Source organism: Amycolatopsis sp. NPDC049159 (assembly GCF_040648295.1).
GTDB classification, from domain to species: domain Bacteria; phylum Actinomycetota; class Actinomycetes; order Mycobacteriales; family Pseudonocardiaceae; genus Amycolatopsis; species Amycolatopsis pretoriensis_A.
In genome coordinates, this window is the sequence record NZ_JBEZDL010000005.1 from 71,706 (window position 1) to 126,989 (window position 55,284).

60 protein-coding genes and 1 tRNA gene (1 of these 61 cut by a window edge) are annotated in these 55,284 nt (G+C 71.8%); 48 read left to right on the forward strand and 13 right to left on the reverse strand.

Going from position 1 to position 55,284, the window contains the following annotated elements:
* Positions 1-277 precede the first annotated feature (277 nt).
* The 18 genes from AB0B33_RS11175 (at position 278) to AB0B33_RS11260 (ending at position 13,853) form a co-directional block, all read left to right on the forward strand.
* Positions 278-637: a histidine triad nucleotide-binding protein gene (locus AB0B33_RS11175; RefSeq protein WP_360769686.1), complete on the forward strand. Its 360-nt coding sequence runs from the start codon at positions 278-280 to the stop codon at positions 635-637.
* Between the two features lie 82 nt (positions 638-719).
* Entirely contained in the window at positions 720-1,793 is a 1,074-nt protein-coding gene (locus AB0B33_RS11180; RefSeq protein ID WP_247020844.1) for a PhoH family protein, read from the forward strand.
* On the forward strand, positions 1,790-2,347 hold the full coding sequence (gene ybeY, locus AB0B33_RS11185; RefSeq protein WP_247020847.1) for an rRNA maturation RNase YbeY: 558 nt from the start codon (positions 1,790-1,792) through the stop codon (positions 2,345-2,347). Before AB0B33_RS11180 ends, ybeY begins: the two co-directional genes overlap by 4 nt.
* Before the next feature lie 65 nt (positions 2,348-2,412).
* Positions 2,413-3,759 carry a hemolysin family protein gene (locus tag AB0B33_RS11190; protein ID WP_247020848.1) on the forward strand — a complete coding sequence of 449 codons (1,347 nt, stop codon included), beginning with the start codon at positions 2,413-2,415 and terminating at the stop codon, positions 3,757-3,759.
* Positions 3,752-4,090, forward strand: coding sequence for a cytidine deaminase (locus tag AB0B33_RS11195; RefSeq protein ID WP_360769690.1), 339 nt, complete (start codon positions 3,752-3,754; stop codon positions 4,088-4,090). The genes AB0B33_RS11190 and AB0B33_RS11195 overlap by 8 nt, the downstream gene beginning before the upstream one ends.
* Positions 4,087-4,983 (forward strand): GTPase Era, encoded by an 897-nt coding sequence (gene era, locus AB0B33_RS11200; RefSeq protein ID WP_247020852.1) that lies wholly within the window; start codon positions 4,087-4,089, stop codon positions 4,981-4,983. The genes AB0B33_RS11195 and era overlap by 4 nt, the downstream gene beginning before the upstream one ends.
* 177 nt (positions 4,984-5,160) lie before the next feature.
* On the forward strand, positions 5,161-5,520 hold the full coding sequence (locus AB0B33_RS11205) for a CD225/dispanin family protein (protein WP_247020854.1): 360 nt from the start codon (positions 5,161-5,163) through the stop codon (positions 5,518-5,520).
* Positions 5,521-5,546: 26 nt separating this feature from the next.
* Positions 5,547-5,909 (forward strand): CD225/dispanin family protein, encoded by a 363-nt coding sequence (locus AB0B33_RS11210; protein ID WP_360769694.1) that lies wholly within the window; start codon positions 5,547-5,549, stop codon positions 5,907-5,909.
* Positions 5,906-6,361, forward strand: coding sequence for a DUF2752 domain-containing protein (locus AB0B33_RS11215; RefSeq protein ID WP_360769697.1), 456 nt, complete (start codon positions 5,906-5,908; stop codon positions 6,359-6,361). The genes AB0B33_RS11210 and AB0B33_RS11215 overlap by 4 nt, the downstream gene beginning before the upstream one ends.
* 181 nt (positions 6,362-6,542) lie before the next feature.
* Positions 6,543-7,625, forward strand: a complete 1,083-nt coding sequence (locus AB0B33_RS11220) for an RDD family protein (RefSeq protein ID WP_360769700.1) — start codon at positions 6,543-6,545, stop codon at positions 7,623-7,625.
* Between the two features lie 63 nt (positions 7,626-7,688).
* Positions 7,689-8,168 (forward strand): CD225/dispanin family protein, encoded by a 480-nt coding sequence (locus AB0B33_RS11225; protein WP_247020862.1) that lies wholly within the window; start codon positions 7,689-7,691, stop codon positions 8,166-8,168.
* Positions 8,169-8,220: 52 nt separating this feature from the next.
* Positions 8,221-8,982 (forward strand): DNA repair protein RecO, encoded by a 762-nt coding sequence (gene recO, locus AB0B33_RS11230; protein WP_360769703.1) that lies wholly within the window; start codon positions 8,221-8,223, stop codon positions 8,980-8,982.
* 40 nt (positions 8,983-9,022) lie between these two features.
* Positions 9,023-9,838: an isoprenyl transferase gene (locus tag AB0B33_RS11235; protein WP_247020866.1), complete on the forward strand. Its 816-nt coding sequence runs from the start codon at positions 9,023-9,025 to the stop codon at positions 9,836-9,838.
* Entirely contained in the window at positions 9,835-10,260 is a 426-nt protein-coding gene (locus tag AB0B33_RS11240) for a YbjN domain-containing protein (protein WP_247020868.1), read from the forward strand. The genes AB0B33_RS11235 and AB0B33_RS11240 overlap by 4 nt, the downstream gene beginning before the upstream one ends.
* A gap of 126 nt (positions 10,261-10,386) precedes the next feature.
* Complete coding sequence (locus AB0B33_RS11245; protein WP_360770364.1) at positions 10,387-11,394, forward strand: permease; 1,008 nt, start codon at positions 10,387-10,389, stop codon at positions 11,392-11,394.
* Complete coding sequence (locus AB0B33_RS11250; RefSeq protein WP_360769707.1) at positions 11,391-12,152, forward strand: TIGR03943 family protein; 762 nt, start codon at positions 11,391-11,393, stop codon at positions 12,150-12,152. The genes AB0B33_RS11245 and AB0B33_RS11250 overlap by 4 nt, the downstream gene beginning before the upstream one ends.
* A gap of 45 nt (positions 12,153-12,197) precedes the next feature.
* Positions 12,198-13,010 (forward strand): alpha/beta hydrolase, encoded by an 813-nt coding sequence (locus AB0B33_RS11255; RefSeq protein WP_360769710.1) that lies wholly within the window; start codon positions 12,198-12,200, stop codon positions 13,008-13,010.
* A 9-nt stretch (positions 13,011-13,019) separates the two neighbouring features.
* Positions 13,020-13,853: a helix-turn-helix domain-containing protein gene (locus AB0B33_RS11260; RefSeq protein ID WP_360769713.1), complete on the forward strand. Its 834-nt coding sequence runs from the start codon at positions 13,020-13,022 to the stop codon at positions 13,851-13,853.
* A 108-nt stretch (positions 13,854-13,961) separates the two neighbouring features.
* On the opposite strand, the gene AB0B33_RS11265 is transcribed toward AB0B33_RS11260, so the two are convergent.
* Positions 13,962-14,375 carry a Fur family transcriptional regulator gene (locus tag AB0B33_RS11265; protein ID WP_086858947.1) on the reverse strand — a complete coding sequence of 138 codons (414 nt, stop codon included), beginning with the start codon at positions 14,373-14,375 and terminating at the stop codon, positions 13,962-13,964.
* Positions 14,375-14,734 carry a metalloregulator ArsR/SmtB family transcription factor gene (locus AB0B33_RS11270; RefSeq protein ID WP_360769716.1) on the reverse strand — a complete coding sequence of 120 codons (360 nt, stop codon included), beginning with the start codon at positions 14,732-14,734 and terminating at the stop codon, positions 14,375-14,377. Before AB0B33_RS11270 ends, AB0B33_RS11265 begins: the two co-directional genes overlap by 1 nt.
* 267 nt (positions 14,735-15,001) lie before the next feature.
* Here AB0B33_RS11270 and AB0B33_RS11275 point away from each other — a divergent pair, with 267 nt between their 5' ends.
* The 12 genes from AB0B33_RS11275 to AB0B33_RS11330 all read left to right on the forward strand — a co-directional run bounded on the left by AB0B33_RS11275 (position 15,002) and on the right by AB0B33_RS11330 (position 28,803).
* A complete protein-coding gene (locus tag AB0B33_RS11275; protein WP_360769719.1) occupies positions 15,002-16,090 on the forward strand; it encodes a hypothetical protein in 1,089 nt (362 codons plus the stop codon).
* Complete coding sequence (locus AB0B33_RS11280; protein ID WP_360769722.1) at positions 16,091-16,729, forward strand: class F sortase; 639 nt, start codon at positions 16,091-16,093, stop codon at positions 16,727-16,729. It begins immediately after the preceding gene.
* A gap of 694 nt (positions 16,730-17,423) precedes the next feature.
* Positions 17,424-18,065, forward strand: a complete 642-nt coding sequence (locus AB0B33_RS11285) for a class F sortase (protein WP_360769725.1) — start codon at positions 17,424-17,426, stop codon at positions 18,063-18,065.
* 83 nt (positions 18,066-18,148) lie between these two features.
* Positions 18,149-19,537, forward strand: a complete 1,389-nt coding sequence (locus AB0B33_RS11290) for a glycine--tRNA ligase (protein ID WP_360769728.1) — start codon at positions 18,149-18,151, stop codon at positions 19,535-19,537.
* 94 nt (positions 19,538-19,631) lie between these two features.
* Entirely contained in the window at positions 19,632-20,564 is a 933-nt protein-coding gene (locus tag AB0B33_RS11295) for an ABC transporter ATP-binding protein (protein ID WP_247020885.1), read from the forward strand.
* The gene (locus tag AB0B33_RS11300; protein WP_360769732.1) at positions 20,561-21,301 is read left to right on the forward strand and encodes an ABC transporter permease; all 741 of its coding nucleotides are present in this window, start codon (positions 20,561-20,563) and stop codon (positions 21,299-21,301) included. The genes AB0B33_RS11295 and AB0B33_RS11300 overlap by 4 nt, the downstream gene beginning before the upstream one ends.
* A 24-nt stretch (positions 21,302-21,325) precedes the next feature.
* The gene (locus AB0B33_RS11305; protein ID WP_360769735.1) at positions 21,326-22,522 is read left to right on the forward strand and encodes a sensor histidine kinase; all 1,197 of its coding nucleotides are present in this window, start codon (positions 21,326-21,328) and stop codon (positions 22,520-22,522) included.
* A complete protein-coding gene (locus tag AB0B33_RS11310; protein WP_360769737.1) occupies positions 22,519-23,124 on the forward strand; it encodes a response regulator transcription factor in 606 nt (201 codons plus the stop codon). The genes AB0B33_RS11305 and AB0B33_RS11310 overlap by 4 nt, the downstream gene beginning before the upstream one ends.
* A gap of 32 nt (positions 23,125-23,156) precedes the next feature.
* A complete protein-coding gene (locus AB0B33_RS11315) occupies positions 23,157-23,810 on the forward strand; it encodes a YdcF family protein (RefSeq protein WP_247020894.1) in 654 nt (217 codons plus the stop codon).
* 34 nt (positions 23,811-23,844) lie between these two features.
* Positions 23,845-25,119 (forward strand): deoxyguanosinetriphosphate triphosphohydrolase, encoded by a 1,275-nt coding sequence (locus AB0B33_RS11320; protein ID WP_247020896.1) that lies wholly within the window; start codon positions 23,845-23,847, stop codon positions 25,117-25,119.
* 787 nt (positions 25,120-25,906) lie between these two features.
* Positions 25,907-26,995 (forward strand): serpin family protein, encoded by a 1,089-nt coding sequence (locus AB0B33_RS11325; RefSeq protein ID WP_360769741.1) that lies wholly within the window; start codon positions 25,907-25,909, stop codon positions 26,993-26,995.
* Complete coding sequence (locus tag AB0B33_RS11330; protein ID WP_360769744.1) at positions 26,992-28,803, forward strand: glycosyl transferase; 1,812 nt, start codon at positions 26,992-26,994, stop codon at positions 28,801-28,803. The genes AB0B33_RS11325 and AB0B33_RS11330 overlap by 4 nt, the downstream gene beginning before the upstream one ends.
* A gap of 4 nt (positions 28,804-28,807) precedes the next feature.
* On the opposite strand, the gene AB0B33_RS11335 is transcribed toward AB0B33_RS11330, so the two are convergent.
* A complete protein-coding gene (locus tag AB0B33_RS11335; protein WP_360769747.1) occupies positions 28,808-29,491 on the reverse strand; it encodes an alpha/beta hydrolase in 684 nt (227 codons plus the stop codon).
* A gap of 49 nt (positions 29,492-29,540) precedes the next feature.
* Here AB0B33_RS11335 and AB0B33_RS11340 point away from each other — a divergent pair, with 49 nt between their 5' ends.
* The gene (locus AB0B33_RS11340) at positions 29,541-30,074 is read left to right on the forward strand and encodes a DinB family protein (RefSeq protein ID WP_360769750.1); all 534 of its coding nucleotides are present in this window, start codon (positions 29,541-29,543) and stop codon (positions 30,072-30,074) included.
* Between the two features lies 1 nt (position 30,075).
* On the opposite strand, the gene AB0B33_RS11345 is transcribed toward AB0B33_RS11340, so the two are convergent.
* The 3 genes from AB0B33_RS11345 to AB0B33_RS11355 form a co-directional block, all read right to left on the reverse strand.
* Positions 30,076-31,491 (reverse strand): protein kinase, encoded by a 1,416-nt coding sequence (locus tag AB0B33_RS11345; RefSeq protein ID WP_360769752.1) that lies wholly within the window; start codon positions 31,489-31,491, stop codon positions 30,076-30,078.
* A gap of 63 nt (positions 31,492-31,554) precedes the next feature.
* On the reverse strand, positions 31,555-31,695 hold the full coding sequence (locus AB0B33_RS11350; RefSeq protein WP_360769754.1) for a hypothetical protein: 141 nt from the start codon (positions 31,693-31,695) through the stop codon (positions 31,555-31,557).
* An 84-nt stretch (positions 31,696-31,779) separates the two neighbouring features.
* Complete coding sequence (locus AB0B33_RS11355; RefSeq protein ID WP_247020908.1) at positions 31,780-32,229, reverse strand: MarR family transcriptional regulator; 450 nt, start codon at positions 32,227-32,229, stop codon at positions 31,780-31,782.
* Between the two features lie 24 nt (positions 32,230-32,253).
* Between AB0B33_RS11355 and AB0B33_RS11360 the strand changes: the two genes are divergently transcribed.
* From AB0B33_RS11360 to AB0B33_RS11370, 3 genes are all read left to right on the forward strand, one after another.
* Positions 32,254-33,612 carry an MFS transporter gene (locus AB0B33_RS11360; protein WP_360769758.1) on the forward strand — a complete coding sequence of 453 codons (1,359 nt, stop codon included), beginning with the start codon at positions 32,254-32,256 and terminating at the stop codon, positions 33,610-33,612.
* 21 nt (positions 33,613-33,633) lie between these two features.
* Positions 33,634-34,200: a carboxymuconolactone decarboxylase family protein gene (locus tag AB0B33_RS11365; RefSeq protein WP_360769761.1), complete on the forward strand. Its 567-nt coding sequence runs from the start codon at positions 33,634-33,636 to the stop codon at positions 34,198-34,200.
* A 62-nt stretch (positions 34,201-34,262) separates the two neighbouring features.
* Entirely contained in the window at positions 34,263-35,033 is a 771-nt protein-coding gene (locus tag AB0B33_RS11370) for a hypothetical protein (protein WP_360769764.1), read from the forward strand.
* Here AB0B33_RS11370 and AB0B33_RS11375 read toward each other — a convergent pair.
* Complete coding sequence (locus tag AB0B33_RS11375) at positions 35,005-35,958, reverse strand: sigma-70 family RNA polymerase sigma factor (protein ID WP_360769767.1); 954 nt, start codon at positions 35,956-35,958, stop codon at positions 35,005-35,007. The genes AB0B33_RS11370 and AB0B33_RS11375 overlap by 29 nt on opposite strands.
* Before the next feature lie 32 nt (positions 35,959-35,990).
* Here AB0B33_RS11375 and dnaG point away from each other — a divergent pair, with 32 nt between their 5' ends.
* Genes dnaG through AB0B33_RS11390 form a run of 3 tightly spaced genes read left to right on the forward strand, consistent with a single transcriptional unit; the run spans position 35,991 to position 39,260 of the window.
* Positions 35,991-37,910: a DNA primase gene (dnaG, locus tag AB0B33_RS11380; RefSeq protein ID WP_360769769.1), complete on the forward strand. Its 1,920-nt coding sequence runs from the start codon at positions 35,991-35,993 to the stop codon at positions 37,908-37,910.
* 1 nt (position 37,911) lies between these two features.
* On the forward strand, positions 37,912-38,433 hold the full coding sequence (locus AB0B33_RS11385) for a hypothetical protein (protein WP_247020920.1): 522 nt from the start codon (positions 37,912-37,914) through the stop codon (positions 38,431-38,433).
* 47 nt (positions 38,434-38,480) lie between these two features.
* A complete protein-coding gene (locus tag AB0B33_RS11390) occupies positions 38,481-39,260 on the forward strand; it encodes a trans-aconitate 2-methyltransferase (RefSeq protein ID WP_360769772.1) in 780 nt (259 codons plus the stop codon).
* On the opposite strand, the gene AB0B33_RS11395 is transcribed toward AB0B33_RS11390, so the two are convergent.
* Complete coding sequence (locus AB0B33_RS11395) at positions 39,238-39,408, reverse strand: hypothetical protein (protein ID WP_166641722.1); 171 nt, start codon at positions 39,406-39,408, stop codon at positions 39,238-39,240. The two genes, AB0B33_RS11390 and AB0B33_RS11395, sit on opposite strands and share 23 nt — an antisense overlap.
* Positions 39,409-39,575: 167 nt before the next feature.
* Between AB0B33_RS11395 and AB0B33_RS11400 the strand changes: the two genes are divergently transcribed.
* The 4 genes from AB0B33_RS11400 to AB0B33_RS11415 all read left to right on the forward strand — a co-directional run bounded on the left by AB0B33_RS11400 (position 39,576) and on the right by AB0B33_RS11415 (position 43,665).
* A tRNA-Asn gene (locus AB0B33_RS11400) sits at positions 39,576-39,648 on the forward strand.
* Between the two features lie 2,232 nt (positions 39,649-41,880).
* Positions 41,881-42,213, forward strand: a complete 333-nt coding sequence (locus AB0B33_RS11405; protein WP_360769775.1) for a helix-turn-helix domain-containing protein — start codon at positions 41,881-41,883, stop codon at positions 42,211-42,213.
* Between the two features lie 438 nt (positions 42,214-42,651).
* Positions 42,652-42,780 (forward strand): hypothetical protein, encoded by a 129-nt coding sequence (locus AB0B33_RS11410; protein WP_360769778.1) that lies wholly within the window; start codon positions 42,652-42,654, stop codon positions 42,778-42,780.
* Between the two features lie 39 nt (positions 42,781-42,819).
* Positions 42,820-43,665, forward strand: coding sequence for an alpha/beta hydrolase (locus AB0B33_RS11415; protein WP_360769780.1), 846 nt, complete (start codon positions 42,820-42,822; stop codon positions 43,663-43,665).
* On the opposite strand, the gene AB0B33_RS11420 is transcribed toward AB0B33_RS11415, so the two are convergent.
* Positions 43,628-44,755: an AI-2E family transporter gene (locus tag AB0B33_RS11420; protein WP_360770367.1), complete on the reverse strand. Its 1,128-nt coding sequence runs from the start codon at positions 44,753-44,755 to the stop codon at positions 43,628-43,630. The genes AB0B33_RS11415 and AB0B33_RS11420 overlap by 38 nt on opposite strands.
* 499 nt (positions 44,756-45,254) lie before the next feature.
* On the opposite strand from AB0B33_RS11420, the gene AB0B33_RS11425 reads away from it, so the two are divergent.
* Positions 45,255-45,824 carry a carboxymuconolactone decarboxylase family protein gene (locus tag AB0B33_RS11425; protein ID WP_360769783.1) on the forward strand — a complete coding sequence of 190 codons (570 nt, stop codon included), beginning with the start codon at positions 45,255-45,257 and terminating at the stop codon, positions 45,822-45,824.
* Positions 45,817-46,623 (forward strand): helix-turn-helix transcriptional regulator, encoded by an 807-nt coding sequence (locus AB0B33_RS11430; protein ID WP_360769785.1) that lies wholly within the window; start codon positions 45,817-45,819, stop codon positions 46,621-46,623. The genes AB0B33_RS11425 and AB0B33_RS11430 overlap by 8 nt, the downstream gene beginning before the upstream one ends.
* Here the strand turns inward: AB0B33_RS11430 and AB0B33_RS11435 are convergent.
* Positions 46,529-47,152, reverse strand: a complete 624-nt coding sequence (locus AB0B33_RS11435; RefSeq protein ID WP_360769788.1) for a helix-turn-helix domain-containing protein — start codon at positions 47,150-47,152, stop codon at positions 46,529-46,531. The genes AB0B33_RS11430 and AB0B33_RS11435 overlap by 95 nt on opposite strands.
* Before the next feature lie 569 nt (positions 47,153-47,721).
* Here AB0B33_RS11435 and AB0B33_RS11440 point away from each other — a divergent pair.
* Positions 47,722-48,456 carry a hypothetical protein gene (locus tag AB0B33_RS11440; RefSeq protein ID WP_360769791.1) on the forward strand — a complete coding sequence of 245 codons (735 nt, stop codon included), beginning with the start codon at positions 47,722-47,724 and terminating at the stop codon, positions 48,454-48,456.
* Here the strand turns inward: AB0B33_RS11440 and AB0B33_RS11445 are convergent.
* Positions 48,449-49,171 (reverse strand): cupin domain-containing protein, encoded by a 723-nt coding sequence (locus AB0B33_RS11445; RefSeq protein WP_360769793.1) that lies wholly within the window; start codon positions 49,169-49,171, stop codon positions 48,449-48,451. The two genes, AB0B33_RS11440 and AB0B33_RS11445, sit on opposite strands and share 8 nt — an antisense overlap.
* A gap of 115 nt (positions 49,172-49,286) precedes the next feature.
* On the opposite strand from AB0B33_RS11445, the gene AB0B33_RS11450 reads away from it, so the two are divergent.
* Together AB0B33_RS11450 and AB0B33_RS11455 are read left to right on the forward strand one after the other, a co-directional pair.
* Positions 49,287-49,655, forward strand: a complete 369-nt coding sequence (locus AB0B33_RS11450) for a DoxX family protein (protein WP_360769796.1) — start codon at positions 49,287-49,289, stop codon at positions 49,653-49,655.
* A gap of 25 nt (positions 49,656-49,680) precedes the next feature.
* Positions 49,681-50,559 (forward strand): RNA polymerase sigma-70 factor, encoded by an 879-nt coding sequence (locus AB0B33_RS11455; protein WP_247020932.1) that lies wholly within the window; start codon positions 49,681-49,683, stop codon positions 50,557-50,559.
* Here the strand turns inward: AB0B33_RS11455 and AB0B33_RS11460 are convergent.
* Positions 50,556-51,179, reverse strand: coding sequence for a hypothetical protein (locus AB0B33_RS11460; protein WP_360769799.1), 624 nt, complete (start codon positions 51,177-51,179; stop codon positions 50,556-50,558). The two genes, AB0B33_RS11455 and AB0B33_RS11460, sit on opposite strands and share 4 nt — an antisense overlap.
* A gap of 160 nt (positions 51,180-51,339) precedes the next feature.
* On the opposite strand from AB0B33_RS11460, the gene AB0B33_RS11465 reads away from it, so the two are divergent.
* Complete coding sequence (locus AB0B33_RS11465) at positions 51,340-51,798, forward strand: hypothetical protein (RefSeq protein WP_360769802.1); 459 nt, start codon at positions 51,340-51,342, stop codon at positions 51,796-51,798.
* A 129-nt stretch (positions 51,799-51,927) separates the two neighbouring features.
* Entirely contained in the window at positions 51,928-54,210 is a 2,283-nt protein-coding gene (locus tag AB0B33_RS11470) for a LuxR C-terminal-related transcriptional regulator (RefSeq protein ID WP_360769805.1), read from the forward strand.
* A 272-nt stretch (positions 54,211-54,482) separates the two neighbouring features.
* Here AB0B33_RS11470 and AB0B33_RS11475 read toward each other — a convergent pair whose 3' ends face one another.
* Positions 54,483-55,284, reverse strand: the 3' portion of a protein-coding gene (locus AB0B33_RS11475) for a hypothetical protein (protein ID WP_360769807.1). It continues 14 nt past the right edge of the window; only the last 802 of its 816 coding nucleotides appear in the window; the start codon falls outside the window, past its right edge — the gene reads right to left on this strand; it ends in the stop codon at positions 54,483-54,485.

Below are 55,284 nucleotides of genomic sequence, written 5' to 3' on the forward strand. Positions count from 1 at the left end.
TTCCGTTCGGGGCTGGTGTGTGGGGCGAGCTCCGGACCGCTGTGAGTTCCGTTCGGGGCTGGTGTGTGGGGCGAGCTCCGGACCGCTGTGAGTTCCGTTCGGGGCTGGTGTGTGGGGCGAGCTCCGGACCGCTGTGAGTTCCTTTCGGGGCTGGTGTGTGGGGCGAGCTCCGGACCGCTGTGAGTTCCTTTCGGGGTCGGTGTGTGGGGCGAGCTCTGGACCCCCGCGAGTTGCGCTCCGTGCCGGTTTCGATGGGCGGGGTCGGTAGGGTCTGCTCATGAGTGATGCCGACGAGACGCTCTTCGAGCGGATCATTGCTGGTGAGATCCCTGCTGATGTCGTCTATCAGGATGAGACCACCTTTGCTTTCCGGGATATTCGGCCTCAGGCTCGGGTTCACGTGCTCGTCGTGCCCAAGAAGCGGTATCGGAACCTGGGGGAGTTGGCTGCCGCCGAGCCGCAGTTGCTTGCTGACGTTGCGTTGACCGCTCGTCGCGTTGCCGAGCTCGAAGGAGTGCTCGAGAGTGGGTACCGGGTGGTGTTCAACACCGATGGCGATGCCGGGCAGACCGTCTTCCACGTGCATGCCCATGTGCTCGGCGGGGAGCCGCTCGGGCTGTTCGGTGCTGGTAGCTAAACCGGCCTGCGTCTTGTCGGGGGGTGCCAGTAGCATCGGTGGGGTCCAGTCGTACTCACCGAGAAAGCAGGCCTGAGGCCACGTGGCCGGAACCGTACCGGGTGGAGCCGCCCGTCCGGACGTCCCTGGGGACGTCGCGAAGGCCGAGGATTCCGCTGTTCAGGCTGCGCAGTCCCGGTTCCCCATTCCCGACGCTGCCGCGCTGAGCCTGCTCGGGTCTCGGGATGAAAACCTGCGGGTCGCCGAAGAGCTTCTCGCCGCTGACGTGCACGTTCGGGGTAACGAGGTCACGCTGACCGGGAGCCCGGCCGACGTCGCGTTCGCCGAGCGTGTTTTCGCCGAGCTCGTGCAGCTCGCCGGTGGGGGGCAGCAGGTCGGGCCCGACACCGTGCGTCGCACGATCGGGATGTTGTCCTCCGGGGATGCGTCGCCGGTCGAGGTGCTGAGTCTCAACATCGTTTCCCGGCGTGGGAAGACCATCCGGCCCAAGACGCTGAACCAGAAGCGGTACGTCGATGCCATCGACAAGCACACCGTCGTCTTCGGGATCGGGCCCGCCGGTACCGGCAAGACCTACCTGGCGATGGCCAAGGCCGTGCAGGCGCTGCAGGCCAAGCAGGTCACGCGGATCGTGCTGACCAGGCCCGCCGTCGAGGCCGGTGAGCGGCTCGGGTACCTGCCGGGCACCCTCAACGAGAAGATCGACCCCTACCTGCGGCCGCTCTACGACGCGCTGCACGACATGGTCGAACCCGAGTCCATCCCGCGGCTCATGCAGGCCGGCACGATCGAGATCGCGCCGCTCGCGTACATGCGCGGCCGCACCCTCAACGACGCCTTCATCATCCTCGACGAGGCCCAGAACACCACGCCCGAGCAGATGAAGATGTTCCTCACCCGGCTCGGTTTCGGCTCCAAGATCGTCGTCACCGGCGACATCACCCAGGTCGACCTGCCCAGCGGGCAGCGCAGCGGCCTGCGGGTCGTGCGCGACATCCTCACCGGCGTCGATGACCTCCACTTCGCCGAACTGACCAGCCAGGACGTCGTCCGGCACCGGCTCGTCGCGAGCATCGTCGACGCCTACGAGAAGTGGCAGGCCGTGCAGGACGCGCAGGGACAGCAGGGCAACGGCTGGAAGGGCAACCGGCGTTGAGCATCGAGATCGCCAACGAATCCGGCGTCAACGTCGACGAGACGTCCATCGTCTCCGCCGCCCGCTACGCCCTCGACAAGATGGAGGTCAGCCCGCTCGCCGAGCTGTCCATCCTCCTCGTCACCCTCGACGTGATGGAAGACCTCCACGAACGCTGGATGGACCTCCCCGGCCCCACCGACGTCATGGCCTTCCCCATGGACGAGCTCGACTCCAGCCGCCGCCCCGACGCGCCCGATGCGTCCCCGGCGCTGCTCGGCGACATCGTGCTCTGCCCGGCGTTCGCCAAGGACCAGGCCAAGACCGCGGGCCACGCCCTGATCGACGAGCTGCACCTGCTCACCGTGCACGGCTGCCTGCACCTGCTCGGCTACGACCACGCCGAACCCGCCGAGGAGCGCGAGATGTTCGCCCTCCAGAAGCGGATCCTCGGCGAGTACCAGGACGCCGTCGCCGCACTGGACAAGCAGAACGCCCAGCGCAACACCGACGACCGCGTCCTCGGCATCGCCGGACTCGACGCGACCGAGCCGCCGGCCGGGGAAACGCCGTAGTGCCCGGCACCACGAGGCCGGGCCGCCGTCACCGGACCCCCGGCGCGAGACCCTAGCCGCCGGTCATGGTCCAGCTCCTCTTCGCGATCGCGCTCGTCCTCCTGGCGGGCGTCTTCGCGGCGGCCGACGCCGCCATCAGCACCGTCTCGCAGGCCCGGGCCGACGGCCTCGCCCGGCTCGGGCTGCCCGGCGCCCGCCACCTCTCGGCGGTCGTCGCCGAACGACGGCGGCACATCAACCTGCTGCTCCTGCTCCGCCTCGGCTGCGAGCTCACCGCGACGGTGCTCGTCACGGTGTTCGTGGGCACCCGCCTGGCCCCGCTCGGCCTGGCCGTGCTCGTCGCCGCCGTCGTCATGGTCGTGGTCAGCTACGTCCTCATCGGCGTCGGCCCCCGCACCCTCGGCCGCCAGCACCCCTACCGCATCGGCCGCTACGTCGCCGGGCCCGTCCGCGTGCTCGGCTCCGTCCTCGGCCCGCTGTCCCGGCTGCTGATCCTCATCGGTAACGCCATCACGCCCGGCCAGGGCTTCCGCGAAGGCCCGTTCACCTCCGAAGTCGAGCTGCGCGAACTCGTCGACCTCGCCCAGGAACGCGGCGTCGTCGAGGACTCCGAGCGCGAGATGATCCACTCGGTGTTCGAGCTGGGCGACACCGTCGCCCGCGAAGTCATGGTGCCGCGCACCGAAATCGTCTGGATCGAGCGCACCAAGACCGTCCGGCAGGCACTGGCGCTGGCGCTGCGCACCGGCTTCACCCGCCTGCCGGTGATCGACGAGTCGGTCGACGACATCGTCGGCGTCGTCAACATCAAGGACCTGATGGCGGCGTACATGGACCCGGACGGCGCCAGCACCATCGTCAGCACGCTGATGAACGAAGCGTCCTTCGTCCCGGACTCGAAGCGCCTCGACGAGCTGCTCAAGGAAATGCAGCGCTCGCACAACCACATGGCGATCGCCGTCGACGAGTACGGCGGCACCGCCGGCCTGCTCACCATCGAAGACGTCCTCGAGGAGATCGTCGGCGAGATCACCGACGAGTCCGACGCCGACGAGCGCCCCGAGGTCGAGGAGCTCGACGGCGGCGCCGTCCGCGTGTCGTCCCGGATGGGCGTCGACGACCTGGGCGAACTCTTCGGCATCGACCTCGAAGACCACGACGTGGAGACCGTGGGCGGCCTGCTCGCGGAACGACTGGGTAGGGTCCCGCTGCCGGGGGCCGAAGCCGAGGTCGCCGGCCTTCGGCTGTTCGCCGAAGGGGGCAAGGACCGGCGCGGCCGCATGCGGATCACCTCCGTCGTGGTGCACCCGGCCGACGCCGACGCGATGACGGACCCGGGCGACCGGACCACCCGCCGCCGTACGCGCGTACCCCACCCCGACGAACGCGACAGGAGCGTCGAACATGCCTGACCTCGAGGCGGATGACCAGAAGCTGGTCGTGCTGGCCCGGTCCTCGCGCGCCCGCATCCAGGCCCCCGAGGGCGCCGCGGTCCGCGACACCGACGGCCGCACCTACGCCGCCGGCACGGTCGACCAGCCGTCGTTCAAGCTCACCGCGCTCCAGGCCGCGGTCGCCGCCGCGCTGTCCAGCGGCGCCGAAGGCATCGAGGCCGCCGCCGTCGTCAGCGAAGAAGGCCTGCTCAAGGGCGCGTCCGTGCACGCGGTCCGCGACATCGCGAAGTACGCGCCGATCATCCTGGCCGCCCCGGACGGCACAGTGCTCGAGGTGCTCGAGCGATGACCGAACACCGCTCCGGCTTCGCCTGCTTCGTCGGCCGCCCCAACGCGGGCAAGTCGACGCTGACCAACGCCCTCGTCGGCACGAAGGTCGCGATCACCTCCAGCAAGCCCCAGACCACCCGGCACGCCATCCGCGGCATCGTCCACCGCGAGGACGCGCAGCTCGTCCTCATCGACACGCCCGGCCTGCACCGCCCCCGCACCCTGCTCGGCGAGCGGCTCAACGACATCGTGCACGCGACGTGGTCCGAAGTGGACGTCGTCGGCCTCTGCGTGCCGGCGAACGAGAAGATCGGCCCCGGCGACAAGTTCATCGCCGCCGAGCTGCAGAAGATCGCGAAGCGCACCCCGGTCGTCGGCATCGTCACGAAGACCGACCTCGTGCAGCCCCAGCAGGTCGCCGAACAGTTGCTCGCCCTGCAGCAAGTGATGGACTTCGCCGAGCTGGTGCCGGTGTCCGCAGTGGACGGTTTCCAGGTCGACACGCTGGCGAAGCTGCTCGTCGAGCGGCTGCCCGAAGGCCCCCAGCTCTACCCGGGCGGCGAGCTCACCGACGAACCCGAGCAGACCCTGGTCGCCGAGCTGATCCGCGAGGCGGCGCTGGAAGGCGTCCGCGACGAGCTGCCGCACTCGATCGCCGTCACCGTCGAAGAGATGCTGCCGCGCGAAGGCCGCGACGACCTCATCGACGTGCACGCGTTCCTGTACGTGGAACGGCCCAGCCAGAAGGGCATCATCCTCGGGCACAAGGGCGAGCGCCTGCGCGAGGTCGGTGCCACCGCCCGCAAGCACATCGAGCGGCTGCTCGGCTCCAAGGTGTACCTCGACCTGCACATCAAGGTGGCCAAGGACTGGCAGCGCGACCCCCGTCAGCTGCGCCGGCTGGGCTTCTGACCGGCGGGTGGGACGCCCGCGGGAATTCCTGGTCTCGATTCGGTCGCGACGGCACCAATCCCGGGGCGCGCGCCGATCCGGCCCCCTACAGTTCGCACCTCGACCACACCGCGGCCGGTCGGGGCGGCCGCTGAACCAGTGGTCGTCCATGGAGCACGACGAAGGGGACCGACCGAAATGACCGACAGCCAGGGCATGCCCAACTACCCCGGCGACCAGCCCGGCGGGCAGCCGAACTACCCCGGCGGCCAGCCGGGCGGGTACCAGCCGGGCCCGCCCCCGAGCAACAACTTGGTGTGGGCCATCCTCACCACCATCCTCTGCTGCCTCCCGTTCGGCGTCGTGTCGATCGTGCAGGCCGCGAAGGTGAACGGGCTCTGGGCGCAGGGCCAGACCGCCGCCGCGCAGGAAGCCGCCGACTCCGCCAAGAAGTGGGCGATCATCTCCGCGGTCGTCGGTGTCGTGTGGCTCGTGCTGTGGATCATCCTGATGATCGCGGGCGTCTTCACGTTCGGCGCGGGCACGACGTCATACTGACGTAGCCGAACAGCAGGAGGATCCCGGTGACCGACCAGTACCCGCCGCCGTACCCGCCCCCGGGCGGGCCGCCGCCCGGCTATGGCTACGGCTACGGCTACCCGCCGCCGAACTACGGGCCACCGCCGGACAACAACATGGTCTGGGCGATCCTGAGCACGGTGCTTTGCTGCCTGCCGCTCGGCATCGTCTCGATCGTGAAGTCCAGCCAGGTCAGTTCGCTGTGGTTCCAAGGCATGCACGCCGAGGCGCGGAAGGCGGCCGACGACGCCCGCAAGTGGGCGATGTGGTCGGCGATCACGACCGGGATCCTCCTGCTGCTCTACATCGCGTTCATCGTGGTGATGATCGTGGTCGTCGGCGCGAACGCGGACCGGTACACGCCGTGATCGCGACGACCGTCTACACGGGAATCCCGGCGCGGGGCACGAAGGCCAAGCTGCGCGCGCTCGCGCCGCCGCTGGCCCTCGTGGCCGGGCTCGGCGTGTGCTGCGCGGTCGTCTGGGCCGGCGACCCGACCACCCCCGGCGGGTTCCTGCCCGTCTGCCCGACCAAGGCGCTGTTCGGCATCGACTGCCCCGGCTGCGGCGGCATGCGGATGGCGTACAGCCTGATGCACGGGGACATCCCGGCGGCGCTGCACTACAACGCCGTGTCGTTCGTGGTCGTGCTGCTGTTCGTGTGGAGCACGGCCACGTGGACCCTCGGGCGGCTGCGCGGCCGGGCGATGGACAGCTGGCTGCACTGGCGCTGGACACCACTGGTGTTTTCCCTCGTGTTCGTCGTCTGGTTCGTCATCCGCAACCTGCCGTTCGCGCCGTTCACGGCGCTGCGCGTCTGAATCCGGCGCGCCGGGGAACCGGTGCTCCGCCCGCCGCGTCGGACCGGCGCGCGGGTCACCCGGACAGCCGATGCCTGGGAGGCGCGGCCGCGACCGGAGCGAGTACGCTCCCGCGGACCGGACCGATGAGGGCGGATCCGTTTCCGCGCGTCGGGGAAGTGACCAGCGAGGGGAAGACCCAATGACCGATCCCTACGGCCAGCAGTCCTTCGGGCAGCAGCCCGGGGGCCAGCAGCCGTTCGGACAGCCGGGACCGACGCCGTACGGCCAGCCGTCGCCGTTCGGTCAGCCCGCGCCGTACGGCCAGCCGGGTACCCCCTTCGGCGCCCCGCGGAACTACGCGGACTGGGGCCAGCGCGCGATCGGCTGGCTCATCGACTTCGGGCCCATCTACGTGCTGTACCTGATCGTCATCCCGCTGTCCTTCGCCGGCGGGGACGCCGGCTCGCTCCTGGCCGTGATCGGGTCGCTCGCCTGGCTCGGCTGGACCATCTACAACCGGTGGATCCAGCAGGGCAACACCGGCCAGTCGGTGGGCAAGCGGATCGCCAAGGTCAAGCTGGTCCGCGAGGACAACGGACAGCCGGTCGGTCCGGCCATGGCGTTCGTGCGCGACCTCGCCCACTTCGTCGACAACATCATCTGCTACGTCGGCTGGCTTTGGCCGCTGTGGGACGACAAGTCCCAGACGCTCGCCGACAAGATCGTCGGCACCGTCGTCGTCCGGGCCGACGACGCCGCCGCTCCCTCGCCCTTCGGACCGGGCGCCCAGTCGTTCGCGGGTGGTTACCCGCCGGCCGGCCAGTTCGGCCAGCAGGCGCCCGGCGGTTTCCCGCAGCAGCCGCAGTCCGCGCCCGGTGGGTTCGGCCAGCCGCAGCCGCCCTCCGGTGGTTTCGAGCAGCCGCCGTCGGCGCCGGGCGGTTTCGGCCAGCCGCAGCCGGGTGGGTTCGGGCAGCCGCCGCAGTCCGGTGGGTTCCCGCAGCAGCCCGCCCCGGGCGCGTTCGACCAGCCGGCGCCGGGCGGTTTCGGCCAGCCGCAGCCGCCCTCCGGTGGTTTCCCGCAGCCGGGCCAGCCGCTCGCGCCGCCGCCCGGCGGGTCCCCGTTCGACGAGCAGGCCGAGCGCACCCAGATGCTGCGCCCGGACACCGGCGGCGCGTCCGCCTTCGACGAGCAGGCCGAGCGCACCCAGATGCTGCGTCCCGAGAACCAGGACGAGACCGAGCAGACCCGCAAGATCGACCCGGGGCAGTTCGGCCAGCACTAGCTTTTCCCGCACCACCGACGGGGTGACCCGGCGGAAAATCACGAGTAGTTGGGGTACAAGTTCATGACCGATCCCTACGGCCAGCAGCAGCCCTACGGCCAGCAGCCGCAGCAGCCGGGTTACGGCCCGCCGTCCGGCGCTACGCCCGCGCCCTACGGCCAGCCCGCCCCGTACGGGCAGCCCGCGCCCTATGGCCAGCCCGCGCCGTACGGCCAGCCGCCCACCGGTGGGTTCGGCGCCCCCGGCTACGGCATGCCCGGCGGTGGCGGCGACATCAACCAGATCAAGGACTACAAGGGCTGGGCCATCGGCTGCATCTTCCTGTTCTGGATCCTCGCGATCTTCGCGATCATGAAGTCGAACGAGGTCCAGACGTACAAGATGCAGGGCAACTACGCGATGGCGGAGCAGGCCTCGCGGACGACCAAGACGCTCTGCCTGATCGCCACCATCGTCGGCGGCCTCGGCTGCGTGATCGCGATCATCGTCTGGATCGTCGCGCTCACGACCGCCGCCACGTACTGCACGGGCTACTACTGCTGATTCCCGCGGGGCGCACCACCCCGCCATCGCCCGGAAGTGGGACGATGTCGGGGTGGTGAACCTCTACCGCGACACCGGGGTGGTGTTGCGCACGCACAAGCTGGGTGAAGCCGACCGGATCGTCACCCTGCTGACCCGGCGGCACGGCAAGGTCCGGGCCGTCGCGAAGGGCGTGCGGCGGACGTCGTCCCGCTTCGGGGCCCGGCTGGAGCCGTTCGGCCACGTCGACGTGCAGTTCTACACCGGGCGCACGCTCGACGTCATCACCCAGGTCGAGACCGTCGACGCGTTCCAGCTGCCGCTGGTCGCCGACTACCAGCGCTACACCGCGGCCAGCGCGATCGCCGAAACCGCGGACCGGCTCTCGGCCGAAGAGGGCGAGCCGGTGCTCAAGCTCTACCTCCTCGTCTGCGGCGCGCTGCGGTCCCTCGCCGCGGGCGAGCGCGACGCGTCCCTCGTGCTCGACGCGTTCTTCCTCCGCGCGATGTCCTACGCCGGCTGGGCGCCCGCGCTCACCGAGTGCGCCCGCTGCGGCCTGCCGGGCCCGCACGTCGCGTTCAGCGTCCCCGCGGGCGGGTCGATGTGCCAGGATTGCCGCGTCCCGGGGTCCGTGCACCCCGCGCCCGAGGTCCTGGACCTGCTCACGGCCCTGCTGCACGGCGAGTGGACGATGGCTGAGTCGACCCTGCCCGGCACCCGCCGCGACGCGAGCGGCCTGGTCGCGGCGCACCTGCAGTGGCACCTGGAGCGCCAGCTCCGGTCCCTTCCCCTCGTCGAGCGACGTGCCCGGGAGACCACCGCGCCCGGGCAGTAAGGTCGGGCTGATCGGTTTCACCCAGTCAGGGAGGCTCGCAGTGCTGCGCAGGGGACGCGAGAACAAGGCGTCGCGGTATGAGCTGCGGGCCCCCGATCCGCACCCGACCGGCGCCAAGCCGCCGGAAATCCCTCGCGAGCTGGTGCCGAAGCACGTCGCGCTGGTCATGGACGGCAACGGCCGCTGGGCCAACCAGCGCGGGCTGCCGCGGATCGAAGGCCACAAGCGCGGTGAGGCGGTGATGATCGACGTCGCCGCCGGCGCCGTCGAAATCGGCGTCAAGTGGCTCTCGGTGTACGCGTTCTCGACGGAGAACTGGAAGCGCAGCCCCGAAGAGGTGCGGTTCCTGATGGGCTTCAACCGCGACACCATCCGCCGCCAGGTCGACTACCTCGGCTCGATCGGCGTGCGCATCCGGTGGGCGGGCCGCCGTCCCAAGCTGTGGGCTTCGGTGATCAAGGAGCTGCAGGCGGCCGAGGAGAAGACCAAGCACAACACGGCGCTGAACATGACGATGTGCGTCAACTACGGCGGCCGGGCCGAGCTGGGCGACGCGATGCAGCGGATCGCGCGCGACGTCGCCGACGGCAAGCTCGACCCCGGCAAGGTCACCGAGAAGACCATCGGCAAGTACCTGTACCAGCCGGACATGCCCGACGTGGACCTGTTCCTGCGGCCCTCGGGGGAGCAGCGGACGTCGAACTTCCTGCTGTGGCAGTCCGCGTACGCCGAGATGGTCTACCAGGACACGCTGTTCCCGGACTTCGACCGGACGCACCTGTGGCGCGCCTGCCTGGAGTTCGCGAAGCGGGACAGGCGTTTCGGCGGCGCCGTGGACCAGGCGGCCTCCTCGTGAGCGCGACCGAAGCGGCGGAGACCGCGGAACTGCTGACGCAGGCGAAGGAAGCGCTCGAGCGCTACCTCGAGGTGCGCGTCGACGACGACGGCGCGCTGACGTTCTCCCACGGCGACGTCCCGTGCGTCATCCAGGCGACCCGGCTCGGCGAGGGGCTCACCGTGCTCTCGCTGACCTGTGTGGTCGGCTGGGACCTGGCGGACGGGCCCGGGCTGTCGGTCGCGGTCGCCGAGCGGGCGGGGCAGGGGTTGTTCGGGACGCTCGGCGTCGGGCACACCGACTCCGGGGTCGACGTCACGCTGCGGTACGCGTTCCCGGCCGCGGGCCTGGACGCCGCGGCGCTGGGGACGTTGCTGATGCTGGTCGTGTCGACGGCGTCGCAGCTGCGGACGGAATTGCCGGGTATCGGGTCCGCCGGGTAACCCACAAGGGGTGGAGATTCCGCCGCGAACGGCGGATTCCGGTCGGAAACGGACCGGATCCGACCGTTCGCGACCTGTGCGGGTCATTTCGTGTCGGTGGGCACTGGCATCATCGTCGTCGTGAACATCGTTTCCACTTCCGGCACCGAGCCCGGCCGGCGCACGCGCCGCTTCCGGATCAGCTCGGTCGAGGTGCTGTGCGCGATCCTGCTGGTCGCGATCCTCGGCCAGGGCTGGCTGCAGCAGCTGTTCGACGTGCCCGCGTTGCGCACCGGCTCGACCGTGTTCGTCGCCGTGTGCGTGCAGGCGCTGCCGTTCCTGGTGCTGGGCGTGCTGATCAGCGGGGCCATCGCGGCGTTCGTGCCGGCTCGCGTGCTGGAGAAGGTGCTGCCCCGCCGGTCCGGTGCGGCGGTCGGCGTGGCCGGGCTGGCCGGGGTCGCGCTGCCGGGTTGTGAGTGCGCGTCGGTGCCGGTGGCCCGCCGGCTGATGGGACAGGGCGTGGCACCGGCCGCGGCGCTGACGTTCCTGCTGGCGGCGCCGGCGGTGAACCCGGTGGTGCTGGTGGCCACCGCGGTCGCGTTCCCCGGCAAGCCGGAGATGGTGCTGGCCCGCTTCGCCGGCTCGCTGGCGACGGCGATGGTGATGGGCTGGCTGTGGGCCCGCTGGGGCAAGCTCGAATGGATCACTGCCCGCGCGCTGCGCCGCCTCCCCGAAGTGGCGCCGGGGCAGCGGTGGCGGGTGTTCGCCGAAACGGCCCGCACGGACCTGGTGGAGGCCGGCGGATTCCTCGTGCTGGGCGCGCTGATCTCGTCGGCGCTGAACGTGCTGGTGCCGGCGAAGTGGTTCGGCGTACTGGGCGAGCAGCTCGTGCTCGGTGTGCTGGTGATGGCGGTGCTCGCGGTGGTGCTGGCGCTGTGCAGCGAGGCGGACGCGTTCGTGGCGGCGTCCCTGACGGCGTTGCCGCTGCTGCCGAAGCTGGTGTTCCTGGTCGTCGGCCCGGCGGTGGACGTCAAGCTGTTCGCCTTGCAGGCAGGCACGTTCGGCCGCTCGTTCGCGATCCGCTTCGCCCCGGCGACGTTCGTGGTGGCCACGGCCTGCGCGGTCGTGGCCGGGGTTCTGGTGGGGGTGGCGTGAAGCGCGAGACGCAGAACATCCTGCTGCTCCTGCTGGGCGGAGCGCTGATCAAGATCGCGCTGAACGGCGACTACTTGAGGTACGTGAAGCCTGCGCAGCAACCCTGGATCATCACGGGCGGCGCGGTGATGGTGCTGCTGGGCGCGGTGGCGATCGTGCGCGACCTGCTGTCCGTCCGCACCTCCCGCCCCGACGGCGAGGCGCACCCGGCCGTCGTCGAGCCGGGTTCCCCGGACGACGGTCACGGCCACGCCCACTCGGCCCGCCCGGCGTGGCTCCTGCTGGTCCCGGTACTGGCGGTGTTCCTGGTCGCACCCCCGGCCCTCGGCGCCGATTCGGTGATCCGCACGGAGTCCAGGGTCCCGGCGAGCGCGGCGGCGGCCAACGCGGCGTCGTTCCCGCCACTCCCGGCCGGCGACCCGGTTCCGTTGGCGGTCAACGAGTTCGTCAGCCGCGCGGGCTGGGACGCGGCAGGCACCCTGAACGGCCGCACCGTCTCCCTGACCGGGTTCGTCGTCCACGCCGACGGCGGAACCCTGCTGGCCCGCCTGGTGATCAGCTGCTGCGCGGCCGACGCGTTCCCGGTGACGGTCCGCCTCCGCGGCGGCGAAGCGGACCACCTGGCGAGCGACGCGTGGATCCGGGTGACCGGCCAGGTGGTCCCCGGCACGGCCACGAAGGCGAACAGCTACACCCCCGACTTGACCCCGTCCTCGCTGGCGACGGTCCCGGCCCCCAAGGATCCTTACGAGTACTGACATTCGTCCAAGACGGACGGCCGGCGGCGGCTTAGATTCCGGCACATGGGAGTTCACGGCAGTACGCACGGGATGCACGTCGTCCACGACGGTGCGAAGCAGGCGCCACCCCTGCTGCTCATCCACGGATCGGGTGCTTCGGGCGCGTCCTGGGGTCCGATCGCCAGGATCCTCGCCGCCCGCCACCACGTCATCCGGGTCGACCTCCCGGGGTGCGGCCAGTCGCCGCCCGCGGCGTCGTACGCCGTGCCCGGGCAGGCCGCTCGCGTGGCCGCGCTGCTCGACGACCTCGGGCCGGCGCAGGTCACCGTGGCCGGGCACTCCAGCGGCGGCTACGTCGCGACGGCGCTGGCGGAACAACGCCCCGACCTGGTGCGGTCGCTGGCGCTGGTCAGCACCGGCCCGAGCCTCGACGCGCTGCTGCCGCAGCCGTGGGTGATCCGCGCCCTGCTGGCCCCGCCGTTCGGCCCGCTGCTGTGGGCACGGCGGTCGGACGCGGTGATCCGCAAGGGAATCCGCGCGACGACCGCCCGCCCGGTGGACGTCCCGGACGACGCCGTCGCCGATCTGAAGAACATCGGCTACCGCACGTTCCGGCGGATCCTGCGCGACTACTCCGCGTACGTCGCCGAACGGAGCGTCCCCGAGCGCCTCGCCGGCCTCGGCCGGCCCGTGCTGGTGGTGTTCGGCGCGGCGGACCCCCGCTGGGACCCGCGGTCGGCGCACCAGTACGAGGCGGTGCCGGGCGCGCGCGTCGAACTGCTCCCCGGCGTCGGGCACATCCCGCTCTTCGAGGCCCCGAAGCCGACTAGCGAACTGCTTCTGCACTTCGCGACGGCCGACGCCGCCCCGGCCTAAGCTGCGTACGTGCTGCCGACCGGCTGGAAGTGGGCGGACGTGGAGGTCGCCGTCCCGCGCCCGGCCACGCGGCTGCCGGGCGTCGTGATGGCGGGGTTCCGCCAGCGGATCCGCGCGGACGTCGGCATCGCGATGGTCGCGCACCCGTCCGTCACGCTGTTCCTCGACCTGAGCGAAACGGGCGGCATCGTCCGCGAAGCCGGCGGCACACGCCGGCGCGGCAGCTTCGTCGCCGGCCTCCTCCCCGGCGCCATCCGAACCGGCGGCCAGGAGGGCACGTGCCTCCAGATCCGGCTGTCCCCGGTGATCGCGTCCGCGCTGCTCGGCGTTTCGACGGAACTGACGGGCGCCGTGGCCACCCTCGAGGAGGTCTGGGGACGCGACGCCGAGCGAGTCGAGGAGAGGCTGCGCGCCGCCCCGTCCTGGGACGAACGCTTCGCCGTCGCGTCGGACGTCCTCGCCCGCCGGCTGGCGACCCGCCCGCGCGTCGAGCCGGAGGTCGTCCAGGCTTGGCGCCGGACCCTCGCCGCCCGGGGGCGGGTCCGGGTCGACGGCCTGGCCGAAGAGCTCGGCTGGAGCCGCAAGCGCCTGTGGTCCCGCTTCGGATCCCAGCTGGGGCTGACGCCGAAGAGAGCGGCCCAGCTGGTGCGCTTCGACCACGCGGCCCACCTCTTGGCCACCGGCCACACCGCGGCGACGGTCGCCGCGCGAAGTGGTTACGCCGACCAATCCCACCTGCACCGCGAAGCGAGGGCGATCGCAGGACTGACCCCGACCGAGCTGGCCGCGGCTCCTTGGCTGGCCATCGACGACGTAGCTTGGCCGACCGCCCCACGAGCGTGACGCGGCCTCGCAACGCGACCCGGCCGCCCGGCGAACGTGCCACCGCCAGTGCACCGGCGCCGGCCCACCGCGTCGTGCGGGTCCGCGCCCGGGCGACCCGTGACCGGGCTAGTGCTCCGCGCAGGTGCCGGTGATCTCCACCGTGTGCGAGATCTCCGAAAACCCGTGCTCCGCCGCGATCTTCTCCGCCCAGCGCTCGACCGCCGGGCCCTCGACCTCCACCGTCCGGCCGCACAGGCGGCAGACCAGGTGATGGTGGTGGTGCGCCGAGCAGCGGCGGTAGATCGCTTCGCCGGAGTCGGTGCGCAGCACGTCGATCTCGCCGGCCTCCGACAGCGACTGCAGGGTGCGGTACACCGTCGTCAGGCCGATGCCGTCGCCGCGTTTGCGCAGCTCGTCATGCAGTTCCTGGGCGGAGCGGAAGTCGTCGACGGTGCTCAGCAGCTCGACCACCGCGGCTCGCTGCCGGGTCGATCGGCGCCCGGGCACCGGGGCTTGGCTGCGCGGCGCGGCGGGGTTCATCACTTTCCTTCCTGCACGTGGGCCACGGCGTCGACCACGATGTGCGCCAGGTGGTCGTCGGCGAGCCGGTAGACCACCTCGCGGCCGCGGCGTTCGCCCTGCACCACCCCGGCCGTCTTCAGCACCCGCAGGTGCTGGCTGATCAGCGGCTGCGCGACGTCGAGGGCGTCCACCAGCTCGTGCACGCACCGGTCGGCGGCCCGCAGCTGCAGGACGATCGCGATCCGCACCGGCGCGGCCAGCGCGCGCAGCAGGTCGCCCGCGTCCGTCAGCACCGATGGTGACGGGTGCACCGGCTCGGCCGCCGGTGCGCAGTCCGCGAGGCCCGGCTGGGCGCCACTCCCGGTCACCGTCGCCATGCCCGCCTCCACCCTGCCCGTCCGGACCATGAATTCCGTAGTCATTGCCGATAACGGCGCCGCCCATCCTAGTGTTCCCCCGGACGGGAGCCCCGCCCCGGCGCCGAGCTGCGAAGTACGGCTGGTCGTATTACCCCGTTCGGGTGAGTTCGTGGGATATTGGCTCTTCGGCTTCGCATGTAGTGGCCGACGGTGCAAGGTTGTCGCGGAGCGTTTTGCCGCTTCTCGCACAGCCGGCGCCGCGCCCAAGCACACCAGTGGGGAGACATGACCCGTTTCGCAACCAAGGCAGCAGCGCTGACGGCTGTCGTGTTCCCGCTGGTCGGAGTGGGTTTGGCCGGGGCTCAGACGCAGGCTGTCGACGAGAAGTCCGGGCCGGTCTCGTTCGCGAACATCGCGTCGGTCCGGATCGGCGGCGAAGGTCAGCGCGGCGGCGCCCTCATCACCGAGACGCAGCGCTCGCCGTTGCTGCCAGGTCAGTCGAAGCTCGGCACGGACCGCGTCACCGTCCCGAAGGACGACGGCGAGCGCGCGACCTTCGGCGGGCACTACCAGATCGACCTGGGCCGCTACAGCGCGTCACAGAACCCGTACCCGCCGGGTGTCGCGAGCCGCGACCACAACGTCGTCGCCGCGCTGCAGGCCACCACGGTGCCCACGGCCGTCGCGGAGACGAACTACGCGCTGCGCGACGTCTGGCAGGGCGCGGCGAAGGCGGTCGACAACACCGTGCTCGTGCTCGAAGGCGCGAAGTCGGCCGTGGACTGCACCGGCCCCGCCAAGCTCACCGCCACCACGTCCGTCGCACGGCTGTGGGTGCGCCAGGCCGACGGGGCGCTCGGCATCGTCCCGGTGCCCGGCGGCAACGCCGGCCTCCAGCTGGCCAACCTGCGGCTCGGGCCGCCCGGCGACATCGCGAACGCGGACAAGGCCACCACGGTCTCCGACCTCAAGCTGACCCGCGTCGGCGCGTTCGACCAGCTGATCCGGCAGGACGGCTGGCGGGGCGGCGACTTCACAGCCGTCGCCGGCTGGCGCGTCGAGATCACCACCCACGTCAAGGACGCGCAGGGCGCCGCGGTGCAGGACGTCGTGACGAACATCGTGCTCGGCGGCGTCAGCTGCTCGGTCCCCAAGGGGTTCGTCGCGAAGGCGGGCAACCAGGCGGGCGGCACGAGCGCGTCGCAGGCGGCGGTCCCGACGCAGGTCCCGGCCGGCTACCTCGGCGCGGCGGCCCCCGCGACCGACGGCGACGGCTCCCGCGTCCCGCTCGGCATCGGCCTGCTCTTCGGCGGCGTGTTCTTCGCGGCGGTCGCGCTGCTGCTCGGGCGGCGGCGCAAAACCGGGACGGACTAGGTGCTCCGCACCGCGCTGGCCGCCGTCGCGGCCGCGCTGGCCGTGGCCGCTTTCGCGGCCGGGATCGTCCTGCTGACCTGGCTGCCCCCGACGGCGGCCCCGCTGGCGGCCCCGCCGCCGGGCTCGCTGCCGGGGGAGAACGCGGCCCCGGCGGTGCTGCCCGCGGACAGCGAATCGGTGGCCCAGCAGCGCCCGGGCACGGTCCGGCTCCCCGACGGCGCGACCGCGCGGCTGGTCCGCACGGAACTGACCGACACGGGCGTGCTGCCGATTCCCCGCGGCCTCGGGGACGCGGCCTGGTGGGGCGCGAAGCTGGGCGCGGACCGCGGCACGGCGCTGCTGTCGGGCCACGTCAACTGGGAGGGGCAGCGCGGCCCGTTCGACGAGCTGTGGCGCACCCGCGCCGGCGACGAGGTCAGCATCGTCGACGCCCGCGGCGGCCGCTGGGTCTACCGCGTCGACCAGGTGGTGACGCTTGCGAAGGAAGCGCTCCCGCAGCAGGCCCAGAGCTGGTTCAACCAGAGCGGCCCCCACCGCCTGGTCCTGGTCACCTGCGGCGGCGACTACGTGGGCGGCACCGAGGGCTACGACGAGAACCGCCTGGTCACGGCGAACCTGGTGACCCGCCCGCCCGGCTGATCCCGCGCTTGGTCGCTCACCGGATCCCGCCTGAGGCCTGCGCCCGGGCCCGCCCGAGTCGTGCGGTCGGCCGGGCCGCGGTGGCGCACGCAGGCTTGCTTCCGGCCGCCGGCCCGCCCGCTGGTGGACCCCGCCCGCCGGTGGACCCCGCCCGTCGGTGGTCCCCGCCCGTCGGTGGTCCCCCGTCGGACCCGAGCCCCTGCCTCGCCCGAGCCAGGCCGTATTGAGCTATGCCGAGCCCGCTCCACGAAGCCGAGTCGGGCCGGGTCGACCCGAACCGAGCCGGGCCGAGCCCGGGCCGGGCCGAGCCCGAGCCGAGCCCGAGCCGGGCCGAGCCCGAGCCCGAGCCGAGCCCGAGCCGAGCCGACCCGGGCCGAGCCCGAGTCGGGCCGGGCCGGGCCAAGCCGGGCCGGGCCGGGTCGAGCCGGCCGGGCCAGCCGGGCCGAGTCGAGCCGGGCAAGCCGGGCCGAGCCGAGCCGGGCCAAGCCAAGCCGGGCCAAGCCAAGCCGGGCCGGGCCGAGCCCGAGTCGAGCCGGGCCAAGCCGGGCCGAGCCAAGCCGGGCCGGGCCGAGCCCGAGTCGAGCCGGGCCAAGCCGGGCCGAGCCGGACCGAACCGCGATCCCGGTGCAACCTCCCGCACCCGCCGCCGCATGTGTTCCTTCGCCGAGTCACCCGAGCGAAGGAGCCAGACCCCATGCAGGAGCAGAACCCGGCGGAGCGGAAGAAGGGCTCCGGCCGCTGGTGGATCGTCGGCGTCGCCGGCGCTTTCGTCGTCGCCGCGCTGGTCGCCACCCTGCTCATCTTCACCGGAAAGGATGAACCCGCGGTCGCGAACGGCACCGGGACGCCCGCCGCGACGAACCAGCCCGCCGAACAGAAGGACTCCGGCCGCGACCCGGTGCACCTGAGCCTGCCCGGCGGCGGCACCGCGAAGCTCGTCCAGGAGGACCTCGACGCGAACGGCGCGCTCAAGATCCCCGAGGGCCTCGACGAAGCCGCCTGGTGGGGCGCCGAACTGGGCGCCGGCCACGGCGTCGCCCTGCTCTCCGGGCACGTGAACTGGAAGGGCAAGAAGGGCCCGTTCATGGAACTCTGGCAGGTCGAGCGGGGCCAGGAGGTCAAGCTCACCGACACCGCCGGCGGCGCCTGGGTCTACCGGGTCGACGCCGTCGAGACCGTCCACAAGACCGACCTCGCCGGGCGCTCCGAGCAGCTCTTCGACCCCGATGGCCCGCACAAGCTGCTGCTGGTCACCTGCGGTGGCGAATACGTCGGCGGGACCGAGGGCTACGAGGACAACCGCGTCGTGACGGCGTCGCTGGTGTCGCGGCCGTAGCCTGCGCGATAACCGCTGGGCCCCGGCGGATACCCTGGACGTTCTAGTCCGATAACCGTCCCCGCATGCTTCCGGAGCGTGGAGTGCCCACGAACACCATTGAGACCGTAGTCCGCCTGTGCAAGAACCGTGGTTTCGTCTTCCCCAGCGGGGACATCTACGGCGGTACCCGCTCGGCGTGGGACTACGGCCCGCTCGGGGTCGAGCTGAAGGACAACATCAAGCGCCAGTGGTGGAAGACCGTCGTCCAGGGCCGTGAAGACGTCGTCGGCCTCGACTCCTCGGTGATCCTGCCGCGCCAGGTGTGGGTGGCTTCGGGGCACGTCAACGTCTTCACCGACCCGCTGATCGAGTGCCTGTCCTGCCACAAGCGGTTCCGCGCCGACCAGCTCGCCGAGGAGTACACCGCGCGCAGCGGCAAGGAGACCACCGAGGACGACCTGTCCGACGTGCCCTGCCCCAACTGCGGCACCCGCGGCAAGTACACCGAGCCGCGGGACTTCAACATGATGCTGAAGACCTACCTCGGCCCGGTCGAGTCGGAGGAGGGCCTGCACTACCTCCGCCCGGAGACCGCGCAGGGCATCTTCGTGAACTTCTCCAACGTCCAGACGACGTCGCGGAAGAAGCCGCCGTTCGGCATCGGCCAGATCGGCAAGTCCTTCCGCAACGAGATCACGCCGGGCAACTTCATCTTCCGCACGCGCGAGTTCGAGCAGATGGAGATGGAGTTCTTCGTCGAGCCGGGCGAGGACGAGCGCTGGCACCAGTACTGGATCGACGAGCGCACGAAGTGGTACACCGACCTCGGCATCAAGGCCGAGAACCTGCGCCACTTCGAGCACCCGAAGGAAAAGCTCTCGCACTACGCGAAGCGGACCGTCGACATCGAGTACCGCTTCGCGTTCAACGCGGGCCAGGAGTGGGGCGAGCTCGAGGGCATCGCCAACCGCACCGACTTCGACCTGACGACGCACTCGAACCACTCGGGCCAGGACCTGTCGTTCTTCGACCAGGCGTCGGGGCAGCGCTACCGGCCGTTCGTGATCGAGCCGGCGGCCGGTGTCGGCCGGTCGATGATGGCCTTCATGGTCGACGCCTACCACGAGGAGCAGGTGCCGAACGCCAAGGGCGGCACCGACACCCGCGTGGTGCTGAAGCTCGACCCGCGGCTTTCGCCGTTCAAGGTCGCGGTGCTCCCGCTGTCGCGCAACGCCGACCTGACCCCGAAGGCGAAGGACGTCGCCGCGACCCTGCGCAAGCACTGGAACGTCGACTTCGACGACGCGCAGGCGATCGGCCGCCGCTACCGCCGCCAGGACGAGATCGGCACGCCGTACTGCGTCACGGTCGACTTCGACTCGCTCGAGGACCAGGCCGTGACCGTGCGCGAGCGCGACTCGATGTCGCAGGAGCGCGTCGCGATCGACAAGCTCGAGTCCTACCTGGCGGCCCGCCTCATCGGCTGCTGAACCCGCCCGGGCCCGGGCACCCCTGACACCTGTCACGGCGAGGTCGTGACGCACGGTCTGGGGTCCCGGGCCCGCCGGGCGGCAGCCTGGGGGCATGCGAGAAACAGACATCCAGGCGGTGGCGGCGGGGGCCGCGGTCCACCTCACCGGCCTGCGGAAGCACTACGGCGACGTCCACGCGGTCGACGGCCTCGACCTGACGATCGCCCCGGGCGAAGTGGTCGCCCTGCTCGGCCCGAACGGCGCCGGCAAGTCCACCACCGTCGACATGGTCCTCGGCCTGACCAGCCCCGGCGCCGGCGAAGTGCGCGTGTTCGGGCGCAAGCCGATCGACGCCGTCCGCGCCGGGCTGATCGGCGCGATGCTGCAGGGCGGCGCCCTGATGGACGACCTGACCGTCGCCGAGACCGTCGGCATGGTCGCGGCCCTGCACCGCCGCCCGCTGCCGGTGGCCGAAGCCCTGCGCGCCGCCGGCGTCGAAGAGCTGGCCGGCCGCCGCGCGAACAAGCTGTCCGGCGGGCAGAAGCAGCGCGTGCGCTTCGCCGTCGCCCTGGTCAGCAACCCCGACCTGCTGATCCTCGACGAGCCGACGGCCGCGATGGACGTCGGGACGCGGCGCGAGTTCTGGCAGTCGATGTACGCGTTCACCGAGTCCGGCCGCACGGTCGTGTTCGCGACGCACTACCTCGAAGAAGCCGAAGAGTTCGCCGACCGGGTGGTGCTGATGCGCCGCGGCCGGATCGTCGCCGACGGCAGCGTCGCCGAGGTCCGCGCGCTCGCCGGCGGCCGCACCCTGCGCGCCGCCGTCCCGGGCGCCACCGAGGCGCTGATCGCCGCGCTGCCCGGCGTCAAGGAGTTCGAGCTGCGCGGCGACCGCGTCGCCATCTCCAGCGCCGACTCCGACGAGACGCTCTGGGCGCTCAAGGCCGCCGTCCCGGCCGTGCACGACGTCGAGATCGGGGCCGTCGGCCTCGAAGGCGCCTTCCTTTCCCTGACCGCCGACGAGACCGCGGAGCCCGTCCGATGAACGCCACCTACCTGGTCACCGAGATCCGCCGCAACTTCCGGGCGCCGCGGTTCCTGATCTTCGTCGTCGCCTTCCCGGTGCTGATGTTCCTGTTGCAGGCCAACGTCTTCACGAAGGCGGACGCGCCGGACCACGTTGCGATCGCCGCCGTGATCATGATCAACATGATGACGTTCGGGACGTTCGCCGCGGCCACGAACAGCGGCGCCCGGCTCGCGCTCGAACGCGCCGCCGGCTGGCAGCGCCAGTTGCGCCTGACGCCGCTGACCGGCACCGGTTACCTGGCGGGCAAGGGCATCTCCGGGATGCTCGTGGGGCTGCCCGCGCTGGTCCTGGTGCCGCTGCTGGCCGTGACGGTCGAGGGCGTGCACCTCGACGCCGCGGGCTGGGTCCGGATCTTCGCCGGCGTCTGGCTCGGCACGATCCCGCTGGTGCTGCTCGGGCTGCTGCTCGGCCAGTTCGGCACGCCCGATTCGATGCAGCCGGTCAACATGATCGTCACCCTCGGCATGGGTTTCCTCGGCGGCCTGTGGATCCCGATCGAGTCGATGCCGGGCTGGATGCACGACGTCGCCCAGATCATGCCGACGTACTGGGTGCTGCAGGTGGCGCGACCCGCGGTGACCAGCGACATGGTGGTGTCCCTGCCGACCGCGGCCGGCGTGCTCGGGGCGTGGGCGGTCGTGCTCGGAGCGCTCGTGATCAGGCGTTACCGTAAGGACAGCGCCCGCGTCTGAGGGCCGGAAGAACGAGGAACGGCGATGGCGAAGCGCAAGTTCGGGCTGGACAACAAGGAATCGTGGTGGGAGGACCCGCTGCCCGACGCCGGGCGCCGCGGCGGTCCGAAGGGCCTGCGGTGGTCGGTCATGTCGGTGGTGTTCCTGCTGCCGTTCCTCCTCCCGGTCACGCGGGGTCTGCTGGCCGAGCCCGGCGTTTCGGCCGAGGCCGTGCTCACCGGCGTGCTGATCTACACGTACGCGTTGTGCTACGCGATCTTCCCGTTCTTCTTCCAGCGGGAGCGCCAGGTGAAGCTGGCCTTCGGGATCACGATGAACGTGCTGGGGGTCGCGACGCTGGCGACGACCAGCGCGAGCGCGTTCGTCCTGCTCTACGGCACGGCGGTGCTGGTGTTCCTGCTCCCGGCCGCCTGGTCGGTGCTCCTGGACGTCGGCGCGCTGGCCGCCGGCGCCCTCGTGCTGCTGCTCGAGGGCCGGTTCCTGGCCGACTACGGCGACCTCATCACGGTCGGTTCGGTGACGCTGGCGATGTTCTTCATGGCCAACCTCGTCCGCGCGGTCCGGCGGCTGGAGCGGGCCAACGAGGAGATCGCCACCCTGGCGGTGGCGAACGAGCGCCAGCGCGTCGCCCGCGACCTGCACGACCTGCTCGGGCACAGCCTCACCACGATCACCGTCAAGGCGGGGCTGGCCCGGCGGGTGCTGGAGAGCTCCGGCGACATCCCGCGCACGGTCGAGGAGATCCGCGAGATCGAGAGCCTCACGCGCAGCGCGCTCTCCGACGTCCGCGCGACCGTTTCGGAATACCGCGAAGTGTCGCTCTCGGCGGAGCTCGCCGGCGCGCGGGCGGCGCTGCGGGCCGCGGAGATCGACGCCGACCTGCCGCACGCCGTCGACAACGTGCGGCCGGAGCTCCAGAACACCTTCGGGTACGTGCTGCGCGAAGCGGTCACGAACGTCCTGCGGCACTCCGGAGCCAAGCAGGTGACGGTGCGGCTGGGCGACACCTGGCTGGAGGTCGAGGACGACGGCCGGGCCACCGAGGTCGTCGCGGGCAACGGCCTGCGCGGGCTCTCGGAGCGGCTCGCCGCGGTGGGGGGCGCGTTGCGGACATCGGTCCGGCCCGGGGGAGGATTGCTGGTGCGGGCGGAGATCCCGCACGCAGAACCGCGCGCGGCCGCCCCGGCCGTGCGCGCCGAACCCGCGGGAGGATTCGCTTGATCCGGGTGCTGCTGGCCGACGACCAGGCCATGGTGCGCGGGGCGCTGGCCACCGTGCTCGGGCTCGAAAGCGACATCGAGGTGGTCGGGCAGGTCGGCTCGGGCGACGAGGTCGTCGCCGCCGCCCGCGAGGCGAAACCCGACGTCGCCCTGCTGGACGTGCAGATGCCGGGCAAGGACGGCCTCGAAGCCGCGGCCGACCTGCGGGCCGCGCTCCCGTCGTGCCGGGTGATCATCTGCACGACGTTCGGCAGGCCCGGCTACCTGGCCCGCGCGATGGCGGCGGGCGCGGCCGGGTTCGTCGTCAAGGACGCCCCGCCCGAGCAGCTCGTCGAAGCCGTCCGGCGAGTCCACAGTGGACTGCGAGTGGTGGACCCCGCGCTGGCCGCGGAATCCCTCGCCACCGGGGCGAGCCCGCTCACCGGACGCGAGCTGGACGTGCTGCGGGAGGCCAGGGACGGCAGCACGGTGGCCGACGTGGCGCGCGCACTGCACCTGTCGGAGGGCACCGTGCGCAACCACTTGTCCGCCGCGATCGGCAAGACGGGCGCGCGGACCCGGGCCGAGGCCGTCCGCGTCGCCGAGGAGCGCGGCTGGCTCTGAGCGGGCGGCGGCGTTCTGACAAGATGGGGCGGGTGGGTACCGCTGAACGCACCAAACCGTCGCTCGCGAACTGGGCGCGCCGGATCGCCTTCGGCGTCGTGCTCGTGGTGGTCGCGCTCGTCGGCGGTACGGCGTTCCGGGTGTGGCAGGTCGCCCGCGAAAACGACCGGACGCCCGCCGACGTCATCGTGGTGCTCGGTGCGGCCCAGTACAACGGCCGGCCGTCGGACATCTACGCGGCCCGGCTGGTCAAGGCCAAGCAGCTCTACGACGCGGGCGTCGCGAAGACGATCGTCACCGCGGGCGGCAAGAAGGCCGAGGACAACTTCACCGAGGCGCGGGCCGGCCAGCTCTGGCTGACCCGCCACGGCGTGCCGTCGTCGGCGACACTCGCCGTCGGCGAGGGGAGCGACACACTGCGGAGCCTGCGCGCGGTCGCCCAGCAGGTCGAGGCCCGCGACTGGCACACGGCGGTGCTCGTCAGCGACCCGTGGCATTCGTTCCGGGCCCGGACCATGGCCGGCGACCTGGGCCTGGACGCGTGGACGGCGCCGACGCACAGCGGGCCGATCGTGCAGGAGCGCGTCACCCAGGTGCGGTACATCGTCCGGGAGACCGGCGCGCTGCTCTACTACCGGCTGACGAAGACACCGGCCGACGACCTGTTCGCCACGTTCCTGGGGTGAGCTTTTTGTCGGTGCGCCCGCTTAAGCTGGCCGGGTGGGTTACACCGAACACGACACCGCCCGCCTGCTGCCGGAGCCGGCGAAGGGCGCGGTGCTGCCCGGCGCACGGGCGGACGGACGCAGCGCGTTTTCCCGCGACCGGGCCCGGGTGCTGCACTCGGCCGCGTTGCGGCGGCTCGCCGGCAAGACCCAGGTGGTCGGGCCGGGGGAGGGCGCCGAGGTCACCGGCGTCCCGCGCACCCGGCTGACGCATTCACTGGAGGTCGCGCAGATCGGCCGCGGCATCGCCGAGGAGCTGGGCGCGGACCCGGACCTGGTGGACACGGCGGGGCTGGCGCACGACATCGGCCACCCGCCGTTCGGCCACAACGGCGAGCGCGCACTCGACCAGGTCGCGGCGGCGTGCGGCGGCTTCGAGGGCAACGCGCAGACGATCCGCATCCTGACCCGCCTGGAGCCCAAGCTCCTCGGCCCGGACGGCGGTCCGGGGGGCCTCAACCTGACCCGCGCGTGCCTGGACGCGACGACGAAGTACCCGTGGCCGCGGAAGCCGGGCAAGGCGAAGTACGGCGTGTACCCGGACGACGCGGCGGTGTTCGCGTGGTTCCGCGAAGGCGCGCCCGAGGAGCGCACGTGCCTGGAGGCCCAGATCATGGACTGGGCGGACGACGTGGCGTACTCGGTCCACGACGTCGAGGACGGCGTCCTGGCCGGCCGCATCAAACTGCGCGTGCTGGCCCACCCGGACGAGCGAGCGGCGGTGGCGGAGGCGGCGGCCAAGCACTTCTCGGCCCAGTCGGTGTCCACATTGGAGAACGCGGCGACGGAGTTGCTCGCGCTTCCGGCGGTGGCGGCACTGGCCGAAGCGGAGCCGGACGGATCGCCGGGCGCCCAGGTAGCGCTGAAGAGACTGACGAGCGAACTGGTGGGCCGCTTCACGACGGCGGCGGTCACGGGCACCCGAGCGGCGTTCGGCACGAGCCCGCTGACCGGTTATGACGCCCGCCTGGCGGTCCCGGAGCAGGTGGCGGCCGAGGTGGCGCTGCTGAAGGCACTGGCGCTGCGGTACGTGATGAGCGACCGCCGGAGGCTGGCGATGCAGGAGGGCCAGCGCGAGTTGCTGGCTGAGCTGGTGCACGCCCTGGCTCGGCGGGCGCCGGAGTCTTTGGACCCGCTGTTCGTACCGGCTTGGAACGCGGCGAAGGACGATGCCGGGTTGCTGAGGGTGGTGATCGACCAGGTCGCTTCACTGACGGACGCGCAGGCCCACGTGTGGTACTCGTGGCACGTGACCCGCTTGCACCGCTGAGTGGAGTGGGGTGCTGGGGCGGTTCGCGGCGCGCCCGGCTGGGCCGGCTGCTGCGGCGGACCGGGGTGCGGTCGCTTCGGGCGAGTTCCTGGGCGCAGGCCGGCCGGATGGTGCGGTGGGCTGGGTGCGGCCGTTGCGGGCGGGCTCTTGGGCGCGCTTGCCGGCCAGATGCTGCAATGGTCGCTTCGGGCGAGGTGCTGGCGCGGGTGCGCGGGCCAACCCCAGGGGCGCGAGTTGCCTCCCTATGCGCAAGCGGCTTTCCCGCGCTGATGTTGTCTCTCTGGGTGCGGGCTGCCTTCTGGCGTGACTGTCTCTTTGGGAGCGGGTTGTCTTTGGCGGGAGTCGCTTCCCCAGGCGGGAGCCGTCTTCTCCGGCGGGCGCTGCCTCCTTGAGCGCGAGTCGGCTCTGGCTCATGCCGGTCTTGTCGTCGCGAGTTGGCGACTCGCGGCGAGGACCACTCCCGCGAGCCCTGCGCTTGGCCGGCCGCCGGGGCAGGCGGCCTGGCCGGGGTGGGCCGCCTGCCCGGCAGCTTGAGGTGAGCTCCGGCGGGCGGGCGGGTGCGCGGGCGGTGGTTCGCCGGTCAGGTCCGGCGGGTCTGCGCCGGGATCACCTGCGCGGGTCCCGAGCGTGCGCCGGTCTTCCGCTCACCGGCGGTTACCCCGGCCCGGCATTCGGGGGAGCGGCACTAGCACCCGGCTCTGCGTCGGCCCGTGGGGGATTTGTCACCGGTGGGCGGAGTTCTGCGTGGGGGCCCGGTGGGGTTACCCGGTCCGGTAGTCTCGCCCGCATGGCCACGGACAGCCACCTCCGGTTCGCCCTCGCCGTTCACCGGGCCCTCGGTGCCGAGGGCGTGAACAGCTGTTTCTCGCCTTATTCGGTGGCCAGTGCGCTCACCCTCGCCGCGATCGCCGCGCGGGGGCGGACCCGGGAAGAGCTTGTCGGCTTGCTCGGGGACGTCGGGGAGCAGGCCGGGTTGCTACGGGAGGCCGCTCAGCTCGGGGAAGAGCGTGGTGAGCAGCCCGAACTGGCCGTCGCCAACACGCTGTGGGCCGATGACCGGCTGCCGCTCGAGGACTCCTTCAAGGCCGAGCTTGCCGGGTGGCCCGGGGCCGCTGTGGCCGGTGCGCCCTTCGAGAAGGAGCCCGAGGCCGCGCGGGCGCTCATCAACGACGACGTCGGGCGGACCACGCGGGGGCTGATCCCGCAGCTGCTGCCGCCCGGGTCGATCGATCGGGACGTCGCCGCCGTGCTGGTCAACGCGCTGTACCTGAAGGCCGCCTGGCGGCTGCCGTTCCGTGAGGCCAACACCGCCGACGCGCCCTTCCACGCGCCCTCCGGCACCCGGGACGTGCCGACCATGTGGCTCAGCGAGAGCCTCGGCTACGCGCACGCGGACGGCTGGCAAGCCGTGCAGCTGGTCGCCGGCGGTGGGCTGCAGGCCGTCGTGCTGCTGCCCGACGGCGACCTCGCCGACGCCGAAGCCGCGCTCGACCAAGCGAAGCTCGCGAGCCTGCTCGGTGAGATCCGCTTCAAGCCGGTGGAGCTCGCGCTCCCGAAAGTTTCGCTCGACGTGCCCAGCTCGCTGACCGGTGTGCTGCGCGGGCTCGGCGTGCACACCATGTTCAGCGACGAAGCCGATCTTTCCGGGCTTTCGCCGGACCCGCGGCTCACCGTCTCCGAGGTGCTGCACCAGGCCGTGCTGCGCGTCGACGAACAAGGCTTCGAGGGGGCCGCGGCGACCGCGCTGACGATGCGGCTCACCTCGATGATCATAGACGAACCGGTCGCCGTCGCGGTGGACCGGCCGTTCCTGCTGCTGGTCCGGCACGCCGCCACGGGTGCCCTCTACTTCTTCGCCAGGGTGGTCGAACCGTGAGCTTGAAGTCCGAAGCCGTCCCCGAGCTCGTCCCGCCCGCCCCCGAAGCACCCACCGGCCCGAAACGCTGGGCGTGGCAGGACACCGCGATCGGCGCCGGCTTCCTGCTCTTCACGATCCTCCTCTACAACGGGCTGTGGTTCGACCTCGACCGCGGCTACCTCTGGAACGGCGCGTCCGACCAGAGCCAGTGGGAGTGGTATTCCACGGTCGTCGCGAAGTCCGTGCTGCACTTCCAGAACCCGTTCACCACCGACCTGCAGAACTACCCGCTCGGCGTGAACATGGCGGCCAACGCGGCGATGTTCGGCCTGAACATCCCGCTCGCGCCCATCACGCTGACCTTCGGCGCGACGCTCACCTGGGCCATCGTGCTGACTGCGGGCCTCGCCGGCACCGCGTTCGGCTGGTACTGGGTGTTTTCGCGCCACCTGGTGCCGAACCGGACGGCGGCCGCGATCGGCGGTGCCTTCTGCGGCTTCGCCCCGCCGATGATCTCGCACGGCAACGCTCACCCGAACTTCGTCGTGCTGTTCGTGATGCCGTTCATCGCGCTCAAGACCATCCAGATCGCGCACGGCGAACGCCCGGTGCGCAACGGCATCGTGCTCGGCGTCCTCGTCGCGTGGCAGATCCTGCTGGGCGAAGAGCCGCTGGCGATCTTCGCGCTCACCTTCGTCGTCTTCGCGATCTGCTACCTCATCCCGCGCCGCGCGGAAATCCGCGGCATGCTGGCGCCGCTCGGCAAGGGTGTCGGCATCGGTGCCGTGGTCGCGCTGCTCATCGCCGGATTTCCGCTGTACTGGCAGTTCTTCGGCCCGTACAGCTTCCATTCGCTGCTGCACGGTGCGGCGGGCAACGACACCGCGGCGCTCACGCGCTTCGCGACGCAGTCGATCGCCGGCACGCCGGAGGCCGCCGCGGACGTGTCGATGAACCGCACCGAGGAGAACGCGTTCTTCGGCTGGCCGCTGGTCGTGCTCATGGTCGTGCTCACGATCTGGCTCTGGCGCGACGTCGTTTCGCGAGCGCTCGCGATCACGATGTACGTGATGGCCTTCCTCTCCCTCGGTGTCGAGATCACGGTGGCACACCAGGACACCGGCGTCCCGGGGCTGTGGAAGTGGCTGGGTCAGCTGCCGCTGCTGGACTCGCTGATCGAGTCCCGGCTCGCGATGGGCTGCATCCCCCTGGTCGGAGGGCTCCTCGCGATCGCGACGCACCGCGTCTGGACGGCGGCGGCCGAGCTGCCGGACCCGCTCGAAGACAAACCTCGCTTCCCGTTGAAGATGCTCTGGGTCGGCGCCGTCATCGCCGTGCTCCTCCCGATCGCGCCGACGGAACTGGTGACGCACCAGCGCCCGCTTTCGCCACCCTTCTTCGCCGACGGCATCTGGCGCCAGTACATCGCCCCCGGCGGCTCGCTGGTGCCCGTGCCGCTGCCGAGCACCGGCGAGGCCGAACCGCTGCACTGGCAGGTCGACGCCGGCCTCGGGTACCCGATGCCGGAGGGCTACTTCGTCGGTCCGACGTCGGCGGACGACCGCCGCGGCCGGTACGGCGCCGTCCCGCGGCCGACGTCGGACCTGTTCGCGGAGGTCGAGCGCACCGGCCAGGCCGCGAACGTCACCGAAGCGGACCGCACCCAGGCCCTCGACGACCTGCGCTACTGGAAGGCCGACGTGCTCGTGGTCGGCCCGCGGCAGAACCAGGAAGCCCTCAAGTCCACAGTGGAACTGCTGCTGCGCAAGCCCGCCGAGTTCGTCGGCGGCGTGTGGGTCTGGGACGTGCGCCCGCTGACGCCGTGACTCCTCACGACGCCGCCGCCAGCAGGATCCGGGCCAGCTCTTCGGGTTGCGAGAACATCGGCCAGTGACCGGTGTCGAGCTCCACGAGCTCCCACCGGTCGCTCTCCAGCAGCGCGACGACGTCCGGGCTCGGCGTGTCCCCGTCGAGGAGGCACTTGAGGTACGTCGCCGGGAGTTCGCCGAGCGGACGGGACAGCACGGCCGGATCGGTCAGCGACGCCGCCGGGTGCGGGGTCGAGCCGCCGACGATCCGGGCGATCGCCTCGCCGGAAAGCCCTTGCTCCGCATAGTCTTCCGCCGTCAAGGCCGGCCAGAACCCTCGCGCGGTGAGTTCGGCGACGCGCTCGGCGGACCAGTGGGAAGTGAAGGACTCGCCGTCGGCGGGCACGTTCGAGTCCACGAACACCACCCGTTTCAGCCGGTCGCCGATCCGTTCGGCCGCTTGGCCGGCCGGGATCCCCGAATAGCTGTGCCCCACCACGACGACCTCCCGCAAGTCGTTGCGCGAGACGACGTCGACGATGTCCTGGACGTGCGTTTGCCCGCCGACCGGCGCGTCAAGCCGCTCGGCCAGGCCGGACAGGGTCACCGCGTGGGCGCCGTGGCCGGCCTCGCGCAGGCGCGGGACCACCTCGTCCCACGCCCACGAACCGAGCCAGGCGCCCGGAACCAGTACGAATTGAGCCATGACCGGAACCTAGCGGAGAGGTCCGACAATTTCGGTAGAGTCGGCGTCCGTGACCTCTGTGGACGACCAGGGCCGGCCCGAACCGCCCTACGACGGCGACGAAGCCGCGACCCTCCTCGGTTTCCTCGACTTCCACCGCGCGACGCTGGCCTGGAAGTGCGCCGGCCTGGACGCGGCCGGTCTGCGCGCCACGGTGCCGCCGTCCACGATGACCCTCGGCGGACTGCTCAAGCACCTCGCCTACGTGGAGGACAACTGGTTCTCGTTCGTGTGGTCCGACCACGACCGGATGCCGCCGTTCGACGCGGTCGACTGGGCGGCGACCCCGGACTGGGACTGGGATTCCGCCGCGGACGACACCCCGGAGCAGCTTCGCCTGCTGTGGGAGGAGGCGGTCGAGCGGTCGCGGGCGGCGGTGCGGGAGGCGAACGGCGACCTGGCGCGGCGGGCCCGGCGCTCGCTGCGCGACGGCGGCACCCCGACCCTGCGCTGGATCCTCGTGCACATGATCGAGGAGTACAGCCGCCACAACGGCCATGCCGACCTCATCCGCGAGTCGGTCGACGGCAGCACGGGCGAGTAGGTCACCGGCTCTTGGCGGGGGCGTCGGAGTCGACGCAGAGCTCGCCGTCACACATCGCGAGCCCGAGGACGTGCGTTTCGGTGGTGGCCGGGCGGCCGTCGCGGTAGTGCAGCCGGATCCGCGCGGTCACCGTGCTGCCCTCGACCGCGGGCGTCCCGACGACTTCGGCGCCGCTGAACCTGCTCCAGAACTTGTCGTAGCTGTCGCGCGTCCGCAGCCGCAGGTTCGGCCCGATCAGCGCCCAGCCGGCGTCGGTGTCCGGCAGCAGTCCGTAGTAGTGGACGACGAACCCGGCGAGATCGCCCGGTGCGGGCCGGCTCGGACCGGCCGTGGTCACCGCGACCGGCACGGTCGTCTCCGCGGCCGGCGTGGTCGTGCGGACCGGCACCGGAACCGGTGCGGCGAGCGGCGCCGACGTCGGGGTCCCGGCCGGGGTCCGTGCGAGCAGGGCGGGCAGCGCGATCACCGCGCCGGCCCCGCCGAGCAGCAGGACCGTGACGATCGTGAGCGCGACCAGCAGCCCGGTCCGGTTCCGCGGCGCGACCTCCGGTCCGACCCTCGTGAAGGCCCGGGTCACCGCGGGCGGGGGCGCGGATTCGCGCGGCGGGCCGAGGGCGGCGCGTGCACCCGCCGCGAGCGCCGCGGTGGTCGGGTACCGGTCGTCCACGCTCTTCGCCATGCCCCGGGCCACGACGCCGTCCAGCGCCGCGGGGATGCCCGCGCGCAGCAGGCTCGGCCGCGGCGGCGCCTGGTTCAGGTGGGCGTGGAGCAGGGACGCGGCCGTCGTCGCGGCGAACGGCTTGGTGGCGGTCAGGCACTGGTGGAGCACGCACGCCAGCGCGTAGACGTCGACGCGCTGGTCGGGCCGGGCGCCGGTGAACCGCTCGGGCGCCATGTAGTCGAGCGTGCCGATCGCCGCGCCCGCGCCGGTCAGGCCGGTCGCCGACTCCTGCGACCGCGCGATCCCGAAGTCCACCAGGTAGGCGAAACCGCTGCTGGTCAGGAGGATGTTCGACGGCTTGACGTCCCGGTGGACCAGGCCTTCGGCGTGCGCGGCGGTGAGGGCCTGGGCGATCTGGCCGACGACGTCGACGGCTTCGGCCGGGTCCATCGGCCCGCGCGTGCTCAGCCGGGTCGCCAGGTCTTCGCCTTCGACGAGCTGCATGTCCAGGTAGAGGCGGCCGTCGATTTCCCCGAACGAGTGAATCGGCACGATGTGCGGCTCGCGCAGCCGGGCCGCGGCGTGCGCTTCGCGGCGGAAGCGTTCGCGGTACTCCTCGTCGGCGGCGAGGTGGGGCGGCAGCACCTTCAGCGCCACGACCCGGTCCAGCCGGGTGTCGCGGGCGCGCAGGACCTCGCCCATGCCGCCGCGCGCGATCGGCCGTTCGATGAGGTACGGCCCGAATTCCGGGTTCACGGGGCTCCTTCGCAGGCGGACTACGCCACGGAGTCGCCGCGCGACCGGCACCGCGTTACAAGGTCAGCTGCGGCGCTGGGCGATCTGGAAGACGTCGCCGAAGGGGGCGCGGACCATCGCCCGCCGCCCGCTCTCGGTCTCGCCGGTGGCGCCGAACACCGTGCGCAGGAACGCGACGGTGGCGACGACGTCGCGCACCACCATCCGCGGGAGCACTGTCGGGTGAGCCGGGTCCATATCCGCCCACCCACGCCGCTTCGCGCCGTGATCACAAGACGGTGGCCGGTCTCAGCCGAGGACCTCGCCCGCGAGCCGGCTCAGGTAGCCCGCGAACCGGTCGCGGTCCTCGGCCGGCCAGTGCCCCACCAGCGCCTCGAACGCCTGGCGCTGGTGGGCCTGAGACGCCGCGAGGAACGCCCTGGCCTCGTCGGTCAGCGTCAGCACCGCGCGGCGCGCGTCGCGGGTCGACGTCGAGCGCGTCACGAAGCCGTCGCGGGCCGCTTCGGTCGTCATCCGGCTGGCCACCGAGCGGTCGATGCCCAGCTGGCGGGCCACGTCCGCGACGGTGACCTCGTCGGCCGCCGCGCCGTCGACCGCCTGGATGACGAAGAGGTTCGGCACCGTCCACGTCGGCGGCGCGTCGGCGGCGAAGCGCTCGACGACGTCCGGCGCCCACTGACGGGCCCAGTGGCGGACCAGGCGGAAGAGGGCGGGGCCGCCGTCGCTTGATGTGTGCACAAGGCACGTTATAACGTGTGCTTTATGCACGCATCTCGGAACCTCGCGTTCGCCGGCCTCTTGCTCGGCATGGCCATGGCCCAGCTCGACGGCCTGATCGTCACCGCGGCCCTGCCTTCGATCGGCGCCGACCTGCACGCGCGCACCGGCCTCGTCGCGATGACCGCCGCCGGCCTGCTGACGGTCACCGTCGCGACGCCGCTGCACGGCAGGCTCGGCGACCTCCACGGCCGCCGGACGTCCTTCGCCGTATCGGTCCTCGTGTTCGCCGCCGCGTCCGCGTGGTGCGCCGCCGCACCCGACGTCGGGTCGCTGATCGCCGCCCGCGCGCTGCAGGGGCTGGGCGGGAGCGGCCTGATCGTCACGGCGATGAGCGCGCTCGGCGAGCTGTTCGAACGCGACGAGCTGCTGCGCCGCCAGGGCTGGCAGACCGCCGTCTTCGCGGCCGCGACCCTGGGCGGGCCGCCGCTGGGCGGGCTGCTCGCGGCCGGTCCCGGCTGGCGGTGGATCTTCCTGGTCAACCTGCCGCTGTGCGTACCCACCCTCCTGCTCGGGTGGCGTGGACTGCCCGCGAAATCCCGTGGCACCAGGGAGAAGTTCGACGTACCGGGCAGTGCGCTGCTGGCCGTCGCGGGCTCCGCGGTGGTCGCGCTCGGCACGTTCGAAGGGCTCGCTCGGAGTCCACTGTGGACACCGCTGCTGGTCGTGGCCGCCGTCGGAGCCGGTTTCTCGTTCGTCCGCAGGCAGCGTCGCGCGGCGAGCCCGTTGATCTCACCGAAGGTCTTCGCGGACGCCGTTCTCAAGCGCGCGGTGGTGGTCAACGGCCTGGCGGGTGCCGCGCTCTACGGGACGTTCGCCTACGTCGCGCTGGTCGCCTCGCTCGGGGCCGGGGCGGCCGGTACCGGGCTGCTGCTCGTCGCGATGACCGCCGGGCAGCTCACGCTCTCCGCGTCCTTCGCCGCACTGGCGCGGCGGCACCCGGAAATGACGGCGTGGGGCCGCTTCGGCTGCCTGCTCGGCGTGGTGGGCCTCGCCGCAATCGCCGTCGCGGCCGCGTTGAACGGTGCGCCGTGGCTGCTGGTCCCGGGGCTGTTCGCGACCGGCGCCGCGTTCGCCGTTTGCACGTCCGCTTACACGGTGCTGGGCCAGACGCGGGCGGACCGCGCACTGCTGGGCGTCACACTGGGCTCGCTGACCTTCGCGCGGCAGGCCGGCGGCCTGGCCGGCGCCGCGGTGTTCGGCTGGCTGGCGCTGGCCACGACCGGCGGGCTGGCCGCGCCGGGCCTGACCGCGGTGTTCGCCGGCGCCGCCGCGGTCATGGCCGTGGCCTGGCTCACCTCGCCCGTTGTCACGTCTTCCGAAGCCGTCTCGTCCCCCTCGTGACCGAGACGAAGGAGAACGGACATGCCGCGCATCACCGCGAAGAAGACCACCGAAGCCGGGCCGGTCCTCAAGCTGTTCTACCGGATCGCCGGCCGCCGCTACGGCGCCGTGCCCGAGCCGATGGCGGTCGTCGCTCACCACCCCGGCCTGCTGCGCGCGAACATGGCCCACGAACTGCTGGTGGAGCGCGCGTCCAAGAAGCTGCCGGTGAACGTCCGCGAACTCGCCGTCTACCGGGTCGCGACCCGCATCGGCTGCTCGTGGTGCGTCGACTTCGGCACTATGCTGCAGAAGCACGACGGCCTGGACATCGAACGGCTCAAGCAGATCGACGACTACGCGACGTCGCCCGCGTTCAGCCACCAGGAGCGGCTCGCGATCGCCTACGCCGACGCGATGTCCGCGGCGCAGGTGACGGTGACCGACGAGCAGGTAGCCGAGCTCGAGCGCGAATTCGGCCGCGAAGGCGTCGTCGAACTGACCTACCAGATCGCGCTGGAGAACTCCCGCGCCCGGATGAACAGCGCGCTCGGCATCGTCGATCAGGGCTTCACCTCGGGTGCTGCCTGCCGCATCCCGCTCCCGTAGGACACCGGGAATCGGACCCCGGTCGGACGCGCCGCCGGGGTCCGCCGCGGGACCGTTCCCGCATGCACCTCGTCGCCAGTGAACGCATCAAGCTCTTCAGCATCGCCACGCCCTGGGTGTGCGGCCTCTTCGCGCTCGTCGCGCTGGCCTTCCCGGCCGCGCTCACGGCGCTCACCGCCACCGAGTCGCGGCTGCCGCCCACCGTCGCGAGCACCCAGTTCGGCCACCAGCTCGCGCTGGTCTCCGTGCTGGTCCTGGGCGCGCTCGCGGTGACGAGCGAGTACCACTCCGGCACGATCCACGGCACCTTCCAGGCGGTGCCCCACCGGACGCCGGTGCTGGTGGCCAAGGCCGCGCTCGTCGCCGGGTACGCGTTCGGGATCGGCGAAGCGGCCGCGTTCGCGGCCTGGCTGGTCGCGCGGGTGCTCGCCCCGGACGCCGACCTGGCGCTGGACAGCGTCGCGGACTGGACGATCGTCGCCGGCACCGGCCCGGTGTTCGCGCTGGCCGCGGTCTGCGGGGTCGGCGTCGGCCTGCTCGTGCGCCACACCGCCGGTGCGGTCGCCGTGCTCGTCGCCTACCCGCTGATGGCGGAGAACGTCGTCCAGCTGATCCCGCGGGCCGGGCAGGCGATCCACCGGTGGCTGCCGCTGAACGCCGTCGCGAAGTTCCTGAGCGGTTCCGGCGAGGCGAACGCCGGCCGCGACGGGGGCAACGCCGCGGTGCTGTCCGACTCGCCGCTGCCCCCGGGCTGGGCCTTGGCCTACTTCGGCGCCTTCGCCGTCCTCCTGCTGGCCGCGGGGATCATTCGGGCGCGGCGGCGGGACGCGTGATGCGGGCCAGCTTGTCCGGGTTGACCACGTCGTAGATGGCCACGATCTTCCCGTCGCGGATGCTGACCGACTGCACGTGCTCGTCGAGCGCGAGGAAGCCGTCGCGACCCGGCATCGGCGGCAGGTACATCCCCAGGTCGCCGTTGACCAGCACCGGAGCGCCGCGTTCGGCCATCCCCGGGGCGTACTTGCGGGTGAGGCCGACGAAGAACCGGGCGATCTTGTCCGGGCCGAGGATGAGCTGGCGGGCGGTGCGGCCCTTGCCGTTCGAGTCGCCGATGAGCACGACGTCCGGGGCCAGCAGCTCGGTCATCGCCCGGATGTCGCCGGCCTGCAGGGCGATGACGAACTTCTCGAGGATCTTCGCCTGGTCGTCCAGCGGCACGCGCGGCGCCGGGTCGGCGTCGGCGAGGGCCTTGCGGCCGCGGGACGCGTGCTGGCGCGCGGCCTCGACCGAGACGCCGAGCGCGTCCGCGATCTCGGCGAACGGCACCGAGAAGGCGTCGTGCAGGACGAAGGCGACGCGCTGCTCCGGGGTCAGCTTGTCGAGCACGACCAGCGCGGCCATCCGCAGCCCGTCGTCGCGGACCGCGATGTCGAGGGGGTCCTCGCTGACGGCCTGCCCGAACGGCGTGACGACCGGCTCCGGGAGCCAGTTGCCGACGTAGCGCTCCCGCTGCGCGGCGGCCGACTTCAGCCGGTCGAGGCAGATCCGGCCGACGACGGTGGTCAGCCAGCCCCGCAGCTCGCGGATGGCGGCGCGGCCGGCGTCGTCGAGCCCGGCCAGTCGCAGCCAGGACTCCTGGACCGCGTCCTCGGCGTCGGCGCGCGTGCCGGTCAGCCGGTAGGCGACCCCGATCAAGTGATCGCGGTGCGCGGCGAACTCCGCGGCGAGGGTGTCCTGGGCGGTGGGCGTGGAGGCCATGCCCCGAGTGTGCCGCAACCGGCACGACTAGAGTGGATGACGTGGCAGGACGGATTCGGGAGAGCGACATCGCGGAGGTGCGCGAGCGGAACCGGATCGACGAGGTCGTCGGGGAGTACGTGGCGCTGCGCCGCGCCGGTGGCGGAAGCCTGAAGGGCCTCTGCCCGTTCCACAACGAGAAGACCCCGTCGTTCAACGTCCGCCCGACGCACGGCACCTTCCACTGCTTCGGCTGTGGCGAGGGCGGCGACGTGATCAAGTTCGTCCAGAAGATCGACCTCATCACCTTCGTGGAGGCCGTCGAGCGCCTGGCCGACCGGGTCGGCCTCCGGCTCACCTACGAAGGCGGCGGCGCGACGATCCAGCGCGACCGCGGCAGCCGCAGCCGGCTGATCGAGGCGCACCGGGCCGCGCAGGAGTTCTACGCCGAACAGCTGGTCACCGACGAGGCGCGCGCCGCGCGGGACTTCCTGTCCGAGCGCGGGTTCGACGCCGCCGCGGCGAAGACGTTCGGCTGCGGGTACGCCCCCGGCGGCTGGGACAAGCTCACGAAGCACCTGCTCACGCGCGGGTTCGAGGTCAAGGAGCTGTTGACGGCGGGGCTGTCCAAGGAAGGCCAGCGCGGCCCGATGGACCGCTTCCACCGGCGCCTGGTCTGGCCGATCCGCGACGTCGGCAACGAGGTCGTCGGCTTCGGCGCGCGGCGGCTGTTCGACGACGACCGGATCTCGGCGAAGTACCTCAACACCGCCGAGTCGCCGATCTACAAGAAGTCCCAGGTCATGTTCGGCCTCGACCTGGCCAAGCGCGAGATCGCGAAGCGGCACCAGGTGGTCGTCGTCGAGGGCTACACCGACGTGATGGCGATGCACGCGGCCGGCGTGCCGACCGCGGTCGCGTCATCCGGCACGGCGTTCGGCGAAGACCACATGAAGGTGCTCCGCCGGCTGATGATGGACGACGACGCCTTCCGCGGCGAAGTCATCTTCACCTTCGACGGCGACGAAGCGGGCCAGAAGGCCGCGTTGAAGGCGTTCGAGGGCGACCAGACGTTCGCCGGCCAGACGTACATCGCGGTCGCGCCGGACGGCATGGACCCGTGCGAGCTGCGCCTGGCCAAGGGCGACAGCGCGGTGAAGGACCTGGTCGCGCGGCGCACCCCGCTGTTCGAGTTCGTCATCCGCAGCACGCTCAAGAACTACGACCTCGACTCGGTCGACGGCCAGGTCGCGGCGCTGCAGAAGACGGTGCCGATGGTCGCGTCGATCAAGGACCGCGCGGCCCGCGACGGCTACGCGTCGAAGCTCGCCTGGTGGGTGGGCTGGCAGGACGTCGCCCAGGTGGTCAACCGGGTGCGCGGCAGCGCGGGCGCGACCGACAAGCGCGGTGGTGCGCCCCTGCGCCAGCCCGCGCGCGGCGCTCAGCAGGCCGCCCCGGCCGCGCCGAAGCAGGACCTGGCGCGCCCGGCGCCGAAGGACCCGCGGTTCGCCGTCCAGCGCGAGGCGCTGAAGGCAGCGCTGCAGCAGCCCGCGATCGCCGGGCCCGAGTACGACGCCCTGCCGCTGGAGGCGTTCACGCACCCGGTGTACATGGCGGTCCACGAGGCGGTGTTGAAGGCGGGCGGCGCGGGTTCCGGGCTGACCGGCCCGGCGCTGCTGGACGCGGCGGCCCCGCACTGTCCGGAAGGGACGGTGCGGCGGGTGCTCTCGGAGCTGGCCGTGGAACCGTTGCAGGCCAAGGACGAAGTCGACTCGCGGTACATCTCGTCGATCCTCGCGCGGGTGCAGGAGAGCCTCGTCGGGCGGCAGATCGCGGAGATCAAGGGCAAGCTGCAGCGGCTCTCGCCGGTCGAAGCGCCGGACGACTACCGGGCGCTGTTCGGCGACCTCGTCGCGCTGGAGCAGTACAAGAAGTCGCTGGGCGAGCAGGCGGCCGCCGGCGCGTGGGGCTGAGATGAGCTTCCTGCGCCGGTTGCTGGGCGACCGCACACCGCCGGACTTCACCGGTGCCCTGGACCCGGGCGAAGACGTCGTCGACAGCGCTCCGGTGGAGGGCGGCGGCTACCTGGTCGTGACGGCGCTGGGCCTGTGGATCCCGGACGGCGACGGCGCGCGGCGCGTCGGCTGGCACCTGGTCGCCAAGGCGGCCTGGTCCGACGGCGTGTTCACACTGACCGAGTCGGCCGAGGTGCGCACGGCGGGGGCGGCCGTCGTGCTGGCCGACCGGCCGCCGGTCCGCTTCCGGCTGGCCGAGCCGGGCAAGGTGCCGCGCGAGGCCTACCAGCGCGTCGAAGGTTCGATCCGCTCGCGGCACCGGCAGGAGATCGGGTCCGGGGGAGCGTGGTTCGTCCAGCGCAAGATCCCCGGCCGCGACGGCGCGGTCCTGCAGGTCCGCCCGGACCCCGGCACCGACGCCGCAGTGGTCGAGGCCATCGCCGAGCAGGCCGCCGCGAAGCTGGTCAACCCCGCCGAATAGCAGTACGCTCGTACTCAGTACAAGCGTACTGTTTGCTGGAGGCGACCGTGTGGGATCCCGCGAAGTACCTCGACTACGCCGACCTGCGGGCCCGGCCGTTCTACGACCTCGTCTCGCGCGTAGGTGCTCCTGCGCCGCGCCGGGTGGTCGACCTCGGGTGCGGCCCGGGCAACCTGACCATCTCGTTGCGGGAACGCTGGCCCGACGCAGCCCTGGAGTGCGGCGATAGTTCACCCGAAATGGTGACCGCCGCCCGCGCTCGAGGCCTGGACGCCCGGGTGCTCGACGTCCGCGACTGGACGCCGGCGCCGGACACCGACGTCGTGGTGTCGAACGCCGTGCTGCAGTGGGTGCCGGACCACTCTTCGTTGCTTCGCCGGTGGGCCGAGTCGCTGCCTGCGGGCGCTTACCTGGCGGTTCAGGTGCCGGGCAACTTCACCGCGCCCTCGCACGCGCTGACGCGGGAACTGGCGGCGTCCCCGGCCTGGTCGTCACGCCTGGCCGAGGTCGTCCTGCGCGAAGACGACGCCGTCTCGAGCCCCCTCGAATACGCGAACCTCCTGACCGACGCGGGCTGCACCGTCGACGCCTGGGAGACGACGTACGCGCAGCCGCTGCGGGGCGAGAACCCCGTGCTGGAATGGATCACCGGCACGGCGTTGCGCCCCATCCGCGCAGCTCTGGCGGACGACGAATGGGACCGGTTCCGCGCGGAACTGGGTCCGCTCCTGGCGTCGGCCTACCCCACCCGCGCGGACGGGACCACGTGGTTCGAGTTCCGCCGCGTGTTCTTCGTGGCCCAGGTCAGCGCCGCACCTTCTCACTGATCTTGGCGCGCGCCACCCCGGCGGCCCCTTGCACCATGGGGTGATCGACGACCCGGCGGTAGGTGCGCACGAGCTGCTCGTACCGCCCCCGGCCTGCCTTGGCGCCCAGTACGTACCCCAGGCCTGCCCCCAGCAGGAACTTCTTCATCCGCGTCCACGCCTTCCGTCGATAGGTCGTCCGACTGTCCATTGTCCAGGAAAACCGCGCCGCCGGTGGCGGTTGCGCCAAGTGGGGGGTGGTGTGAGACGGGGTCGGGGCATGGGCTAAGGTTTCTCTTGTCGGTCGGAGAGACCGGCACCGGAAGTGAGCAACATTCCCCTGTAGCTCAACTGGCAGAGCATTCGGCTGTTAACCGGAGGGTTCTTGGTTCGAGTCCAAGCGGGGGAGCAAAGCCCAGGTCGACGACCTGGGCTTTTTTGCTGCCCGGAGCTGGGGATTCGGTGTCCGCCTTGACGATCGGTCAAGGCGGGGCGGTGGGCACGGTGTTCGGTGACGAGCGATGTGCGCTCGGGTGGGGATCGATGGGTGGGGCACGCCGAGGATGTGACGTTGCGGATTCTGGACGACGAAGCCGAATCTGACCGGCTTCTACTCGAAGGCTCCGGTCGTCGGCTTGCCCGCGGAGAACGAGATCCCGGTGGCGCACGCGAGGCCGATGTGGATGACGCCGCCCAGAATCGGCTCTCCGTCGGAGAACGGTACGTGTGTGCCGGCAGGCTCCCGGCGCTCCGGGGTGCTGGTGGTGAGCCGGATCTGCCCGGCGGCACGTCGTCGACCGGTAGCGGCCCACGCCGCAGTCGGCGAAGGTGATCCCGCGCTCCCCGAGTGCGGTCACGATCACCTTCTTCGCGTCGCCGCTGGTCGTCGCCGGGCTTCGAGTTGGTGGACGCCGAGTAGCCGACCCTGCTGTGGGCTTCGGCCGACTCCGCCATGGACAGCGCGCCCGGAGTGCGGAACGCGTTGTGCTGCTGGAGCTCGTCGCCGTCGAAGAGGTGGATTTCCTCGACCCGGTCTCGGCGACGAGGATCGCGATCGTCGCGCGCTCGGTACCGAGGATGGCGACGTGGGTCGTGACCTTCTCGTGGAGGTCGCGGTACTGCCGGAAGACGTGGTCCTGGGGCCGCGCCTGGTCGCCGGCGATGGTGACCGGGCAGGCGGGCGTCCCGAAGGCCACCTCGCGGCGAGGGCGCGCAGGGGACGTGGCCCGGCTCGCCGTGTCCGCCGGCGAGGACCTGGCGATGATCAGCACTCGGGCTCCGGCCGGCGTGGGGTGTCCTCGGCGGCACCGGCGCGGCCCGCCGGAACTGCGCGACGACGCCCGCCACCTTTCTCGCGTTCCGCCTCGGAGTTGCCGAGCACTTCCTCGATCGCCTCATCGGTCACCCGCGCGGAGTCGGCTGCGCTGCGGCAACCCGGGCCCGGGCGGGTGTGCGGGCCGTCGTGACCGCCGGCCGGCTCGGTCACCCGGAGCGCGGCTTGGACTGCCGGAAGCCGATCGGCGGCCGCGTCCTGGTCCGCGAGCGGCGTTGTGCCTCGCGCCTGGGTGCGGAGGGGATCGTGATCTGTTCCTCCGGCGCACGCTGTTCCGCTTCGGCGGCCGCAGCCGGCCGGTGGGGGATCTTCGTCAGGAGTCGCTCCGTCCGACGCCACCCTCGCCGGCCGCACCTCCTTTCTGCCGATCCGTGTCTGGTGAGGCGCCGAGGCGGTCGCGGAGCCGGCAGGCCGAAGATGCGGCCGGCTGGTTCACCGCACTGTGCGGATCGAACCGCGCCAACTGCCCGAGCAGCTCCGCCGCCGCGTAGGCCCCGGCCTACCCGAGTGGATCTTGGACAGCCTCGTCACTCACGGTCGTCCCTCTTCCTTCACTGCCGCTTCGGGGCGCGCCAGAAAATCTATGGTGGCTGAGGTAGACATTGGGTGGCGGGTGTGTGTAGTGTTCTCCTCGTAGCGAGAGAGACAACGTCAAGCAGGCGCGGGAGAGGACGTAACTACCCGCGAGGTGAGACAAGGCGGTCAGGCAGCGCGGAGCCGATCACGGAACAAGGTTTCGGCTGGTGACCGGAAGCAGTAACCCGGGGCCGGGTCGTGAAGAAGGTTTGATCAGGTAGTACCGGCCTCTGGGACGCAGTAGTTGCAGGACGCGGGTGGAGTGCGTGCGCCCGTGAAGATCAGCAGTATCGGTAGTTGTTGTGCAAGTGCAGTGGCAGGACCGGTCAGGTGGCCGGAGCCGATCAGTGAACGGGGCTCCGGGCAGTGACCAGCGGCGTCAGCGTGCTGGGACCGATCAGTGGAAGGGTTCTGGCGGTGACGTCCGTGGCAAGTGAAGTAGCAGTACCTGAAGTTGCAGTACCGAGAAAGTGGAACACCGAGGAAAGAAGGGAACGGAGCCATCATTGGATCGCCCGCAGCGGCCGCGTAGTGCCGCGCGGGTGCCGTAGTTCCATCGAGTTCGGAGGTGGTGCTCGGTCACGAGTCAGCGATCCCCGCGTAATCCGGTTTTCGGCCGGACGCGGGTGCAGGAAGCCGGCGGTCGCGCCGGTTGACAATGGTGAAACCCAACCCTTGAAGACCCCGGGTGCCGTTCGCGGCACCCGGGGTCCTTTGTGATGCGGAGGTGGAATGATTCCTGACCAGCAAGGACCGGCCACGCCCGGCGCGGCCGACAAGTTCGACGACGAGCACTACCCGGCTTACACCATGGGCCGGGCGGCGGACATGCTCGGCACCACCCAAGGTTTTCTGCGCAGCCTCGACGAAGCCGGGCTGATCACGCCGCAGCGCTCCGCCGGCGGGCACCGCCGCTACTCGCGGTCCCAGCTGCGGTTGGCCGCCCGCGTACGGGAACTGGTCGATCAGGGCACCGCCATCGACGCCGCCTGCCGCATCATCAGCCTCGAAGACCAGCTCCACGAAGCCCGGCGCGTCAACACCGAACTCCGCGCCGGTCACTGAGCTGCACATCGAAATCGGCCGCGAAGCGGGAGAAACGGTTCACGATCGGGCCTCCCGTTTCACCGAACGCACTGCCCCGCGAGTACCCCGGCTCATCGTCGCCCCGGTGACGAGCAAACGTGCACGTTGATGGTGGCGGGCCAGCGTTCGCCCACACGGACCCCCTCGCCGTGTTCTTCCCGGCATCCGGGCCTCGCGATCAGGCCACCCGCCGATCGTGTCGTCAACGCCGTCCTGGCGACGGCCGACCGCGGGGGCGATGCCCGGCACCCGACGAGTTCGGTGAAACCACTGATCTTCGGCACTGGCAGTAGCAACGGTGATCGACGGCCACCGGACCGGAACCGGTCGACCGCGCCGGTCGCGGTGGGTGGACGCCGACCTCGGTCGTGAACGCTGGGTGGCGCGGAGCCGGATCAGGCCGCCGGGGGAGTCGCCGTGTTCGACGGCGTCGGCCACGGCTTCCCGCGCGGCGACCAGAACGTTCCGGACCTGGCCCTCGCCCAGCCCGCGGCGGGCGAGCCGGTCCGCGTCGACGGCGAAGTCCTGGTTCCGCTGGTGGCGTAAACGATTCCCGGTACGCGGCCGTCGACCTACGGTGGCCGCATGCATCCACCGATCACGGGCCTGGCCGCCGGCGTGCCGTTCACGGCCCTGGCGCCGGCCGACGAAGGCGCCACTTCGCTGATCGTCACTTGGCACATGCTGGACGCGCCGCGGTCGGACGCCGCGTTCGCCGCCGCATTGCCGATGAACGAGCTGCCCGCGTGGCGGGTGCACCTCGGCCTGCCGATGTGCGGGGCGCGCATGGTGAACGGCAGCATGGACGCCGGCTTGGAGCTGCTCCGCAAGGACGTCCTGATGGCCGCGCTGTACCCGATCGTGGTGCAGGCGACCGAAGAGTTCCCGGCCGCGCTGGAGTCGATCCGGGCGCAGCTGCCGGTCGACGACGGCCCGATCGGCGTGCTCGGCGGCTCGCTGGGTGGGGCCGTCGCGCTGCGGGTCCTTGCCGACACCGAGATCCCGGTCTTCGCCGGCGCGATCGTGAACGCCGCCATCCGGATGCGGTCCGTCGTCGGCCTGTTCCCCGGCGACTACCGGTACGACGCCGAGTCCGAGGAGGTCGTCGACAGCCTCGACTTCGTCGCCAAGGCGGGTGCCGTCGCCGGTCGCGCCCCGCTGCTGGTCGTCAGCGGCGAGCTGGACCACCCGGCGTTGCGCGCCGACGCGTCGGACCTCGTCGGTGCGATGGGTGAACGGTCCCAACTGCTGTCGATCCCCGGACTGGCGCATCCGCTCGCCGACGAGCCCGGCCTCGAGCCCGCACCTCAGCTGCCGCCGGCTCGTGAGGTGGACGCCGGCCTGACCACGTGGTTCCGGCACCCCGTCCCCGAGGCAGCTCGCAGCGGGCGGGTCACGCCTGGTCGAGTCGGGGGTAGAGCACCTCTTTGACCAGCAGGAGGATCGCCGCGGCGACGGGGATGGCGACCAGCGCGCCGATGACGCCGAGCAGCGCGCCACCGAGCAGGACGGCGACGACGGTGATCAGCGCGGGCACTTTGAGCACGTTCCCGATGATCTTCGGCACCAGCAGGTAGTCCTCGACGAGCCGGTAGACGACGAAGAACCCCACCGTCGCCAGGCACACCGGCAGCGAAACGGTCAGGGCGACGAGGCTCACCAGGACGCCGCCGATCACGGATCCGACCACCGGGATGAGGTCGAGCACCGCGACGGCGATCGCCAGCAGTGCGGCGTAGGGGACGCCGAAGATCAGCAGCCAGATGAGTGTGAGTACGCCGGCGATCACCGAGACGGCCAGGTTGCCCAGGACGTAGCCGCCGACTTTCGCGAAGATGTCGTCGCCGATGAGGATCGCCCGCGGCCGGCGGGAGTGCGGGATGAGCCGGTACATCGTGGCGCGGATGCGGGGCAGGTCGGCGACGAAGTAGATGGTGAGGACGATCACGATCAGCGTGTCGGTCACGATGGTGAAGACGGCTTTGCCGGCGCCCAGGACACCGCTGGTGAGGGCACCGCCGGAACTGAAGGACGACTCGATCGCTTGCTGCAGGTGGAAGCGTTCGTTGAGGCGGCCGAGGAAGGTGTTGTGGTCCTGAGCTTCGCGGAGGTACTCCGGGGCCTGCTGGACCAGTGCGGTGGCTTGTTCGACGATGACGGGGATCGCGGCGGCGAGGAATCCGCCTACGGCCCCGAAGGCGACGACGAAGACGGTGGTGACGGCGAGCCAGCGCGGAAAGCGGCGGGTCACCAGCCACGAGACGGCCGGTTCGGCGCCGATGGCGAGGAACAGCGCGAGCCCGACCAGGACGAGGATCTGCTCGGCGCCGGCGAGGAGCTGGATCAGCCCGTAGGTCACGGCGACCCCGGCGGCGGCGGTCATGCCGATGAAGAACGGTGATCGGCGGTCGAGCCGCTTGCCGATTCCGCCCAGCGGTTGTTCGCGAGTGCTGATCTGCGCGGCTTCGGCTTCGGCCTCGGCGACCGTGCCCTCTTCGTCGTCGCTGTGAGGTTGGCCCACCAGCGGGTGGTGTCCTTCGGCCGCGGGATCGGATGGTGAGGTCATGGGCACCGTTCTGTCTCGCACCGGGGGGTGCGTGGAGGAAGGCCGGCGCGTTCGACGTGACGGGTTCACGCGCTGGTGATCGGCTGGGGACTCAACCGCGGGCAGAGTAGCCATCCTGCCGAAATCGAACCGGCCGAAGGCCGGCCGTTACGCGAATGGCACTCAGCGCCCGTACCGCGGTGTCCGTTCCGGCGCGATCACCCGAGGCCCGGCACGTGCCTGGTGGCTGCCGGCTCCTCTTGTCCACAGTGGACCATGACGGTGCCGGTCCCGCCGGGGTACGACGAGGTCCGACGCCCGCAGGGCCGAGTACGGCGGCCCTGCCCGGTTTGTCCGGCGCGAAGCACGGGAGCCGATTGCCGAAGGCGGTGAGTGACGTGCCCTCGGCGAAGTTCGGCGATGTTTACCTCGGAGGGAATTGGTTCGGCGCACGGGAGGCCGCAGACTTCAAGCCATGACCCGTCACCAGATCCACACCGCTGACACCGCCGACGAAGCCGCGAAAGAGGCGCTCGAGGCACTCGAAAGCGCTTTCGGTTTCGTTCCCGCCGGCGCGGGGCTCATGGCGAACTCACCGGCGCTGATCAACACCTTCTTCTCCGCCTTCGGTCACTTCCGGGGTGGGGGCACGTTCGGCGCGGACGAGCGGCAGGTCCTGCTGCTGTCCAACGCGGTCGCGAACCGCAGTGAGTGGGCGGTGGCGTTCCACACGCTCGAGTCGATCCAGGACGGCGTCGAGCCGGCCGTGGTCGAGGCGATCCGCCGGGGCGAAGTGCCGCCGAACGAGCGGATGGCGGCGCTGTCGGCGTTCACCCGGTCGCTGATCGAGAAGCGGGGCCACGTCGACGACGCGGAGGTACGGGCGTTCAAGGCGGCGGGCTTCACCGAAGCGCAGGTCTTCGAGGTGCTCACCGGCGTGGCGATCTCGGCGATGACGAACTACAGCGCCGGCCTCGCCAAGCCGCCGCTGGAGGACGCCGTGCGGCCCCACGCGTGGAAGACGGGATACTCGACGGGTGCCTGAGGTGGGTCCCCTGCTGAAACACTGGCGCGGTGTCCGGCGGCTGAGCCAGCTGGCGCTGGCCGCCGAGGCCGCCGTGTCGGTGCGCCACCTGAGTTTCGTCGAGACGGGACGGGCGAACCCGAGCCGCGCCATGGTGCTGAAGCTCGCGGAGGTCCTCGACGTTCCGTTGCGGGAGCGCAACACGCTGCTGCTCAGCGCCGGCTTCTCGCCCGAATACCCGGAGTCCGCATGGGACGCACCGTCCCTGGTCGCCGTGCGGGAAGCGCTGCGGACCATCCTCCTGCACCAGGAGCCGTTCCCCGCGCTGGTGATGGACCGCGGCTGGGACATCCGGCACACCAACACCGCCGCCCGGCGGTTCTTCGCCTTCCTCCAGAAGGGGCAGCCGAAGAGCCCGCCGGGGGCGGCGAACGTGCTCCGCCGGATGTTCCACCCGGACGGCGTGCGCCGCCAGGTGACGAACTGGCCGGAGGTCGCCGAGGCCCTGGTGCGGCGCGCCCGGCGAGAGGCGATCGGCGGAGTCCTCGACGAGCGGGCGCAGGAGATCCTCGACGAAGTCCTGGACTACCCGGGCGTGCCGTCGCACCTGCGCGTGGTGGACGCGACGGCCCCGGTCCTGCCGATCGTGCCGATCCGGTACGAGCGCGACGGACGGCGGTTCGACTACTTCTCCACGGTGACGACGCTGGGCACGCCGCAGGACGTCACGCTGCAGGAACTGCGCATCGAGTGCTTCTTCCCGATGAACGACGAGACCCGGGAACACGCCCGCGAACTGGCCGAGCCGTCCGGGAAGTGACCGGGTCGCCTGGGCACCGGGCCCGATCACGGCCATCGCGCAAGGCCTCGCGGCGGTCGGTGTCGTACGCAAGGTGACGAGCGCGTCCGTGCTGTCCGAGTCCAGCCGGTCGCGGCATCACCGTGCGGACCAGGTGCCTGGTCCGGTCGAGGTCGACGTCCTCCGCCGAGCGGGTCTCCTCCGGCACCCTCGTCCACCACCGGATCGATGCCGAACAGCAGCCTGGGCAGGGCCGGGTGGGTGACGAGGCCGAGCAGCTCGTCCGCCGCCTCGGCTTCCGATGCCGAGGCGGAGCGTCCGGGCTGCCGAGGACCACCGCAACAGCTGGCGGAAGCGCTCGCAATACCGCACGACCGCTTCCGCCGGCTGCGCCGAGTACTCGGCGGGGAATTGCGCCTACAGGGAACGCTTCGACGTTCGCCCGTGCGGCGATCGCGTCCATCGAGGTCCGCTCGAAGCCGTCCTCCAGGAACGCCGCTTTCGCAGTATCGAGGATGTGCTCGCGCAGCGCCGCTCCGCGTCGGGCCACGGCATCCTCCCGAAGTATACGGTTCGGTAGAGTTTACTTCGGTTCCTCATTGAGGAGAGTCCTCCTCCGTGATCGTGGTCACCGCACCCACCGGAGTTCGTGAGCGGGCCGGGGTCTTCACCGGATCACACCGCGATCGCGACGTGCTGGACCGCGCCGCTCGACGGCGCCCTGTTCTGGCTGATGCCGGCGGCCGCGACCGCGAGCAGTCCCTACGAGGCCTGCGTGAGCGCCTCGATCCCCTTCTTCCTCAGCCGCCTGGACGACGTCCTCTCATTGGGCGACACCGGTCTGTCCCGGACGATCACCGAGGTCTGCCGCTCGAACGTCCGGGTCACCCCAGCGGCATGTTCCACCGCCCCCAGTTCGGCTTCATCCGCGCCGCGGTGGGCCTCGACCGGGTGATCTGGTCGGCCGACTACCCCTTCCTCGGCCTCGCGGACGGGTAGCCGGCGGGAAGTGACCAGTGGCGGACTGGACAGATCGGGGACAGTTGCCGTCCATTGTGGTCCGGTGGGCAACTTCCCCCGCGGGCGGTGCGTTGACGCGGTGCGACGAGGGGAGCTTGCGTGGCGGAACAGGGGCGCTGGATCACGAAGGACAGGCGCCGGATCTTCATCAAGGCCGGTGGGGGGAAGGGGAAAGGGGTGGTGGTCGCGGCCGTGGCCGCGCTGGCTGTTGCGGGTGGGGCCGGGGGTGTCGGGGCGTTCGGTGGGGCGGCCGGCGGAGGTGGCGCCGCCTCGGAGGCGCTGGCCGGGAACGCTGCCGGGGACGTCGTCGACTCGCTGCCGGGGCGTTCGCTCAAGACGCGGCGGGCCGAGGCGCGGGAGTCGGCGAAGCGGGGGAAGGCGAAGGAAGCCTGGAGCCGCTTGAAGTTCAAGGAACTCAAGCGGGAAGTGCGGCGCCTCGAGCGGGAAGGCGATTGCGTCGCGGCCGCGACGGACAAGGTGCGCGAGTTCCTGACGCGGACGCCGTGCACGTCGCTGGACCGGATGGTGCTGGCCGTCGGCGACGGGCACCGCAATGCCGCGGTGGTTTCGGTGGTGCGGGTGGGTTTCCGCTCGAAGAAGCAGGCGAAGGACTTCGAGGCGGTCGAGGCCGTGCAGGGCAGTGGTGACGTTCGGCCGCTGGACATCGCGGCCGTTCTCGGGATCGCGGGACTGCGGATGACCGGGCTGCACTACGAGTCCCGCGCCGACGGCACGGGGATGGTGGTCGCCGAGGCGGACGTCGCCGCCGGGCACGTCGACCAGGGCACCCTGGACGCGCTCGCCGACGTCGCCGCCTATCTGCCGGTCAAGTAGTCACCGTGTCCAGGCGCGGGGTTTCGCCCGGGCCGGCGGGGAAGTGGGCCACGAACGTGACTCCCTCGCCCTGCGCGTCGAACCGTGCGATCCGCGTCGCTTCGGGCTCGTAGAAGACGTCGCCGCGGGTCAGCAGCACCGGGGGTTCGCCCTCGATCTGGTACACCGCCGAACCCTTCTCGATGCTGCCGAACACCGGTCCATTGTGGACGTGCAACCCCGTGCCGCCGCCGGGGGCGATCGAGATGCGGCGGACCTCGAAGTGGTCGATCACGCGGGGTTCCGGGAGGTGCTGCTCCAGCACCAGGGCGCGGTTCGCGACGGGCAGCTCGCCGGGGTCCGGGAACGAGCCGAGTTCGGTCGCGGTGCCGTCCGCCGGGAGTTCCTCGATCGCCAGGTGGGTCAGGGGTGTCGTGTCGGTGGCGCCGTGCCAGTGCCACTCGCCCGGGGACACGCGGACCGTGTCGCCCGGGCGGATCAGCTGGGGCTCTGCGCCGCGGCTTTGGACGTGGCCCATCCCTTCCGTCACGACCAGGACCTGGCCGAGCGGGTGGCGGTGCCAGCGGGTGCGGGCGCCCGGGGCGAAGTGCACCCGGTCGACCTGCGTGCGTGACGCGCCTTCGGGGGTGGCCAGTGGCGTGATCCACGCGTTGCCGGTGACCGCGTCGGCGGAGGCGGCGGTGGCGGTGGCGGCGGGGGTGTGGCGGAGCTTCATGCCGAGCACCGTACATACTAGTAGGTACAGAGAACAAGTGATCCACGTCATGCTCTGTCACAGCGGCCGCCTCCGCGGTGTCTTGAGGCCGAACCAGCCGAAGAAGGAGACTGTCATGGACCTGGCGCTGTGGATCGCCGCCGGAACGCTCGCCCTCGTCGCGCTCGCCGGGGGTGTCAGCAAGGCGTTCGTGCCCCAAGCCAAGCTGGCCGCCGCGCGGGGCGGGGAATGGACGGCCGATGCCCAGCCCTGGTTCGTCAAGGGGCTCGGGGTGCTCGAACTGCTCGCCGCCGCCGGGCTGGTGCTGCCCGCGCTGACCAGGGTCGCGCCCGTGCTCGTGCCCGTCACCGCCGTCTGCTGGGTGCTGCTGATGATCGGTGCGATGATCACCCACGTCCGGCACGGCAGCGCGAACCTGGTGGTCCTCAACCTCGCCTACCTCGCCGTGGCCGCGTTCGTCGCCTGGGGGCGGTTCGCGGCCTGACCGCGGCCGGGAAAAGGAGACGCCCATGAACGCCACCGACACCTTCGTCGCCCACCGGAACCTGCTCTTCACCGTCGCCTACGAGATGCTCGGGTCCGCCGCCGACGCTGAGGACGTCCTGCAGGAAACCTGGCTGCGGTGGGCGGACGTCGACCCGGCCGGGGTGCGCGAGGAGCGCGCCTACCTGGTCCGGATCACCACCCGCCTGGCGCTCAACCGGCTGCGCACCCTGAAACGCCGCAAAGAGGCCTACGTCGGCCCGTGGCTCCCGGAACCGCTGCTCACCACACCGGACGTCGCTGAAAACGTAGAGCTCGCCGAGAGCGTGTCCATGGCGCTCATGCTCGTCCTCGAAACGCTGGCGCCGACCGAGCGCGCGGTCTTCGTGCTGCGCGAGGTCTTCGACTTCGGGTACGACGAAATCGCGGCCGCCGTCGGCAAGACCCCGGCCGCCGTCCGGCAGATCGCGCACCGCGCGCGGCGCCACGTCGACGCCCGGCGCCCGCGCGAGACCGTCTCCGCGCGGGAGACCCGGGCGGTGCTCGAGTCGTTCCAGCGCGCGCTGGAAAGCCGTGACCTGCAAGGACTTCTCGACGTCCTCGCGCCGGACGTCGTGCTGATGAGCGACGGCGGCGGCGTCAAGCAGGCCGTGCCGCGGCCGATCACCGGGGCCGACCGGCTCGCGCGGCTGGTTCTCGGCGGCCTCGCCAGGAACGCCGCCGCGCTCACCACCGAGGCCACCGTCGTCAACGGCAACCCTGGCCTCACCCTGCGCCTCGACGGCGAGCTCGACGGCGTCATGGCCGTGCGGGTCGAGGGCGGGCGCATCAGCGGCCTCTACTACGTGCGCAACCCGGAAAAGCTGACCCGCGTCGAGTCCGAAACCCCGCTGACCCTGCGCTAGACGTGCGTCGAGCTCACCGCTTGGTGCGGACGGACTTGAGCGTCTGGGCCGTAGCGGGCGACCACGCCGGTCAGCGCGGCGATCGCGGCCCGGGAGCGGCGGGGGCGGACGCGCACGGTGAGCTCGGTGTGCACCGTGCCGGCCATCGCCGACACGTCGGTCTCGGTGAAGAACCGCGCCCAGTCCGGCGGCCCGCCGCCCGCGAACTCCTCACCGGCCCGGCCGAGCAGGTCGAGCGCGAGCTGCTCGTCGCCCTTTTCGGCGTACGCCCACGCCTGGTTCGCGCTGAGGATGCTCGCCGCCGGCGCCGACCCGGACCGCCGCGCCGCCAGCCTGCCGTGCTGGAACTGGCCCAGCGCCTCGTCCGCGGCTCCGTGGTGCAGGTGGATGCGGCCGCGCCGGTAGCGGAGGTTGGCGGCCAGGTCGTCCTGCCCGCAGTGCTCGGCCAGGCTCAGCGCCAGGTCGAGGTGGTGGTGGGCGGCGCCGACGTGCCCGCTGTCGAAGTTTGTCCAGGCGGCCAGGTTGTGCAGGTCGGCGACCGCCGCGCACAGCCGTGTCCGCAGCGGCTCGGTCACGGACGCGCGGAGCAGCTCGTGCCCGCGGTGGATCCGGGCGAGCACGGCGTCGCGGCACGTGCCGCCGCGACTGCGTGAAGTAGTCCCGTGAGTGCGCTGGGTGATCCGGGACAGGTATGGAGTCGGGTACTTGTACGGGTGTGGTGCGCGGCCGTACGGAGCAGTCTCGGACGTGCCGCAGAAGTCCGCAGGAGGTTCGGAACCCATGGTGCACGGCCGGTCGCGTCCCCTCCTCCGGGTCGTCACCCCCTCGGACGTCCCGGAGGCGCGGCCGGCCCCCTCCTCCCGCGGCCGCGACCGCTACGCCGACCTCCCCGACCGGCGGCTCGCCGCGATCCTCGCCGCCGAGGACACCGCCGAGGAGCACGGCCTCAACCCGCACATGCGCAGCACCTGCTACGTCCACCGGTGCTGGACCCACCAGTGCGTCGGCGATCCGCTGCACGTCCTGGTCGCCACCGGGCACCGCTGGTGCCGCCGCTGCGAATGCCCGGTCGACGTCGCCGTCGACGAGACCCCGCCGGGCGCGGTGCACCTGTTCTGCCCGCGCTGCGGCCAGGCCGGTTCGGCGGCGAACCGCGACGTCCGCCAGGCCTGCCGGACGAGCCTGGCCGCGATGCACGGCGGGGACGCGCCGACGTTGTACGGGATCCCGGACGCCTGACGCCCGGGCGTTGCAACCTCCGAGGGACGCGCGCCCCCTCGCATTGACCGGCCCGTGAGGCCCTCCTACGGTTCACGGGTGGGCACAGGGTGCGAGAGGGGCAACCTCCCCGCGGACACCACGAGTTTCGTGGGACGCAAGGCCGACGTGGCCGAGGTCAAGCACCTGCTGACGCGGGCGCGGCTGGTCACGCTGACCGGCGTGGGCGGGGTCGGGAAGACGCGGCTGGCCGTGCAGACCGCCGCCGGGCTGTCCCGCGCGTTCCCCGACGGTGTCTGGCTGGTCGAACTCGCCGGGCTGCAGGACCCCGCGCTCGTGGCGCACACGGTGCTCGAGGCGCTGCGCGTGCACGACGAAACCGGCCGGAGCCCGGCGGCCGTGCTCGCCGAGCACCTGCGGGAGCGCCGGACGCTGGTCGTCCTGGACAACTGCGAGCACCTCCTCGACGCCTGCGCCGCGCTGGCGCACGACCTGCTGCGGGCCGCGCCCGGGCTCCGGCTGCTCGCGACGAGCCGGGAACGGCTCGCGCTGGCCGGCGAGCACCTGTGGCCGGTCTCGCCGCTGCCGGTGCCGGAACCGGGCCGCCCGCTGGCCGGCGGGGCGTGGCTGCGCTACCCGGCGCTGACGCTGTTCGCCGAGCGCGCGGCCGCGGTTGACCCGGAGTTCGCCGTCACGGAAGAGAACCAGGAGCGCGTCAGCGCGATCTGCCGCCTGCTGGCCGGGATCCCGCTGGCCATCGAGCTGGCCGCGGTCCGGCTGCGGGTGCTGACGCTGGCGGAGCTGGAAAGCGGGCTGGGCGACTGCTTCCGCCTGCCCGGCACGGTGAAGCGCGGCGGCGAGCCGCGGCACCAGACGTTGCGGGCCGCCGTCGAATGGAGCTTCGCGTTGTGCCGCCCGGCCGAACGGCACCTGTGGGCGCGCGCGTCGGTGTTCGTGGGCGGCTTCGACCTGGCGGCGGCCGAGCGCGTCTGCGCCGGCGACGGCCTGCCCGCCGGGGAGCTGCGGAACCGGCTCGCCGGCCTGGTGGAGAAGTCGGTGCTGATCCGCGAGGCCGACGGCGACCGGCAGCGGTTCCGGCTGCTGGAACCGCTGCGGCAGTTCGGCCGCGACAAGCTGACCGAGTCGGGCGAGACGGCGGTGGTGCTGCGGCGGATGCGCGACCACTACCTCGACGTCGCCGAGCGGAGCGAACGGGCGTGGTTCGGCCCGGAGCAGGCGGACATCTTCCGGCGGACCCGCCTGGAGCACGCGAACCTGCGGGCCGCGCTCGACTACAGCCTGACCGAACCCGGCGAGCTCGGCACCGGCCTCCGGCTGGCCTCGACGCTCTGGTTCTACTGGGCCGGCTGCGGGGTGTTCGGTGAAGGCCGCCACTGGCTCGACCGTGCGCTCGCCCTCGCCGCAGAACCGGACGCGGAACGGGCGAAAGCGTTGTGCGTCAACGGGTACGTCGCGACGCTGCAGGGCGACAACGCGGCGGCGATCGCGATGCTGGAGGAGTGCCGCGCCTACGCGAAGCGGACCGGCGACGAGGTCGCGCTGGCGTACGCGACGCACCGGCTCGGCTGCAACCTGCTGGTGGGGGACGACGTCGGCGACGCGAAGACGCTGTTCGAGGAAGCGCAGGCCCGCTACCGGCAGCTCGGCGAGCTCAACAGCAACGTGATGCTGGCGGGCATAGAACTGGCCATCGCGTTCATCTTCCTCGGCGACCTCGACCGCGCGGGCCGCCTGTGCGAGGAGGCGTGCGCCACCGGCGTCGCCCACGGTGAGCAGTGGGCGCACGCGTACGCGATCTACGCCCAGGCCCTGGTCGCGCTGGGCCGCGGTGAGCTGGACCGGGCGGCCGAACGCGGGCGGGACTGCCTGCGGGTGAAGAGCACGTTCCACGACCTGCTCGGCATCGTCCTGGCGATCGAGGCGCTGGCGTGGACCGAAGCCGCGCGGGAACGCTGGGAGCCGGCGGCGGTCATGCTGGGGTCGGCGCAGCCGATCTGGCAGGCGGTCGGGTTCCCGATGTTCGGTTCCCGGTACTTCGGCGCCCCGCACGGAGAGTGTGAGAAGCGGACCCGACGCGCACTGGGCGACGGCTCGTTCGAGGCGGCGTTCCGGCGGGGGCGTGAGTTCGGCTTGCCGGAAGCGATCGCTTACGCGCTGGGGGATCTGGGCCCGGCCCGGCCGGAGGTGGTGGCGGCTTCGCAGCCGACGCCGTTGACCGACCGGGAAGGGGAAGTGGTGACCCTGATCGCGGACGGCCGGTCCAACCAGGAGATCGCGGACCGGCTGGTGATTTCCCGCCGCACGGCGGAAGGCCACGTGAACCGGATCCTGCGGAAATTGGGCTTCGACTCGCGTTCACAGGTGGCCGCCTGGGCGGCGCGGAATCCGCAGGTGCCGACGCCGCAGGCATGAGGGGAAGAATCCCGGTTCCCGTAACGGAGTTCCGGGTGTGCTCGCGAACGATCCTCCGGTGCCGCGGACCGCGTCGGGAACTGCGACCGTGCCCTACGCGGTTCTCGACTCTCGCGTTCGAGTTTCGCGCAGCGCGACGGCTGGCCGCGCGGAACGCGACAGTTCATCGAACCCGGCCGCGGGATCGACGTCGACACCTCGGTCACACCGTTGTGGCCACTGAGCGGACCGGTGCCGTGCCGTCCGATGTGGACGGCACGGCACCGGCGTCGTCAGCCCAGGCGTTCGCCCCAGTTCTCGAACGCCGTCACGACCTCGGCCGGAGCGTCGGTCTCGCGCAGGCGCTTCGCCTCCGCCTCGATGTAGTGGCGGTACAACGGAACCAGTCCCGTGAGCAACTCAGGCCGCGCCTCCTCCGCCTCGAGCGGGTGCCCGGCCCGCACCCGTTCCGCCAGCTTCACCAGCGACGCCGCCGGGGTGTCCGGTTGGGACAGGAACCACTCGATGGCCTCGTCGTTGTTCGCCGCGCGGCCTGTCGGGAGTGTTGCCGAATACAGGAAGCGGACCGGGAACAGCACCGCCTTCGTGAACCACACCTTGTCGGCCAGCAGGCGGCGGGGCTCGCGGAACTCGGCCGCCACCTCGTCGGTCGCCAGGACCGCGATCGCGAAGCGGGCGCTCTCCAGCAACATCTCCGAAGCTGCCGGCCGGGCGACCTCGGCGAGGACGTCCTCGCCGGCCAGCAGGACGCCGTGGTCGGCCAGCTGCAAGCGGTCCTGGGCCGGGAAGCGGCCGTCGTCGCGGCCTTCGCGCAGGGCCGGGAGGGAGGCCCAGAACACCGACAGCTTGCGGTGCAGCGGACTCCGCTCCTGCAGCGCCGCCGTCACCGGGGCCACCTGGTCGTCCTCGGGGACGTCGGTGAGGACGAGGGCCAGGTCGATGTCGCTGGCCGCCGCGGAATAGCCGCCGTAGGAAAGGCTTCCCAGGAGATACGCGCCGATCAGGCGCTCTCCCAACGCTTCCCGGTAGGCGTCGGCGGCTTCGGCGGCGATCGCGCGGGCCGCGTCGGCGGGT

Excerpts from the sequence above, each read along its gene's own strand:
- AB0B33_RS11175 (WP_360769686.1), top strand. The coding sequence starts at position 278 with ATGAGTGATGCCGACGAGACGCTCTTCGAGCGGATCATTGCTGGTGAG.
- AB0B33_RS11190 (WP_247020848.1), top strand. The coding sequence starts at position 2,413 with ATGGTCCAGCTCCTCTTCGCGATCGCGCTCGTCCTCCTGGCGGGCGTC.
- AB0B33_RS11195 (WP_360769690.1), top strand. The coding sequence starts at position 3,752 with ATGCCTGACCTCGAGGCGGATGACCAGAAGCTGGTCGTGCTGGCCCGG.
- era (WP_247020852.1), top strand. The coding sequence starts at position 4,087 with ATGACCGAACACCGCTCCGGCTTCGCCTGCTTCGTCGGCCGCCCCAAC.
- AB0B33_RS11205 (WP_247020854.1), top strand. The coding sequence starts at position 5,161 with ATGACCGACAGCCAGGGCATGCCCAACTACCCCGGCGACCAGCCCGGC.
- AB0B33_RS11220 (WP_360769700.1), top strand. The coding sequence starts at position 6,543 with ATGACCGATCCCTACGGCCAGCAGTCCTTCGGGCAGCAGCCCGGGGGC.
- AB0B33_RS11225 (WP_247020862.1), top strand. The coding sequence starts at position 7,689 with ATGACCGATCCCTACGGCCAGCAGCAGCCCTACGGCCAGCAGCCGCAG.
- AB0B33_RS11255 (WP_360769710.1), top strand. The coding sequence starts at position 12,198 with ATGGGAGTTCACGGCAGTACGCACGGGATGCACGTCGTCCACGACGGT.
- AB0B33_RS11265 (WP_086858947.1), bottom strand. The coding sequence starts at position 14,375 with ATGAACCCCGCCGCGCCGCGCAGCCAAGCCCCGGTGCCCGGGCGCCGA.
- AB0B33_RS11270 (WP_360769716.1), bottom strand. The coding sequence starts at position 14,734 with ATGGCGACGGTGACCGGGAGTGGCGCCCAGCCGGGCCTCGCGGACTGC.
- AB0B33_RS11275 (WP_360769719.1), top strand. The coding sequence starts at position 15,002 with ATGACCCGTTTCGCAACCAAGGCAGCAGCGCTGACGGCTGTCGTGTTC.
- AB0B33_RS11285 (WP_360769725.1), top strand. The coding sequence starts at position 17,424 with ATGCAGGAGCAGAACCCGGCGGAGCGGAAGAAGGGCTCCGGCCGCTGG.
- AB0B33_RS11295 (WP_247020885.1), top strand. The coding sequence starts at position 19,632 with ATGCGAGAAACAGACATCCAGGCGGTGGCGGCGGGGGCCGCGGTCCAC.
- AB0B33_RS11300 (WP_360769732.1), top strand. The coding sequence starts at position 20,561 with ATGAACGCCACCTACCTGGTCACCGAGATCCGCCGCAACTTCCGGGCG.
- AB0B33_RS11305 (WP_360769735.1), top strand. The coding sequence starts at position 21,326 with ATGGCGAAGCGCAAGTTCGGGCTGGACAACAAGGAATCGTGGTGGGAG.
- AB0B33_RS11325 (WP_360769741.1), top strand. The coding sequence starts at position 25,907 with ATGGCCACGGACAGCCACCTCCGGTTCGCCCTCGCCGTTCACCGGGCC.
- AB0B33_RS11335 (WP_360769747.1), bottom strand. The coding sequence starts at position 29,491 with ATGGCTCAATTCGTACTGGTTCCGGGCGCCTGGCTCGGTTCGTGGGCG.
- AB0B33_RS11350 (WP_360769754.1), bottom strand. The coding sequence starts at position 31,695 with ATGGTGGTGCGCGACGTCGTCGCCACCGTCGCGTTCCTGCGCACGGTG.
- AB0B33_RS11360 (WP_360769758.1), top strand. The coding sequence starts at position 32,254 with ATGCACGCATCTCGGAACCTCGCGTTCGCCGGCCTCTTGCTCGGCATG.
- AB0B33_RS11365 (WP_360769761.1), top strand. The coding sequence starts at position 33,634 with ATGCCGCGCATCACCGCGAAGAAGACCACCGAAGCCGGGCCGGTCCTC.
- AB0B33_RS11370 (WP_360769764.1), top strand. The coding sequence starts at position 34,263 with ATGCACCTCGTCGCCAGTGAACGCATCAAGCTCTTCAGCATCGCCACG.
- AB0B33_RS11375 (WP_360769767.1), bottom strand. The coding sequence starts at position 35,958 with ATGGCCTCCACGCCCACCGCCCAGGACACCCTCGCCGCGGAGTTCGCC.
- AB0B33_RS11385 (WP_247020920.1), top strand. The coding sequence starts at position 37,912 with ATGAGCTTCCTGCGCCGGTTGCTGGGCGACCGCACACCGCCGGACTTC.
- AB0B33_RS11395 (WP_166641722.1), bottom strand. The coding sequence starts at position 39,408 with ATGAAGAAGTTCCTGCTGGGGGCAGGCCTGGGGTACGTACTGGGCGCC.
- AB0B33_RS11405 (WP_360769775.1), top strand. The coding sequence starts at position 41,881 with ATGATTCCTGACCAGCAAGGACCGGCCACGCCCGGCGCGGCCGACAAG.
- AB0B33_RS11415 (WP_360769780.1), top strand. The coding sequence starts at position 42,820 with ATGCATCCACCGATCACGGGCCTGGCCGCCGGCGTGCCGTTCACGGCC.
- AB0B33_RS11425 (WP_360769783.1), top strand. The coding sequence starts at position 45,255 with ATGACCCGTCACCAGATCCACACCGCTGACACCGCCGACGAAGCCGCG.
- AB0B33_RS11445 (WP_360769793.1), bottom strand. The coding sequence starts at position 49,171 with ATGAAGCTCCGCCACACCCCCGCCGCCACCGCCACCGCCGCCTCCGCC.
- AB0B33_RS11450 (WP_360769796.1), top strand. The coding sequence starts at position 49,287 with ATGGACCTGGCGCTGTGGATCGCCGCCGGAACGCTCGCCCTCGTCGCG.
- AB0B33_RS11455 (WP_247020932.1), top strand. The coding sequence starts at position 49,681 with ATGAACGCCACCGACACCTTCGTCGCCCACCGGAACCTGCTCTTCACC.
- AB0B33_RS11465 (WP_360769802.1), top strand. The coding sequence starts at position 51,340 with ATGGTGCACGGCCGGTCGCGTCCCCTCCTCCGGGTCGTCACCCCCTCG.